Source organism: Yonghaparkia sp. Soil809, from assembly GCF_001429705.1.
In the GTDB taxonomy this organism is placed as follows: Bacteria; Actinomycetota; Actinomycetes; order Actinomycetales; family Microbacteriaceae; genus Microcella.
Genome location: NZ_LMSV01000002.1, coordinates 859042 through 916712, shown reverse-complemented (window position 1 = coordinate 916712; position 57671 = coordinate 859042). Strand labels below are relative to the sequence as shown.

The 57671-nt window shown below is 71.7% G+C and carries 54 protein-coding genes (1 of these 54 running past the window's edge); 44 read left to right on the top strand and 10 right to left on the bottom strand.

Going from position 1 to position 57671, the window contains the following annotated elements; genetic code table 11:
- A protein-coding gene (locus ASG83_RS11825; protein ID WP_255358252.1) for a glycoside hydrolase family 15 protein crosses the window boundary here: on the bottom strand, window positions 1-1554 show its 5' portion. 291 nt of this gene lie to the left of the window's left edge; the window shows 1554 of its 1845 coding nt (coding positions 1-1554); it begins with the start codon at window positions 1552-1554; its stop codon lies beyond the left edge, outside the window.
- A 40-nt stretch (window positions 1555-1594) separates the two neighbouring features.
- Between ASG83_RS11825 and ASG83_RS11820 the strand changes: the two genes are divergently transcribed.
- Together ASG83_RS11820 and ASG83_RS11815 are read left to right on the top strand one after the other, a co-directional pair.
- A complete protein-coding gene (locus ASG83_RS11820) occupies window positions 1595-2968 on the top strand; it encodes a glucose-6-phosphate dehydrogenase (RefSeq protein ID WP_055861646.1) in 1374 nt (457 codons plus the stop codon).
- 4 nt (window positions 2969-2972) lie between these two features.
- On the top strand, window positions 2973-3731 hold the full coding sequence (locus tag ASG83_RS11815; protein ID WP_055861643.1) for an SDR family oxidoreductase: 759 nt from the start codon (window positions 2973-2975) through the stop codon (window positions 3729-3731).
- Here the strand turns inward: ASG83_RS11815 and ASG83_RS11810 are convergent.
- On the bottom strand, window positions 3728-4192 hold the full coding sequence (locus ASG83_RS11810) for a hypothetical protein (RefSeq protein ID WP_055861640.1): 465 nt from the start codon (window positions 4190-4192) through the stop codon (window positions 3728-3730). The two genes, ASG83_RS11815 and ASG83_RS11810, sit on opposite strands and share 4 nt — an antisense overlap.
- A gap of 70 nt (window positions 4193-4262) precedes the next feature.
- Here ASG83_RS11810 and ASG83_RS11805 point away from each other — a divergent pair, with 70 nt between their 5' ends.
- The 4 genes from ASG83_RS11805 to ASG83_RS11790 all read left to right on the top strand — a co-directional run bounded on the left by ASG83_RS11805 (window position 4263) and on the right by ASG83_RS11790 (window position 6776).
- On the top strand, window positions 4263-4919 hold the full coding sequence (locus tag ASG83_RS11805) for a CDP-alcohol phosphatidyltransferase family protein (RefSeq protein ID WP_235460194.1): 657 nt from the start codon (window positions 4263-4265) through the stop codon (window positions 4917-4919).
- Window positions 4912-5403 (top strand): FHA domain-containing protein, encoded by a 492-nt coding sequence (locus ASG83_RS11800; RefSeq protein ID WP_055861636.1) that lies wholly within the window; start codon window positions 4912-4914, stop codon window positions 5401-5403. The genes ASG83_RS11805 and ASG83_RS11800 overlap by 8 nt, the downstream gene beginning before the upstream one ends.
- A complete protein-coding gene (locus ASG83_RS11795; protein WP_055861634.1) occupies window positions 5403-6113 on the top strand; it encodes a MerR family transcriptional regulator in 711 nt (236 codons plus the stop codon). Before ASG83_RS11800 ends, ASG83_RS11795 begins: the two co-directional genes overlap by 1 nt.
- Before the next feature lie 117 nt (window positions 6114-6230).
- Complete coding sequence (locus ASG83_RS11790; RefSeq protein ID WP_055861631.1) at window positions 6231-6776, top strand: MerR family transcriptional regulator; 546 nt, start codon at window positions 6231-6233, stop codon at window positions 6774-6776.
- A 109-nt stretch (window positions 6777-6885) separates the two neighbouring features.
- Here ASG83_RS11790 and ASG83_RS11785 read toward each other — a convergent pair whose 3' ends face one another.
- The gene (locus tag ASG83_RS11785; RefSeq protein WP_055861628.1) at window positions 6886-7689 is read right to left on the bottom strand and encodes a ParA family protein; all 804 of its coding nucleotides are present in this window, start codon (window positions 7687-7689) and stop codon (window positions 6886-6888) included.
- A 119-nt stretch (window positions 7690-7808) separates the two neighbouring features.
- On the opposite strand from ASG83_RS11785, the gene ASG83_RS11780 reads away from it, so the two are divergent.
- From ASG83_RS11780 to ASG83_RS11770, 3 genes are all read left to right on the top strand, one after another.
- Window positions 7809-11207, top strand: coding sequence for a pyruvate carboxylase (locus ASG83_RS11780; protein ID WP_055861623.1), 3399 nt, complete (start codon window positions 7809-7811; stop codon window positions 11205-11207).
- A gap of 80 nt (window positions 11208-11287) precedes the next feature.
- The gene (locus ASG83_RS11775) at window positions 11288-12595 is read left to right on the top strand and encodes a MinD/ParA family protein (protein WP_082515073.1); all 1308 of its coding nucleotides are present in this window, start codon (window positions 11288-11290) and stop codon (window positions 12593-12595) included.
- A 10-nt stretch (window positions 12596-12605) separates the two neighbouring features.
- Window positions 12606-13106, top strand: a complete 501-nt coding sequence (locus ASG83_RS11770) for a peptide deformylase (RefSeq protein WP_055861621.1) — start codon at window positions 12606-12608, stop codon at window positions 13104-13106.
- A gap of 52 nt (window positions 13107-13158) precedes the next feature.
- Here ASG83_RS11770 and ASG83_RS11765 read toward each other — a convergent pair whose 3' ends face one another.
- On the bottom strand, window positions 13159-14985 hold the full coding sequence (locus ASG83_RS11765; RefSeq protein WP_055861618.1) for a long-chain fatty acid--CoA ligase: 1827 nt from the start codon (window positions 14983-14985) through the stop codon (window positions 13159-13161).
- A gap of 102 nt (window positions 14986-15087) precedes the next feature.
- Between ASG83_RS11765 and ASG83_RS11760 the strand changes: the two genes are divergently transcribed.
- The 3 genes from ASG83_RS11760 to ASG83_RS11750 all read left to right on the top strand — a co-directional run bounded on the left by ASG83_RS11760 (window position 15088) and on the right by ASG83_RS11750 (window position 18311).
- A complete protein-coding gene (locus ASG83_RS11760) occupies window positions 15088-16053 on the top strand; it encodes an ROK family glucokinase (RefSeq protein ID WP_055861614.1) in 966 nt (321 codons plus the stop codon).
- A gap of 37 nt (window positions 16054-16090) precedes the next feature.
- Window positions 16091-16780: a 1-acyl-sn-glycerol-3-phosphate acyltransferase gene (locus tag ASG83_RS11755; protein ID WP_055861611.1), complete on the top strand. Its 690-nt coding sequence runs from the start codon at window positions 16091-16093 to the stop codon at window positions 16778-16780.
- Window positions 16781-16931: 151 nt separating this feature from the next.
- Complete coding sequence (locus tag ASG83_RS11750; RefSeq protein WP_055861608.1) at window positions 16932-18311, top strand: class II 3-deoxy-7-phosphoheptulonate synthase; 1380 nt, start codon at window positions 16932-16934, stop codon at window positions 18309-18311.
- A 46-nt stretch (window positions 18312-18357) separates the two neighbouring features.
- Here the strand turns inward: ASG83_RS11750 and pknB are convergent, their stop codons facing one another.
- Complete coding sequence (gene pknB, locus ASG83_RS11745; protein WP_055861606.1) at window positions 18358-20322, bottom strand: Stk1 family PASTA domain-containing Ser/Thr kinase; 1965 nt, start codon at window positions 20320-20322, stop codon at window positions 18358-18360.
- Between the two features lie 49 nt (window positions 20323-20371).
- Complete coding sequence (locus ASG83_RS11740) at window positions 20372-21715, bottom strand: LysM peptidoglycan-binding domain-containing protein (RefSeq protein ID WP_055861602.1); 1344 nt, start codon at window positions 21713-21715, stop codon at window positions 20372-20374.
- Window positions 21716-21884: 169 nt separating this feature from the next.
- Here ASG83_RS11740 and ASG83_RS11735 point away from each other — a divergent pair, with 169 nt between their 5' ends.
- A complete protein-coding gene (locus ASG83_RS11735) occupies window positions 21885-22223 on the top strand; it encodes an Rv2175c family DNA-binding protein (protein WP_055861600.1) in 339 nt (112 codons plus the stop codon).
- A gap of 57 nt (window positions 22224-22280) precedes the next feature.
- On the opposite strand, the gene ASG83_RS11730 is transcribed toward ASG83_RS11735, so the two are convergent.
- Window positions 22281-23402, bottom strand: coding sequence for a polyprenyl synthetase family protein (locus tag ASG83_RS11730; RefSeq protein WP_055861596.1), 1122 nt, complete (start codon window positions 23400-23402; stop codon window positions 22281-22283).
- 85 nt (window positions 23403-23487) lie between these two features.
- On the opposite strand from ASG83_RS11730, the gene ASG83_RS11725 reads away from it, so the two are divergent.
- The 21 genes from ASG83_RS11725 to ASG83_RS11625 all read left to right on the top strand — a co-directional run bounded on the left by ASG83_RS11725 (window position 23488) and on the right by ASG83_RS11625 (window position 46714).
- The gene (locus ASG83_RS11725) at window positions 23488-23874 is read left to right on the top strand and encodes a DUF3040 domain-containing protein (RefSeq protein WP_055861594.1); all 387 of its coding nucleotides are present in this window, start codon (window positions 23488-23490) and stop codon (window positions 23872-23874) included.
- 429 nt (window positions 23875-24303) lie between these two features.
- On the top strand, window positions 24304-24735 hold the full coding sequence (mraZ, locus tag ASG83_RS11720) for a division/cell wall cluster transcriptional repressor MraZ (RefSeq protein ID WP_055861591.1): 432 nt from the start codon (window positions 24304-24306) through the stop codon (window positions 24733-24735).
- Window positions 24736-24837: 102 nt separating this feature from the next.
- Window positions 24838-25788 (top strand): 16S rRNA (cytosine(1402)-N(4))-methyltransferase RsmH, encoded by a 951-nt coding sequence (rsmH, locus tag ASG83_RS11715; protein WP_055861588.1) that lies wholly within the window; start codon window positions 24838-24840, stop codon window positions 25786-25788.
- The gene (locus ASG83_RS11710) at window positions 25785-26447 is read left to right on the top strand and encodes a hypothetical protein (RefSeq protein ID WP_156376825.1); all 663 of its coding nucleotides are present in this window, start codon (window positions 25785-25787) and stop codon (window positions 26445-26447) included. Before rsmH ends, ASG83_RS11710 begins: the two co-directional genes overlap by 4 nt.
- A gap of 28 nt (window positions 26448-26475) precedes the next feature.
- Complete coding sequence (locus ASG83_RS11705; protein WP_055861582.1) at window positions 26476-28248, top strand: penicillin-binding protein 2; 1773 nt, start codon at window positions 26476-26478, stop codon at window positions 28246-28248.
- Window positions 28249-28271: 23 nt separating this feature from the next.
- A complete protein-coding gene (locus tag ASG83_RS11700) occupies window positions 28272-29822 on the top strand; it encodes a Mur ligase family protein (protein ID WP_055862155.1) in 1551 nt (516 codons plus the stop codon).
- Window positions 29819-30469 carry a glutamate ligase domain-containing protein gene (locus ASG83_RS11695; RefSeq protein WP_055861579.1) on the top strand — a complete coding sequence of 217 codons (651 nt, stop codon included), beginning with the start codon at window positions 29819-29821 and terminating at the stop codon, window positions 30467-30469. The genes ASG83_RS11700 and ASG83_RS11695 overlap by 4 nt, the downstream gene beginning before the upstream one ends.
- Window positions 30466-31563, top strand: coding sequence for a phospho-N-acetylmuramoyl-pentapeptide-transferase (mraY, locus tag ASG83_RS11690; RefSeq protein ID WP_055861578.1), 1098 nt, complete (start codon window positions 30466-30468; stop codon window positions 31561-31563). The genes ASG83_RS11695 and mraY overlap by 4 nt, the downstream gene beginning before the upstream one ends.
- Window positions 31548-33050 carry a UDP-N-acetylmuramoyl-L-alanine--D-glutamate ligase gene (gene murD / locus ASG83_RS11685; protein ID WP_055861575.1) on the top strand — a complete coding sequence of 501 codons (1503 nt, stop codon included), beginning with the start codon at window positions 31548-31550 and terminating at the stop codon, window positions 33048-33050. The genes mraY and murD overlap by 16 nt, the downstream gene beginning before the upstream one ends.
- Window positions 33051-33087: 37 nt before the next feature.
- Window positions 33088-34308 (top strand): putative lipid II flippase FtsW, encoded by a 1221-nt coding sequence (ftsW, locus tag ASG83_RS11680; RefSeq protein ID WP_055861572.1) that lies wholly within the window; start codon window positions 33088-33090, stop codon window positions 34306-34308.
- Window positions 34305-35387 (top strand): undecaprenyldiphospho-muramoylpentapeptide beta-N-acetylglucosaminyltransferase, encoded by a 1083-nt coding sequence (murG, locus tag ASG83_RS11675; RefSeq protein WP_055861569.1) that lies wholly within the window; start codon window positions 34305-34307, stop codon window positions 35385-35387. The genes ftsW and murG overlap by 4 nt, the downstream gene beginning before the upstream one ends.
- Before the next feature lie 13 nt (window positions 35388-35400).
- On the top strand, window positions 35401-36882 hold the full coding sequence (gene murC / locus ASG83_RS11670; RefSeq protein WP_055861567.1) for a UDP-N-acetylmuramate--L-alanine ligase: 1482 nt from the start codon (window positions 35401-35403) through the stop codon (window positions 36880-36882).
- The gene (locus ASG83_RS11665; RefSeq protein WP_055861563.1) at window positions 36879-37958 is read left to right on the top strand and encodes an FtsQ-type POTRA domain-containing protein; all 1080 of its coding nucleotides are present in this window, start codon (window positions 36879-36881) and stop codon (window positions 37956-37958) included. Before murC ends, ASG83_RS11665 begins: the two co-directional genes overlap by 4 nt.
- 178 nt (window positions 37959-38136) lie before the next feature.
- Entirely contained in the window at window positions 38137-39279 is a 1143-nt protein-coding gene (ftsZ, locus tag ASG83_RS11660; protein ID WP_055861560.1) for a cell division protein FtsZ, read from the top strand.
- 5 nt (window positions 39280-39284) lie between these two features.
- Complete coding sequence (locus ASG83_RS11655) at window positions 39285-39965, top strand: YggS family pyridoxal phosphate-dependent enzyme (protein ID WP_235451466.1); 681 nt, start codon at window positions 39285-39287, stop codon at window positions 39963-39965.
- A gap of 33 nt (window positions 39966-39998) precedes the next feature.
- A complete protein-coding gene (locus ASG83_RS11650) occupies window positions 39999-40478 on the top strand; it encodes a cell division protein SepF (protein WP_055861554.1) in 480 nt (159 codons plus the stop codon).
- A 76-nt stretch (window positions 40479-40554) separates the two neighbouring features.
- A complete protein-coding gene (locus tag ASG83_RS11645) occupies window positions 40555-40863 on the top strand; it encodes a YggT family protein (protein ID WP_235451465.1) in 309 nt (102 codons plus the stop codon).
- A 144-nt stretch (window positions 40864-41007) separates the two neighbouring features.
- Window positions 41008-41787, top strand: coding sequence for a DivIVA domain-containing protein (locus ASG83_RS11640; protein ID WP_055861551.1), 780 nt, complete (start codon window positions 41008-41010; stop codon window positions 41785-41787).
- 34 nt (window positions 41788-41821) lie between these two features.
- Window positions 41822-42745, top strand: coding sequence for an RluA family pseudouridine synthase (locus tag ASG83_RS11635; protein ID WP_055861548.1), 924 nt, complete (start codon window positions 41822-41824; stop codon window positions 42743-42745).
- Between the two features lie 180 nt (window positions 42746-42925).
- Complete coding sequence (gene dnaE / locus ASG83_RS11630) at window positions 42926-46387, top strand: DNA polymerase III subunit alpha (RefSeq protein WP_235460224.1); 3462 nt, start codon at window positions 42926-42928, stop codon at window positions 46385-46387.
- 111 nt (window positions 46388-46498) lie between these two features.
- Window positions 46499-46714: an antitoxin gene (locus tag ASG83_RS11625; protein WP_055861542.1), complete on the top strand. Its 216-nt coding sequence runs from the start codon at window positions 46499-46501 to the stop codon at window positions 46712-46714.
- Window positions 46715-46747: 33 nt separating this feature from the next.
- Here the strand turns inward: ASG83_RS11625 and ASG83_RS11620 are convergent, their stop codons facing one another.
- Complete coding sequence (locus ASG83_RS11620; protein WP_055861539.1) at window positions 46748-47248, bottom strand: flavin reductase family protein; 501 nt, start codon at window positions 47246-47248, stop codon at window positions 46748-46750.
- Between the two features lie 68 nt (window positions 47249-47316).
- On the opposite strand from ASG83_RS11620, the gene hisD reads away from it, so the two are divergent.
- From hisD to ASG83_RS11605, 3 genes are read left to right on the top strand one after another with little or no spacing between them, the layout of a single operon-like run.
- Window positions 47317-48633: a histidinol dehydrogenase gene (gene hisD, locus ASG83_RS11615; protein WP_055861536.1), complete on the top strand. Its 1317-nt coding sequence runs from the start codon at window positions 47317-47319 to the stop codon at window positions 48631-48633.
- Window positions 48634-48644: 11 nt separating this feature from the next.
- Window positions 48645-49112 (top strand): transcriptional regulator NrdR, encoded by a 468-nt coding sequence (gene nrdR / locus ASG83_RS11610; RefSeq protein ID WP_055861533.1) that lies wholly within the window; start codon window positions 48645-48647, stop codon window positions 49110-49112.
- Between the two features lie 4 nt (window positions 49113-49116).
- On the top strand, window positions 49117-50169 hold the full coding sequence (locus ASG83_RS11605) for a quinone-dependent dihydroorotate dehydrogenase (protein WP_156376823.1): 1053 nt from the start codon (window positions 49117-49119) through the stop codon (window positions 50167-50169).
- Window positions 50170-50181: 12 nt separating this feature from the next.
- On the opposite strand, the gene ASG83_RS11600 is transcribed toward ASG83_RS11605, so the two are convergent.
- The gene (locus ASG83_RS11600) at window positions 50182-50787 is read right to left on the bottom strand and encodes a DUF3043 domain-containing protein (protein WP_055861529.1); all 606 of its coding nucleotides are present in this window, start codon (window positions 50785-50787) and stop codon (window positions 50182-50184) included.
- A gap of 43 nt (window positions 50788-50830) precedes the next feature.
- Here ASG83_RS11600 and ASG83_RS11595 point away from each other — a divergent pair, with 43 nt between their 5' ends.
- The 7 genes from ASG83_RS11595 to ASG83_RS11565 all read left to right on the top strand — a co-directional run bounded on the left by ASG83_RS11595 (window position 50831) and on the right by ASG83_RS11565 (window position 57012).
- Window positions 50831-52264, top strand: a complete 1434-nt coding sequence (locus tag ASG83_RS11595; RefSeq protein WP_055861526.1) for a dipeptidase — start codon at window positions 50831-50833, stop codon at window positions 52262-52264.
- Between the two features lie 94 nt (window positions 52265-52358).
- The gene (gene erpA / locus ASG83_RS11590; RefSeq protein ID WP_055861520.1) at window positions 52359-52706 is read left to right on the top strand and encodes an iron-sulfur cluster insertion protein ErpA; all 348 of its coding nucleotides are present in this window, start codon (window positions 52359-52361) and stop codon (window positions 52704-52706) included.
- A 257-nt stretch (window positions 52707-52963) separates the two neighbouring features.
- Window positions 52964-53824 (top strand): cytochrome c oxidase subunit II, encoded by an 861-nt coding sequence (gene coxB, locus ASG83_RS11585; RefSeq protein ID WP_055861518.1) that lies wholly within the window; start codon window positions 52964-52966, stop codon window positions 53822-53824.
- Window positions 53825-53832: 8 nt separating this feature from the next.
- Entirely contained in the window at window positions 53833-55569 is a 1737-nt protein-coding gene (ctaD, locus tag ASG83_RS11580; protein WP_055861515.1) for a cytochrome c oxidase subunit I, read from the top strand.
- A 7-nt stretch (window positions 55570-55576) separates the two neighbouring features.
- The gene (locus tag ASG83_RS11575) at window positions 55577-55993 is read left to right on the top strand and encodes a cytochrome c oxidase subunit 4 (RefSeq protein ID WP_055861512.1); all 417 of its coding nucleotides are present in this window, start codon (window positions 55577-55579) and stop codon (window positions 55991-55993) included.
- A gap of 1 nt (window position 55994) precedes the next feature.
- Window positions 55995-56423: a GNAT family N-acetyltransferase gene (locus ASG83_RS11570; RefSeq protein WP_055861509.1), complete on the top strand. Its 429-nt coding sequence runs from the start codon at window positions 55995-55997 to the stop codon at window positions 56421-56423.
- Window positions 56424-56442: 19 nt separating this feature from the next.
- Entirely contained in the window at window positions 56443-57012 is a 570-nt protein-coding gene (locus tag ASG83_RS11565) for a GNAT family N-acetyltransferase (RefSeq protein WP_055861507.1), read from the top strand.
- A gap of 15 nt (window positions 57013-57027) precedes the next feature.
- Here ASG83_RS11565 and ASG83_RS11560 read toward each other — a convergent pair.
- Window positions 57028-57671 (bottom strand): HAD family hydrolase (locus ASG83_RS11560; RefSeq protein WP_162253798.1); only part of this gene is annotated, 644 nt, incomplete at its 5' end.

Genomic DNA, 57671 nt, shown 5'->3' with positions numbered 1-57671 from the left:
CGATTCGGTGCGGTAGCGCAGGGGGAGCCCGCCCCGCAGCAGCGTCTCCTCGATGCGGGTGACGGTCGCGAGCATCCGCGGGTCGTCGTGGGGGACGAAGCCGATGTGCGCCAGCTGCAGGAGAGAGGCGTCGACCTCGTCGGTGTCGTAGTGCTGCACGAACCAGCCGCCCTCGCTCACGCCGTTCGCGAGGATCTCCGCGCGCAGCCCGTCGCGCAGCGCCGCCCAGTGGTCGGCGTCGCCGTCGAGCCCGTGCTCGCGGACCGCGTGGACGCCGCGATCGAAGGCGGCCCAGAGCATCGCGCGCGAGTGGGTGAACGTGCGGTGCTCGCCCCGGATCTCCCAGATCCCGTTGTCCCGCCGGTCCAGCTGCTTCTCGGCGTGCGCGAGGAGCGCCTTCTGCAGCGACCAGGACGACTCGTCCTCCTCGACGCCGAGGTCGCGGGCCCGATCGAGGGCGATGAGCACCTCGCCGAAGATGTCGCCCTGGAACTGCGTGAAGGCCCCGTTGCCGACCCGCACGGGCGCCGAGCCGCGGTAGCCGGGCAGCGAGTCGAGCTCGTACTCCGCGAGGCGACGCTCGCCCGAGAGCCCGTACATGATCTGGAGGTCCTGCGGGTCGCCCGCGATCGCGCGCAGCAGCCACGCCCGCCACTCGGCGGCTCCCGTCTGGTGACCGTGGAGCATGAGGGCCTCCAGCGTGAGCGCGGCGTCCCGCAGCCAGACGTAGCGGTAGTCCCAGTTGCGGCTCCCGCCGAGGTCCTCGGGCAGGCTCGTCGTGGGGGCCGCGACGATGCCTCCGGTGTCCTCGTGGGTGAGGGCGCGCAGCACGAGCAGCGAGAGCCGCACGTGCTCGTCGTAGGCGCCGGGCGCCGCGCAGGTGAGCGCCCACTCCCGCCACCACGCGCGCGTGCGGTCGAGCTGAGCGTCGACGTCGAGCGGGCCCGGCGCGGGGCGGTGGGCGGGGAACCAGGTGAGCACGGTGTCGACGGTCTCGCCCGCGCGCACGAGGGTCTCGGCGCGGTGCGCGTGGTCGATGGCGCGGAAGCGAGGTCCCCGGACGACGACCGCGTCCGGGCCGGCGATGGCGACGAGAGCGGGATGCTCGTCCGTGCCCATCTGCCGGACCCACGGCATCGCGCTCGCATAGTCGAATCTGATCCTCAGCACCTGCTCGACGGCGACCTCGCCGCTCACGCCCCGCACGCGGCGCACGACGTCGGCGCGACGATCGCCGTGCGGCATCGCGTCGATGACCTCGATCTCGCCGGTGGCGGTGCGCCAGCGGGTGACGAGCACGAGCGCGTCGGGCTCGTAGCGCCGGCCGAGCATCTCGGCCTCGCCGACGGGGCGCAGCACCCACTGCCCGTGCTCCTCGGTGCCGAGCAGCGCGCCGAGCATCGAGGCCGAGTCGAAGCGGGGGAGGCACAGCCAGTCGATCGCCCCCTCTCGGTCGATGAGGGCGGCGGTGTGGCAGTCGCCGATGATGGCGTAGTCCTCGATCGGGGCGGGCATCCTCCCAGCCAATCGGAGCTTCCTCCGAACTCGGTGCACGCGGGGTCGCGGCGCGCCCGGTCGCGCCTAGCGTGGAGGGATGCCTTCCTCCCGCGACCGCTCTCTGATCATCCTCGGCGCGACGGGCGACCTCGCCGAACGGCTCCTCCTCCCGGGCCTGGCGAGCCTCCTCGACGCGGGGCGCGCGCGGGGAATCGAGCTCATCGGCGCGAGCAGCAGCGACTGGAGCGACGATCGCTGGCGCGACCTCCTGCGCTCGACGCTCGGGGACTCCGCGGGCGACGCGCTGCCGGGCATCCTCGACCGGGCCCGGTACGTGCGCACCGACGCGACCGACGCGGATGCCCTGCGCGCGCTGCTCGCCGCGGCGACCCGCCCGCCGCTGCTGTACCTGGCCGTCCCGCCCTCGATCGCGCTGGCGACGGTCGAGGCGCTCGCGGAGGTCGAGCTGCCGGCCGGCGCGGTCCTCGTCCTCGAGAAGCCCTTCGGGGTCGACAGCGAGAGCGCCGCGCACCTCAACGCCCGGCTCGCCGAGCTCCTCCCGGAGGACCGCGTCTTCCGCGTCGACCACTTCCTCGGCAAGTCCACGGTCGCGAACCTCATCGGCCTGCGGGCCGCCAATCGCGTCATCGAGGCGGTGTGGAGCCGCGAGGGCATCGCCCGGCTCGAGATCGTCTACGACGAGTCGCTCGCGCTCGAGGGCAGGGCCGGCTACTACGACACGGCCGGGGCGCTCGTCGACATGATCCAGAGCCACCTGCTCCTCGTGCTCGCGCTCGCCGCGATGGAGCTGCCCTCGAGCCTCGAGGCCGACGACCTGCACGGCGCGATGATGCAGGTTCTGCGCGCGACGAGCGTCCGGGGCGGCGACGCCGTCGCCTCCAGCCGCCGCGCTCGGTACACCGCGGGCGCGGTCGAGGGCGACGCCGTGCCCGATTACACGGCGGAGGAGGGCGTCGACCCGGCGCGCGCGACCGAGACGCTCGCGGAGGTCGTGCTCGACATCGCCACGCCGCGCTGGGCGGGCGTGCCGGTCGTGCTGCGCAGCGGCAAGGCGCTGGGCCACCCCTCGACGCACGTGCGGGCGAGCATGCGATCCGCGCCTCACCTCCCCCGAGGGCTCGAGCCCGCGGCGGGAGCCCCGGCGATCATCGTCGCGCTGAGTCCCGAGCGGCTCTCGATCGAGCTCGACATCAACGGCGCCGGCGACCCCTCCGATCTCGACCGCGTGAGCCTCGATGCGGAGTTCGCGGCCGGCGAGCTCACGGCGTACGGCGAGGTGCTCGGTGACGTGCTCGAGGGCGACTCGGCCTTCACCGTCCGCGGGGACATCGCCGAGGAGTGCTGGCGCATCGTCGAGCCCGTGCTCGAGGCGTGGCGCGCCGACCGCGTGCCGCTCGAGGAGTACCCCGCCGGCTCGAACGGACCGTCCGGCTGGGCGCCGCTACCGTAGCTCTATGACGACGGCTCTCATCACGGGCGCGACCGCCGGCATCGGCGCCGAGTTCGCCCGCCAGCTCGCCGCCCGCGGAACCGACCTGGTGCTCGTCGCCCGGACGGCCTCCCGCCTCGAGCAGGTCGCCGCCGAGCTGCGCTCGCGCCACGGCGTCGGCGTCGAGACGATCGCGGCCGATCTGTTCGACGAGGCCGGGGTCGCCGCGGTGGAGCGCCGCGTCCGCGACGACGCGCATCCCGTCGACCTGCTGGTCAACAACGCCGGGCACGGGCTCGTCACCGACTTCGCCTCCTCGCCGCTCGACGACGAGGTGCGCCACCTCGACCTCCACGTGGGTGTGCCGCTGCGCCTCACGCACGCGGCGATGCAGGGGATGCTCTCCCGCGGCCACGGCCGCATCGTCCTGATCTCGAGCGTCGCGGCCTTCACCCCCCGCGGCAGCTACGGCGCCGCGAAGGCCTGGGGCGTCTCGTTCGCGCGCTGGGCGAACCTGCGGTACCGCGGCCGAGGCGTGAGCGTCACGGCGGTCGCGCCGGGCTTCACGCGCACCGAGTTCCACGAGCGCATGGGCGTCGCCACGACGGGGGTCCCCGGGGCGCTCTGGCTCGACGTGCGCGACCTCGTGCGGCTCGCGCTGCGCGACATCGACCGCGGCCGAGCGGTGTCGATCCCGACCCTGCGGTACAAGATCATCGCGGGGCTCGCGCGCGTGCTGCCAGCGCGTGTCGCGGCGGCGGGCAGCCTCGCGCCGAACGACTAGACGGAGACGGGCTGCGCGGGCTCGTCGGCGAGCTGCGCCTTCCACGCGACGAGGCCGCGGACGGTGGCGCTCGCGTCCTCCGCGAGGCGCTCCATGGCGTCGGCGGGCACGAAGTAGTTGATGGCGACCCACGCGCGGACGGTCTCGTCGGGGTCGGAGGCGAGCTCGCGGAGGATGTCGCACGGGGTGTGCTCGTTCTTCGCCACGCACGCCCGCACGCTCGCGACCGGGTCCTTCGCGAGGGCGGCGTAGACCTCATCAGGGGCGTGGTACGACAGCGCGGCGCTCTCGCGGATCCGCGGGTTCGCGTCGCTCGCGAGCCGGCGGATGCGGGCGATCTTCGATGCGGTCACGGTGGGGGAGAGGAACTGCGCGACCGGGTCGGGCGAGGTCGCGCGCGCGGGGGCGCTCGCGGCGAGCTGTCGGCGCTGGGCTGGGGTGTTGAAGCGGATGCACGACATGCGCGGCAGAATAACCCGCGGCCGCGGCATCCGCGCTGTCGGGCACGCCGTGCCTCACTACACTGACAGCGTGAGCGAAGCCGACGCAGTGCCCCCGGCGAGCCGCCCGCCCGTCAGCACGCGCATCCTCACCATCCCTAACCTGCTGAGCGCCATCCGCCTCGCGCTCGTGCCCGTCTTCCTCCTGCTGGTCCTGACGGGCCAGGACGTCGCCGCTCTGCTCGTGATCGTGTTCTCGAGCGTCTCCGACTACGTCGACGGCATCATCGCCCGTCGCTTCAGCCAGATCACGCGCCTCGGGCAGCTGCTCGACCCGGCCGCGGATCGCCTGTTCATCTTCGCCGCGGTCGTCGCCCTCGCCGTGCGCGAGGTCGTGCCGTGGTGGCTCGTCGTCGTCATCGTCGGCCGCGACGTCATGCTCGTGGTCCTCGGCGTCGTCCTCGCGCAGCATCGCTACGGTCCGCTTCCCGTGCATCACCTGGGCAAGCTCGCGACCTTCGCGCTGTTCTACGCGCTGCCCATCCTCGTGCTCGGGCAGGCGTTCCCCGACGCCCGCGTCGTATCCGACCCGATCGGCTGGGCGTTCGCCCTCTGGGGTGCCTTCCTCTACTGGTGGGCGGGCGCTCTCTACCTGCGTCAGACCCTCGAGCTCGTGGGGAATCGACCCGGAGCCCCCCTGCCGGCATCGGATACGCTGAGTGATCTGAGGAGGTCCACTGATGGCTGAGAACGTGTCTGCCCGCCCCGCGGGGGACGAGCAGAGCAGCGCCGCGCCGGCGTACAACTCGTCCGAGACGACGGTCCACTACGGTCCGGACTTCGTCGCGCAGCTCGCCGCCATGGAGGCCGGGGTCACCGTCGAGGAGCAGGAGGCGATCGCGGCCCTGCCGTCCGGCTCCGCTCTGCTCATCGTGCGTCGCGGCCCGAACACCGGAGCCCGCTTCCTCCTCGACGCCGACGTGACGGTCGCGGGTCGGCACCCCGACGCCGACATCTTCCTGGACGACGTGACCGTCTCGCGCAAGCACGCGGAGTTCCACCGCGACGGCACGTCATTCACGGTGCGCGACCTCGGCTCGCTCAACGGCCTCTTCTTCAACGGCGAGCGCATCGACGGCACCGCCGCGCTCGTCGACGGCTCGGAGGTGCAGGTCGGCAAGTTCCGCCTCACCTTCTACGCCTCGCGCGCCGACCGCCGCCCGGTCGCCTAGTGGCGGAGCGGTCCGCCGCCGCAGCCCGTCGCCCCGCGACGCCTGCGGCATCCCTGCTGAGCATCGGGCAGGTGCTCGCCAAGCTCAGCCCGGAGTTCCCCGACCTGACGCCCTCGAAGCTGCGCTTCCTGGAGGAGCGCCAGCTCATCTCCCCGTCGCGCACCGAGTCGGGCTACCGCAAGTTCTCTCCCTCCGATGTCGACCGTCTGCGCTTCGTCCTGACGATGCAGCGCGATCACTACCTCCCGCTCAAGGTGATCCGCGGCTATCTCGACGAGCTCGACGCCGGGCGCACGCCCAGCCTCCCGCTCGGCGGCGCCGTCCCCGCCCCGTCGATGCTCGCCACCGAGCGCCGGTACAGCCGCGACGAGCTCGTGCGGGAGGCCGGTGCGACTACGGCACTCCTCGGCGACGCGGTCAGCGCATCACTCATCGCCCCCGGCGAGACGTACGGCGAGGAGGCCCTGCAGGTGCTGCGCTCGCTCGTGGAGCTGCAGCGCTCGGGCATCGAGCCGCGCCATCTCCGCGGGTTCCGGGCGGCCGCCGAGCGCGAGCTCGGGCTCATCGAGAGCGCCCTCATCCCGGTGTCCCGACGGAACGATCCGTCCTCCCGCGCGCGGGCGGCCGAGCTGGCCCTCGAGATCGCCGGGCAGCTCGAGATCGTGCGCTCGAGCCTGATCAGATCGGCGCTCGGCAGGCTACAGTCGTAGTCGGGCCCGACACGCCGCGCCGACGGTGCGAATGTCTGCGGCGGGGGTCGGGTGGCTCGCTAGTCTGGATGACGTGATGCGAAGTATCACGTTAACGATGAAGGTTAGGTAGAGGCCATGAGCGACGTCAGCCGCCGCGACGAACGGTACGACCTCGGCCTGCTCTTCACCGACGGCCTCCCCGAGCTCGACGACCAGGCCGGCTACCGCGGCGCCGTCGCCGCCCGCGCCGCCGGGATCTCCTACCGGCAGCTCGACTACTGGGCGCGCACGCAGCTCGTCGAGCCCACGGTGCGCGGCGCCGCCGGCTCCGGCACGCAGCGGCTCTACGGCTTCCGCGACATCCTCGTGCTCAAGCTCGTCAAGCGGCTGCTCGACACCGGCATCTCGCTCCAGCAGATCCGCACCGCGGTCAACCAGCTCCGTGAGGCCGGCGTCAACGACCTCGCCCAGACCACTCTCATGAGCGACGGCGCGAGCGTCTACCTCTGCACCTCCGACGACGAGGTCATCGACCTCGTCAGCCGCGGGCAGGGCGTCTTCGGCATCGCCGTCGGCAAGGTCCTCCGCGAGGTCGAGAGCTCGCTCGTCGACCTCGACTCGACAGCCGCCGCCGACCCCGCCGACGAGCTCGCCCAGCGCCGCGCCACGCGCGCGAGCTGACCCGCGGGCCCGGCCCCGGGCATCCCGTCTCGCACGCGCGGCGCCTCCCGGCGCGACCTCGACGGCGGGACGTCCGTCCGGACGGTCGTCCCGCCGGGGAAGTGCGGATCTAGCGCTGTGCGTACTCGCCCATGCGCGCGGTGCGCATGACGCGCTCGAGCAGCTGGTCGAAGTTCCGAGCCATCTCCTGGGCGCTCTCGCCCGGCCAGATGTGCAGCGGCTTCGCCGCGCCCTGCGCCTGCTGGAGCGAGGTGCGCTCGGGCAGCTGCGGGGCGAGCACGAGCGGCCCGAACATGTCGCGGAGCTCCTTGATGCGGAACTGGTGCTCGATCGACTGCACGCGCGCCCGGTTGACGATGATGCCGAGCGGCTGCAGCCGGGGCGAGAGCCCGCGGCGGATCTCCTCGATCGCGCGCAGGGCGCGGTCGGCGGCGGCGACGGAGAAGAGGCCGGGCTCGGTCACGACGACGACGCGGTCGCTCGCGGCCCAGGCCGTCCGGGTGAGCGCGTTGAGCGACGGGGCGCAGTCGATGAGGACGAGGTCGTAGTCGGCCTCGACGTGCGCGAGGGCCTCCTCGAGCTTCCAGATCTCTCGGATGCTCGGGTGCGGCCCGTCGAAATTGATCGCGCTGGGGCTGCCGATGAGCACGTCGACCGTGCCGGAGCGCCCCTTCGTCCAGCCCGACGGCGCGATCGCCTGACGGACGGTCTTCTCCTTCGGGGAGGCGAGGACGTCGGCGACGTTGAGCCGCCCGGTCACGGTGATGTCCATCCCGGTGGAGGCGTCGGACTGCGGGTCCAGGTCGACGACGAGCGTTCGCAACCCGCGCGAGAAGGCCGCGGATGCCAGCCCGAGCGTCACCGTGGTCTTCCCCACGCCTCCCTTGAGGGAGCTGATGCTCAGTACGTGCACGATCAACGACCCTACCTTCACTAGTCTTGAAGTGCGCGCCCACGCGCCGACCTCGGTATGCCACCACGATCCATCGCGGGCCTCCTCATCGCCCGTTCGGGTCACCCTGAGAGGAATCGATGTTCCGGAAGATCCTTGTTGCCAATCGCGGGGAGATCGCGATCCGCGCCTTCCGAGCCGCGTACGAACTGGGGGCGCGCACCGTCGCGGTCTTCCCGTACGAGGATCGCAATTCGATGCACCGCCTCAAGGCGGACGAGGCCTACCAGATCGGCGAGCCCGGGCACCCCGTGCGCGCCTACCTGGACGTCGCCGAGATCATCCGCGTCGCCAAGGAGAGCGGGGCCGACGCGATCTACCCCGGCTACGGCTTCCTCAGCGAGAACCCCGATCTGGCCCAGGCCGCCGCCGACGCGGGAATCGCCTTCATCGGCCCGCCGCGCGCCGTCCTCGAGATGGCCGGCAACAAGGTCACAGCGAAGGAGCACGCGATCGCCGCGGGAGTGCCCGTCCTGAAGTCGAGCCCCGCGACGACCGACATCGAGGTGCTCGTCGCCGCGGCCGACGAGATCGGCTTCCCCGTCTTCGCCAAGGCCGTCGCCGGCGGCGGCGGGCGGGGGATGCGCCGGGTGGAGAAGCGGGAGGACCTGCGCGCGGCCCTCGAGGCCGCCATGCGCGAGGCGGACAGCGCGTTCGGCGACGCGACGATGTTCGTCGAGCAGGCCGTCGTGCGCCCGCGCCACATCGAGGTGCAGATCCTCGCCGACTCGCACGGCGAGACCGTGCACCTGTTCGAGCGCGACTGCTCGGTGCAGCGCCGACACCAGAAGGTCGTCGAGATCGCCCCGGCTCCGAACCTCGACGAGGATGTCCGCCAGGCGATGTACCGCGACGCCGTCGCCTTCGCGAGGTCCATCGGCTACGTCAACGCCGGCACGGTCGAGTTCCTCCTCGACACGGCGGGGGAGCGCACGGGCCAGCACGTCTTCATCGAGATGAACCCGCGCATCCAGGTGGAGCACACCGTGACCGAGGAGGTCACCGACGTCGACCTCGTGCAGTCCCAGATGCGGATCGCCTACGGCCAGTCGCTCGCCGAGCTGGGCCTGACGCAGGAGCAGATCCACCTGCGCGGCGCGGCGCTGCAGTGCCGCATCACGACGGAGGACCCGGCGAGCGGCTTCCGCCCCGACACCGGCAAGATCACGACCTACCGCTCGCCCGGCGGCGCCGGAGTGCGCCTCGACGGCGGCACGATCGCCTCGGGCGCTCAGATCTCGCCCCACTTCGACTCGATGCTCGCGAAGATGACCTGCCGCGGTCGCGACTTCGGCGCCGCGGTCGCGCGCGCCCGTCGCGGTCTCGCCGAGTTCCGCATCCGCGGCGTGACCACGAACATCCCGTTCCTCCAGGCCGTCCTCGACGACCCGCAGTTCCAGGCGGGCGATCTGAGCACGTCGTTCATCGACGAGCGTCCGGAGCTCGTTCGGGCCAACATCTCCAAGGACCGCGGCACGAAGGTCCTGAACTGGCTCGCCGATGTCACGGTCAACCAGCCCAACGGCGCCGGCGCGACGGCGATCGATCCCGCGACGAAGCTGCCGGAGATCGACCTCGACGCCTCCGCACCGGCGGGCTCGCGCCAGCGCCTGCTCGAGCTCGGCCCGGTGGGCTTCGCCCGCGCCCTGCGCGAGCAGACCGCGCTCGCGGTGACCGACACGACGTTCCGCGACGCGCACCAGTCGCTGCTCGCGACGCGCGTCCGCACGAAGGACCTCGTCGAGGTCATGCCGCACGTGGCCCGGATGACGCCCGGGCTCCTGAGCGTCGAGGCCTGGGGCGGGGCGACCTACGACGTCGCGCTGCGCTTCCTCGGCGAGGACCCGTGGCAGCGCCTCGCGGCGATGCGGGAGGCCCTGCCGAACATCGCCATCCAGATGCTGCTGCGCGGCCGTAACACGGTCGGCTACACCCCGTACCCCACGGAGGTGACCGAGGCGTTCGTGCGGGAGGCGGCCGAGACGGGGATCGACGTGTTCCGGATCTTCGACGCGCTCAACGACGTCGACCAGATGCGGCCCGCGATCGAGGCCGTGCTCGCGACGGGCTCGACCGTCGCCGAGGTCGCGCTCTGCTACTCCGGCGACCTGCTCGATCCGGCGGAGGACCTCTACACGCTCGACTACTACCTGCGTCTCGCGGAGCAGGTCGTCGACGCCGGCGCTCACATCATCGCGATCAAGGACATGGCGGGCCTGCTGCGCGCGGGCGCCGCCGAGAAGCTCGTCGCCGCACTGCGCGAGCGCTTCGACCAGCCGGTGCACCTCCACACGCACGACACGGCGGGCGGTCAGCTCGCGACGCTCCTGGCCGCGTCGCGCGCGGGCGTCGACGCGGTCGACGTGGCGAGCGCGCCCATGGCCGGCACGACCTCGCAGCCTCCGTTCTCCGCGCTCGTCGCCGCCCTCGCCCACACCGAGCGCGACACCGGGCTGAGCCTGCAGGCGGTGAGCGACCTCGAGCCGTACTGGGAGGCCGTGCGGCGGGTCTACGCGCCGTTCGAGTCGGGTCTCTCCGGCCCGACGGGGCGCGTGTACCACCACGAGATCCCGGGCGGGCAGCTCTCGAACCTCCGCCAGCAGGCGATCGCGCTCGGGCTCGGCGACCGCTTCGAGCTCATCGAGGACTGGTACGCCGCGGCCAACCGCATCCTCGGCCGCCCCACGAAGGTCACGCCGTCCTCCAAGGTCGTGGGCGACCTCGCCCTGCAGATGGCCGCGGCCGGCGCCGACCCGGCCGACTTCGAGGCGAACCCCGAGAAGTACGACATCCCCGACTCGGTCATCGGGTTCATGGCGGGCGAGCTGGGCGACCTGCCCGGCGGCTGGCCCGAGCCCTTCCGCTCGAAGGTGCTCGCCGGTCGAACGGTCAAGATCGGCACGACGCCGCTCACCGAGGACCAGCAGGCCAAGCTCGACGGCTCGACCGATGAGCGTCGTCTCATGCTCAATCAGCTCCTCTTCCCGCAGCCCACCCAGCAGTTCCTGCAGGTGCGCGAGCAGTTCGGCGACCTCTCCGTGCTGAGCACGCCCGACTACCTCTACGGCCTCAAGCCCGGCGTCGAGCACATCATCGAGATCGAGCGCGGCGTGAGCCTGTTCGTGAGCCTCGAGGCGATCGGCGAGCCCGACGAGAAGGGCATGCGCAGCGTCATGGCGACCCTCAACGGGCAGATGCGCCCGGTCACGATCCGCGATCGGGGCATCGCGGTGGACACCGTGCAGGCGGAGAAGGCCGATCCCGCGCATCCCGGTCAGATCGCCGCGCCCTTCATGGGAGTCGTCACGCTCAAGATCGCGGAGGGCGACGCGGTGGAGGCGGGGGCCCCCGTCGCGACGATCGAGGCCATGAAGATGGAGGCGGCGATCACGAGCCCGGTCTCGGGCACGGTGCGCCGGCTCGCGATCCCCGCCACGCAGCAGGTGGAGGCGGGCGACCTTCTCGTCGTCATCGACTGAGCACGATTCACTCCTTCGCGGGACCCGGGCAGCTCGGGCGATAGACTGGGCCGTCCACGAGAACGACGAAGGGTTCGTGAATGGTGACCGACCGCGCCTCCGGCGATGAGAGCGAGATCGTGCACGGGCGCGCCCGCTCCGTGGCCGAGGGCCTCGAGCCGGCCGGCGGGGACGACCTCGCGACCGCGCTCCCCGAGAGCCTGACGATCGAGGTCGCGCTTCCCGCCCCGGTGCACGAGGCGCCGGAGGAGGAGACCGCCGTCGCCCTCGTCGGCACCGGAATCGACCCCTCCGTCATCGAGGTTCTCGAGAGCGGGACGACGTCGATCTCGCTCTCCGAGCCCGCCATCGTCGCCGTGACGACGCCGGCGAGCCCGGCGGACACGGGCTCGGTCGCGATCGCCGACTACTCCCGCCGCGAGCGCATGGCGGGGGCGGATGTCGGCCCCGAGTCCGCCGCGATGCTCACCGCCGATCGCCTCATCGACCCGCGGCGCGGGCCCCGTTCGGCCCCGGAGGGCGCGTGGCAGCGCTTCGTCTACCGCGCCACCCTCACGCGCGTGAATCTCGGCGACTCCGCCCGCGTCCGCGCCCGCAAGGAGCTCGATGCGCGCATCGACGCCGTGCTCGAGGGCGGAGCCCGCTTCGTCCCCGTGCTCACCCGCAAGGGCGGCGTCGGCAAGACGACCATCACGACCCTGCTCGGGATGGCGCTCGCCACGGTCCGAGAGGACCGCATCATTGCGATCGACGCCAATCCCGACCGCGGAACCCTCGCCGAGCGGGTGACCAAGCAGACGCGCGCGACCGTGCGCGACGTCGTCAACCGGGCCGCGAGCATCCAGGGCTTCACCGACTTCACGAAGCTCGTCTCGCGCGATACGACCCGCTTGGACATCCTCGCCTCCGACACCGACCCGATGCTCTCGGAGGCGTTCGATGAGAACGACTACAACGTGGTCGCCGACCTCGCCGCGCGCTACTACTCGATCGTGCTCACCGACTGCGGCACGGGCATCGTGCACTCCGTCATGCGCGCGACCCTGCAGCGCGCCGACTCGATCGTCATCGTGTCGGGCGGCAGCGTCGATGAGGCGCGACTGGCCTCCGAGACGCTCACCTGGCTCGAGGCGAACGGGTACGGCGAGCTGGTCCGCAACGCCGTCGTCGCGATCAACACCGCCACGCAGGGCACGAACCTCGTGAAGCTCGAGGAGATCGAGGCCCACTTCGCCTCCCGCGTGCGGCAGATCGTCCGCATCCCCTACGATGAGCAGCTCGCGGCGGGGTCGGTCATCCACTGGAACGACCTGCGGCCGCTCACCCGCCAGTCGGCCCGAGAGCTCGCCGCGATCGTCATCGACGGCATGCCCGACCGGGAGTCGTGAGCGCCGTCCGATGACCGTCCGTCCCATCCGACTCTTCGGAGATCCGGTGCTCCGATCGCGCGCCGACGAGGTCGTCCGGTTCGACGCCTCTCTCCGATTGCTCGTCGACGACCTCCTCGACACCGTGCGGGTTCCCGGCCGCGCGGGCGTCGCGGCGAATCAGATCGGCGTCGGCCTGCGGGTGTTCAGCCTCAACATCGACGGCGAGGTGAGCTACATCGTCAACCCCGTCCTCGCCGAGGTGCGCGGTGAGCCGGAGCCCGTCGAGGAGGGCTGCCTCTCGGTGCCCGGGTTCGGCTTCCCGCGTCTCCGCCACCCGTGGGCGCGGGTTACCGGCCTCGACGGCGACGGCGCTCCGATCGAGCTCGCGGGGGAGGGGCTGCTCGCCCAGGCCCTGCAGCACGAGACCGATCATCTCGACGGGCGGCTCTACGTCGAGGGCCTGGCTCCGGAGATCAAGCGCGAGGCCATGCGAGCGATCCGCCAGGCGGAGTGGTTCGGCCGCTCGTAGAACGCGGACGGGGCGCCGGACCGCGTCCGACGCCCCGCGAGTCGCGCGGCTGCTACTGCTGCAGCGAGATTCCCTGCGTCGCCGGAGCGCCGGAGTACATCGCCTCGATCGTGCTCGCGAAGTCGGCGACGATGACGTTGCGCTTGATGCTCATCTTGGGCGTCAGATGGCCGCTGGTCTCCGTGAACTCGACGGGGAGGACCGTGAACTTCCGGATCGACTCCGCGCGCGACACGCGGCTGTTGGCCGCGTCGATCGAGCGCTGGACCTCCGCGAGCACCTTGGGGTGCTTGACCGCGTCGGTGAGGGGCATCGTGGCGTCCTCGCCGTTGTTGTTGAGCCACACCGGGAGCATCTCCGGGTCGAGCGTCACGAGCGCGGAGACGAACGGCTTCTGGTCGCCGACGACGACGACCTGGCCGACGATCGGGTTGGCGCGGATCGGGTCCTCGAGCGCGGCGGGGGCCACGTTCTTGCCGCCGGCCGTGACGAGGATCTCCTTCTTGCGGCCGGTGATCGTCAGGTAGCCGTCGGCATCGAGCGAGCCGATGTCGCCCGTCCGGAACCACTCGCCGTCCATGACCTCGGCGGTCGCCTCGGGCTTGTTCCAGTAGCCGCCGAAGACGTTGACGCCCTTGACGAGGATCTCCCCGTCGTCCTCGATGCGGACCCCGACGCCCGGCAGCGCCGGCCCCGTCGTGCCGATCTTGAACTTGTTCACGAGGTTCACGGTCGCCGGGGCGGTGGTCTCGGTCAGGCCGTAGCCCTCGAGGATCCGGATGCCGAGGCTGCGGAAGAAGTGGCCGAGGCGGGGGCCGAGCGGCGCGGAGCCGGAGACGGCGTACTGCACCCGCCCGCCCATCGCGGTCTTGAGCTTCGAGTAGACGAGCCTATCGAAGACGGCGAACTGCACCTTGAGCCCCAGCGGCACGTGGCCGGCGTCGAGCGCCTTCGAGTGCGCGACAGCGACGTCGGCGGCCCGACGGAAGATCTTGCCCTTGCCGCCGGCCTCCGCCTTCTGCTCGGCCGAGTTGTAGACCTTCTCGAACACGCGCGGCACCGCGAGGAGGAAGGAGGGCTTGAACGAGCCGAGCGCGGCGAGCAGCTGCTTGGTGTCGGCCTGGTGGCCCACCTTCGCGCCGGCGTGCACGGCCAGGATCGAGATGAAGCGCGCGAAGATGTGCGCCGTCGTGATGAAGAGCAGGGTGGAGGAGCCGGGTGCCACGACCTCCTTCATGGCGACCGCCGCGTTGCGGCAGGTCTCGACGAAGTTGGAGTGGGTGAGGATGCAGCCCTTGGGGGTGCCGGTCGAGCCTGAGGTGTAGATGAGCGTCGCCAGGTCGGTGCCCTTCGCGATGCGCCGGCGCTCCTCCAGCTGCTCGTCGGTGACCGACCCTGGGTCGGCGGCGAGCTTCTCGAGGTCGCCGAGGTGCATCTGCCAGACGCGGCCCACGTGGGGCAGATCTCCCGCGACCTCGTCGTAGCGCGAGAAGTGCTCCGCAGTCTCGACGATGAGCTCGCGCGCCCCCGAGTCCTCCAGGATGTACTGGATCTGGCTCGGCGAGCTCGTCTCGTAGATCGGCACGAGCACGGCACCGGCGAACCACGTCGCGAAGTCCACGAGGGTCCACTCGTAGCGCGTCTTGCACATGAAGCCGATCTTGTCGCCGGCCTGAACGCCGGCGGCCATGAGGCCCTTGGCGAGCGCGACGACCTGGGAGTGGAACTCGCCTGCCGTGACGTCGCTCCAGCCGCCGTCCGCGGTCGGGAGCGAGAAGAGCGGCGCGTCGGGATCGACGGCGACGCGGTCGACGAGCAGGTCGCTCGCGTTCGCGCCGGGATCGGGCGACACGACGGCCGGGACGACGAATTCTTGCACGGGGACTCCTTTGGCACCGTCAACGGGTGGGTACAGTGCGACCACTCTAGCCCGCGCATCGCGGCCGGGGACGGGACTCGAGGCTCACTAGACTCTCTCCTCGTGCATGCTGTGGGAATCGACATCGGTGGAACGAAAATCGCGGGCGCTCTTGTCGGCGATGACGGAAGGATCCTCGCGGAGGACCGTCATCCGACGCCCGCGGGCGACCCGCATGCGATCGTCGACGTCGTCGTGGAGATGGTGCAGCGCCTGAGCGCGGGCCAGCAGGTCATCGCCGCGGGCGTCGCCGCCGCCGGTTTCATCGACTCCGCGCAGTCGACGGTCTACTACGCGCCGAACATCAACTGGCGCAACGAGCCCTTCCGCGATCGCCTCCGCGACCGTCTCGGCATCGACGTCACGATCGACAACGACGCGAACGCCGCCGGGTGGGCCGAGTTCCGATTCGGCGCGGCGCGCGACGTGCGGGACATGACGATGCTCACCATCGGCACGGGCGTCGGCGGTGCCATCGTCACGGGCGACCGGCTCCTCCGCGGCGGCTTCGGCACGGCGGGCGAGCTCGGCCACCTGCGCGTCGTGCCGGACGGCCTGCCCTGCGGGTGCGGTGCGCGCGGCTGCATCGAGCAGTACGGCTCCGGCCGGGCGCTGCTGCGGATGGCCAACGAGATCGCCGATGCCGGGGGCATCGGCCTGGCCCTCGCCGATGCGCGCGCGCAGAACGGTGCGCTCGATGGGAGCATCCTCGCCGCCCTCATCACCGAGGGCGATCCGGGCGCCCTCCACGCCCTCTCGCAGCTGGGGCGCTGGCTCGGTCAGGCGTGCGCGAGCCTGTCGGCCGTGCTCGACCCCGAGATGTTCGTCTTCGGCGGGGGAGTCTCGATCGCGGGCGACCTGCTCCTCGACCCGGTGCGCGAGGCGTACCTGGCCCACCTCCCCGCCCGCGGCTACCACCCGGAGCCGGTCTTCGTCACCGCGCAGCTCGTCAACGACGCCGGCGTCGTCGGCGCGGCCGACCTCGCGCGGATCCACGCGGCGGGCATCGGCGCCGCGACCGCGAGCTAGGGTTGTCGGATACGACCGGTACGGGGGAGGGACGACGATGTTCTACTGGCTGATGAAGAACCTCGTCATCGGGCCCATTCTGCTGACGGTGTTCCGACCGTGGGTGCGCGGCGTCGAGAACGTCCCGCGCACGGGCCCGGTCATCCTCGCCAGCAACCACCTCTCGTTCGTCGACTCGATCTTCCTGCCTCTGGTGCTCGACCGTCGCGTGGTCTTCCTCGCCAAGAGCGACTACTTCACGGGCACGGGCATCAAAGGCTGGCTCACGCGCGTCTTCTTCGAGGCGAGCGGCCAGCTGCCGATCGACCGATCGGGAGGCAAGGCCAGCGAGGCCTCGCTCAACACCGGTCTTCGGGTGCTCTCCGAGGGCTTCGCGCTCGGCATCTACCCGGAGGGCACCCGCAGCCCCGACGGCGTGATGTACCGCGGCCGGACCGGCGTCGCCCGCATGATCCTGGAGTCGGGCGCGACGGTCGTGCCCGTCGCGATGATCGACACCGAGAAGGTCATGCCGATCGGCGTGCGGATCCCGAAGGTCATGCGGCCGGGAGTCGTCTTCGGCGAGCCGCTCGACTTCTCGCGCTTCGCGGGCCTTGAGTCCGACCGCTTCGTGCTCCGCTCCATCACCGACGAGATCATGTACGAGCTCAACCGCCTCAGCGGACAGGAGTACCACGACGTCTACGCGACGACCGTGAAGGACAAGCGGCCGGCGCACGTGCGCTGACCCGGCCCTCCGCCGCTCGCAGCGCCAGCCCTGAGGCCTTCTCGGGGCCGTCGCCGCGCGCTGAGGAGCCTCCGCGCTCGGCTAGGCTCGTCCCAGCGGCAAGGGAGCCGCCCTCTGCCCTGATTCCTGTCGCTGTGAAGGATGTTCCACCGTGGTCGATGCGACCGAGCCCGTCATCTCCGCCGATCCCGCCGTCATCGCGGGGCTCGATCACTGGCGCACCCTCCCGATCAAGCAGCAGCCCGCCTGGCCCGACCCTGCCGCGGTCGCCGCCGCGTCGGCCGAGATCGCGTCGATGCCTCCGCTCGTGTTCGCCGGCGAGGTCGACCAGCTCCGCGAGCGCCTCGCGCGCGCCGCGCGCGGCGACGCCTTCCTCCTGCAGGGCGGCGACTGCGCTGAGACCTTCGCGGGCGCGACGGCCGACCAGATCCGCAATCGCGTGAAGACCATCCTGCAGATGGCCGTCGTGCTCACCTACGGCGCCTCGATGCCCGTCATCAAGATGGGTCGCATGGCCGGCCAGTTCGCCAAGCCCCGCTCGAGCGACACCGAGACCCGCGGCGACGTCACGCTGCCCGCCTACCGCGGCGACATCGTGAACGGCTACGACTTCACGCCCGAGTCGCGCCAGGCCGACCCCGCGCGCCTCGTGAAGGGGTACCACACGAGCGCGTCCACGCTGAACCTCATCCGCGCCTTCACGCAGGGTGGCTTCGCCGACCTCCGTATGGTGCACAGCTGGAACAAGGGCTTCGCCTCGAACCCCGCCAACCAGCGCTACGAGGGCCTCGCGAGCGAGATCGACCGCGCCATCCGCTTCATGGAGGCCGCCGGCGCCGACTTCGACGAGCTCAAGCGCGTCGAGTTCTACTCGAGCCACGAGGGCCTCCTCATGGACTACGAGCGGCCCATGACGCGCATCGACTCGCGCACGGGCACCCCGTACAACACGAGCGCCCACTTCCTCTGGATCGGCGAGCGCACGCGCGAGCTCGACGGCGCGCACGTCGACTTCTTCCGCCGCATCCGCAACCCCATCGGCGTGAAGCTCGGCCCGTCGACGACGCCCGAGACCATGGAGCGCCTGATCGACGTCCTGGACCCCGATCGCGAGCCGGGTCGCCTGACCTTCATCACGCGCATGGGCGCCGGCACGATCCGGGATGCCCTGCCGCCGCTGCTCGAGGCGATCAAGGCCGTCGACGCGACCCCGCTCTGGGTCACCGACCCCATGCACGGCAACGGGCTCACGACCCCCACGGGCTACAAGACGCGGCGCTTCGACGACGTCGTCGACGAGGTCACGGGATTCTTCGAGGCGCACCGCGAGGCGGGAACGCACCCCGGAGGAATCCACGTCGAGCTCACCGGTGACGACGTCACCGAGTGCCTCGGCGGCTCGGAGATGATCGACGAGGCGACGCTCGCGACGCGCTACGAGTCGCTGTGCGACCCGCGACTGAACCACATGCAGTCGCTCGAGCTCGCGTTCCTCGTCGCCGAGGAGCTCAGCAAGGCGCAGCGCGCCTGAGCCGCCGGCGTGGGCGTCCCCGCCTCTCGCCGATGCGTCGGCGCGGTCAGTCGAAGAACGCGCTGATGACGATCTCGCTGTTGCGGATCGCCTGACCGTCCTGCGACGGCTCGACCTGCTGGACGGTCGCGATGTCCCAGAAGAACTCGGGCACGTTGGTGTCGATGACCGGCACGAAGCCCGCCGCCTCGAGCGCGGTGCGCGCCTCGTTGATGGTCAGGTCGATGACGTCGGGGATGTCGACGAGGTCGGGCCCGCGCGAGACGATGAGCGTGAAGGCGTCGCCCGGGCGGAAGGGTTCGTCGGCGGAGGGCACCGCGCGCAGGACGAGGCCCTCGGCGATGTCGTTGTTGAACTCGGAGTCGCCCCCGACAGTCGCCGTGAGCCCGAGCGCCTCGAACGCCGCGCTCGCCGTCCCCGGCTCGACGCCGACGACATCGGGGAGCGGGCCGAGGGAGACGACGAGGGTCACCGGGGTGCCCTTGAGGGACTCCGAGCCCTCGGGGAGCCCGGACTCCGTGCCGTCCTCGCCGATCGAGACGACGCCGATCGCCGAGCCCTGGGCGACGCCAGGGTCGATCTGCCGGATCGCGTCCTCGGCGACCACGAGCCCCGCGCCGTCGAGGAGCGTGCGCGCATCCGCCTCGGGGACCCCGGCGATGGCGGGGACGGTCGTCGGCTCAGGACCGAGGGAGACCACGAGAGTCACGGTCGAGTCGGGCGGAACGACCTCGCCGGCGGGCGGGTCGGTGCCGAGCACCGCTCCCGCGGGGATCTCGAGGTCGTGGGCGGTCGCGGGCTCCGCGCCGACGACGAGCCCCTGCTCGAGCAGGGCGGCGCCGGCCGCCTCGGGCGACTGGCCTCGGACATCCGTGATCGTCACCTGGGCGCCGGGGCCGGCCCCGAACCACCAGCCCGCCCCACCCGCGGCGAGGGCGAGGAGCAGCACGAGGGCGAAGGCGATCCAGCCGCGCTTGCGCCGCCGGCCGGTCGCGCGCGCGAGCTCGCCCGTCGCCGAGTTCCCGATGACGGTCGTCGACCCGGTCGCTCCGGTCGACCCGACCGTCGCGAGCGAGCCGATGACCTGGGTCTCGGCGGTGATCGTCGGCGGCACGAGCGGGGTCGTGAAGACCATGGTCTTCTGCGGGCCCGTCGCCGACAGCGAGGTCTCGAGCGATCGTGCCGTCTCGACGACCTGCTCCAGGAGGGCGCGGGCATCCGCCGGGCGGTGCTCGGGGTCGCGGGCGGTCGCCCACAGCACGAGCTCGTCGAGCTCCGCGGGGACGCTCGGGTTCGTCGCGCTCGGCGCGGGAACGGTGTCGTTGGCGTGCTGGAACGCGATCTGCATCGGCTGCTCGCCCTTGAAGGGCTGCTCGCCGGTGAGCATCTCGAACATCATGATGCCGACCGCGTAGATGTCGCTGCGGGTGTCGGCCACGCCGCGGGTCACGAGCTCGGGGGAGAGGTAGGCGATCGTGCCGAGGAGGGCCGCCCCGGCGGCGGTCGCGGCCGACGCGGCGCGCGCGAGACCGAAGTCGCCGATCTTGATGCGGCCGTCGTCGGCGAGCAGCACGTTCTCGGGCTTGAGGTCGCGGTGCACGATGCCCGCCTTGTGGGCGGCCGAGAGGCCGGAGAGGATCGCTTCGACGATGTCGAGCGTCTGCTGCGGCGTGAGCGCGCCGTACTCCTGCAGCAGCTCGCGCAGGGTGATGCCGGGCAGGTACTCCATGACGAGGTACGCCGAATCGGCGTCCTGACCCTGGTCGAAGACGTTGACGACGTTGGGGTGCGCGAGCCGCGCGGCCGACCGGGCCTCCTGGATGAATCGCGCCGTGAACTGGCTGTCATCGGCGAGGTGGCCGTGCATGATCTTCACCGCAACGAGGCGCTCGAGCCGCTGGTCGGTCGCGAGGTAGACCGTGGCCATCCCGCCGCGCGCGATGCGCGAGCGGACGTGGTATCGACCGTCGATGAGCCGCCCGATCATGGGGTCGGTCGTCGAGGTGCTCACCCTCCCCAGTCTAGGTCGCGAGCCTCGTCCGAGCCGGGCGCCACACGGCCTAGGTCAGTTCGTAGAGCCAGGCCCAGGCGGAGGTCTCCCACTTCGCGTAGTGGTCGGGGTAGGCCGAGATCTGCACCGCCTGCGCGGCCTGCGTGACGGTCATGGACTGCCAGCCGCGGACATCCAGCAGGCCGCGGGTGTGCCCCTCGTTGCCGACGTAGAACAGGCGCGCGGCGTAGGCCGGGTCCTGCAGCTGCTCGGGATCGCCCCAGCCCTGGCTCGGCCGCTGCTGGAAGAGGCCGACCGAGTCGCGGTCGCCCCACGAGAGGTTGCGCATCGACGACTCCTGCATGGCGGTCGCGAGCGCGATGACGATCCCGTAGTCGGGCACGCCGAGCGAGCGGCCGACCTGGATGATCGTGGCGGCGTGCACGCGGCCCTCGGCGTTGAGGGGCTGGATGCTCCCGCTCACGGGCGCGCTGGGGACCGGTGCGGTCGGGGTCGGCTGCGCCGGCGCGGGCGCTGCGGTCTCGGGCGCGGGCGCGGGCGCGGGCGCCGGTCCGCCGGGGAGTACGGGGCGCTCCGCGATCGGCATCGACGTGACCGACGAGACGGTCTCCATGGCGGGTGCGGCCGCGGGAGCGGGAGCGCTCGATGTGCCGGGGATCAGCAGGGTCTGACCCGGGTAGATGATGCTCGACCAGCCGAGGGCGTTGGCGTCGAGGATCGACTTGGTGGACACGCCGAATCGTGCCGCGATCGCCGAGACCGTGTCGCCGCTGCGGACCTGGTAGGTGCCGCCGGGTGAGACGGGCGCGGAGACGGTGGCGCCCTTGGTCGGCGCGCTCGTGAGCGTGAGGACCTGGCCGGGGAAGATCACCGACTTCCAGCTGAGACCGTTCAGCGCGAGGATTCCGGCCGTCGAGAGCCCGAATCGCGCGGCGATCGCGGAGACCGTGTCGCCGGCTTCGACCGTGTACACGGCGGGGGCGGCGCTCGTGGTGAGAGCCACCGTGCTCATGGCGCCCGGGGTGATGGCGGCCCCGACGTGGGCCAGCGCCGCTCGGAGAGTGGACGGGCCGGCGGCCTGCTGCGGCTTCGGGCTGAGCGGCTTGCGAGGCGCCGCATGGGCGGCGTCGACGGGGCCGGTCAGGCCGAGCCCGAGCGTGAGAGCGCCGGTGAGCACGAGCGGCATCGTCGACAGCGCGGCGCTCCGTGCTCGAGCGGCCGCGCGGGACACGACCGGATCGGCGGCCGGGGCGGTCGGTGACGGTGCGGAGTTGATGCGGGGAGCGAGGCCGCCGAACACGGCTCGAGCGCGGGCTCTCGCGTCCTCCTGATCGCGGGCGATCGAGGCGTCGTCGGTCGCTGACGCCGCCCCGGTGCGGTCGAGCTCGATCATCGGTCGTCCCCTCGTGATGCGGTGCGGCGACAGCGCCGCGCGCGGATCCCCGTCCGCTGTTACACATTAACACTGGTGTCAACCACTGTGGAGGATGTTGCTGCAGTTAACACGCCGGAAACACGACCATGCGCGGGCGCGGCGACTCGGTTCATGGCACGCTGGAGTCGTGACCGCAGACTCCAGCCGCTGGCTGACCGTCCCCGACCTCGTCGAGCTGCTGGGCGTCTCGCCCGGCCGCGTCCACCGTCTCCTCGAGGATCACGCACTCCTCGCCGTTCGTCGCGACAGGGTCCTGGTGGTCCCGGAGGAGTTCCTGCGCGACGGCGAGCCCCTCCACGAGCTGCGCGGGACGCTCATCCTGCTCGCCGACAACGGGTTCAGCGACGACGAGGCGATGGAGTGGATGCTGTCGGTCGACGAGATGCTCGGCACCTCGCCCATCGAGGCCCTCCGGCGGGGGCGCAAGGCCGAGGTCAGGCGGGTCGCGCAGGCCATGGCGTTCTAGCCGAGCGGCTCGTGCCTCCCGCCGCTCAGCTGGCCCCCTCCGCTCGAGGGCGGCGGCTCAGTGCGCTCGGCGCGTCACGAGGTCGGCCAGGCCGACGAGCTCGGAGCGCGCCGCCCGGCTGAGCGGGGCATCCTCGATCGCGGCCGTCGCCTCGCGCACGGATCGCGCGATCATCGTCTCGACCGTGTCGACGGCCCCGCTGTCGCGGATCGTGGCCTGCAGGGTCGCGATCTGGTGCTCCGAGAGCTCGGGGTCGCCCAGCAGCTCGTCGATGAGGCGCGCCGCGGACGCGGGAAGAGCACGGCGCGCGAGCGCGATGAGGACGGTGCGCTTGCCCTCGCGGAGATCGTCGCCGGCGGGCTTGCCCGTCACCTCGGGATCGCCGAAGACTCCGAGCAGGTCGTCGCGCAGCTGGAAGGCGACGCCGAGCGGCAGGCCGAAGGCGCGCAGAGCGTCGACCTGCTCGGCCGTGCCGCCGGCCATGAGTCCGCCGAGCGCGAGCGGCGCCTCGATGGAGTACTTCGCCGACTTGTATGTGACCACGCGGTGGGCGCGGGGGAGGAGGTCCTCCTCCGGAGCGTCGCGCCACGCCACCTCCTCGAGGATGTCGAGGTACTGGCCCATTGTCACCTCCGTGCGCATGACGTGGAACTCGTGGCGCGCGCGGCGGGCCGCCGAGCGGTCGGCGACGATCGACAGCCCCTCGGCGAGGAGCTCGTCGCTCCAGCCGAGCAGGAGATCGCCGAGCATGAGCGCGGAGGAGGTGCCGTACGAGGCGGCCGACCCGACCCACTCGCGGCGCGCGTGGTCGGTCTCGAATCGACGGTGCATCGACGGCATGCCCCGCCGAGTGTCGGAGTTGTCCATGATGTCGTCGTGGACGAGAGCCGCGGCGTGGAAGATCTCCAGTGCGGCGGCGAGGGCGATGACGGCGTCGAGCTCGGCGTGGTCGTCCATCTCGGCCAGGGGGTCGTCGGGCCTGACGGTGCCGGCGACGGCGTGCCACCCCCAGTAGGCGAAGAGCGCGCGGAACCTCTTGCCGCCCCGCAGGAGGTCGCGGGACGCGTCGATGAAGACGTCCAGCTCGTCCGCGATCGTCGCGAGGTGGGTCGAGCGATCGACCAGGAACGCGTCGAGCCGGGCGTTGACCAGGTCGACTAACCGCAATCTCTCAGGCACTCGCCTAGCCTATCCAGCGGCGCGAGCCTAGAATGGGGAGACGGTGGGAGCCTCCCAACCCGTATTCGCACCAAGGGGTCCACACATGCCGCTGTCGGAGCAGGAGCAGCGCCTCCTCGAAGAGATGGAGCGCAGCCTCTACCAGAACGACGCCGACTTCGTGGCGACCGTCTCGGGTCGTCGCGGTCGACCGAACTACACGCAGATCGTCCTGGGCTCCCTGCTCGCGATCGCCGGAGTCGCCACTCTCGTCGCGGGCGTGATCGTGCAGCTCCCGATCGTCGGCGTCATCGGCTTCGCGCTGATGCTCGGCGGGGTGCTCCTGGCCCTCACGCCCGGCAAGGCCGCGGCGAGTGCGCAGCCCGCGGGCTCAGCACCGCGCGCGTCCGCTCCGAAGCGCTCACGCTCGTCGTTCATGGACACGATCAACGAGCGGTGGGAACGTCGACAGGACGGCGACCAGGGCCGCTAGGGCCGGGCCCGCACCACAAGTCCCTCCGGGGCCGATCGAGAGATCGGCCCCTTTTTTCATGCCGCAGCGCTCCCGCGGGCCGGCGTCCGCCCCCGCGCGCTCCATTGCCCTCCCCGCACTCCACCGTCCTCCCCGCCCTCCACCGTCCTCCACCGCGATCGGCGGCGGCGCACTGACTCCCGGGGATCCGCGCTGTTCCGGGCCTTCGGACCGTCCGTCCGCGGCTCGGCGCGCGCTGCGACCCGGGCGAGGCGCGGGCGTCCTCGTGCTCCCCTCCACCGTCCTCCCCGCGGGCCTCCCGCGAGATCACGGGGGAGAAGTGCCCCCAATTCGGGCTACAGTGGCGTCGAGTGATAGCAAAGTGGAGCATTGTGGAGTAAAGTGGAGCGTACCTAGAACTTCCGGCCGGAGAAGAAGGGGGAGCGGACGATGTTCCTCGGCACGCACACCCCCAAGCTCGACGAGAAGGGGCGCATCATCCTTCCGGCGAAGTTCCGGGATGAGCTCGCCAACGGCCTCGTCCTCGCCCGCGGGCAGGAGCGCTGCATCTACGTCTTCAGCGCGGAGGGCTTCGCGGCGCAGGTCGAGAAGATCCGCCAGGCCCCGCTCACGAGCAAGCTCGCCCGCGACTACGTCCGCGTCTTCCTCTCCGGCGCGAGCGACGAGCGCCCCGACAAGCAGCACCGCGTCACGATCCCCGCGGCGCTGCGCGACTACGCCGGGCTCGACCGCGACCTCACGGTCATCGGCGCCGGCGACCGCGCCGAGATCTGGTCGACCGAGGCGTGGAACGCCTACTACGCCGAGAAGGAAGAAGCGTTCTCGAACACCGAGGAGGAGGTGATCCCGGGCCTCTTCTGATCGCGAGGGTCGGACTCCCAGCCGTCATCGCCCTGACATCACTTCCCCGGTGCCAGGTCGACGGATGGGGATCCGGGCCCCGCGCTCATCCACCGGAACGACATGATCGAGAACCGACACACTCCCGTCCTCCTCGCGCGCACGCTCGAGCTCCTCGGTCCCGCGCTCTCGCGCGAGGGCGCCGTCATGGTCGACGCGACCCTCGGCCTCGGCGGCCACACCGAGGCGGCGCTCGAGCGCTTCCCCGGCCTCACGGTCGTCGGACTCGATCGAGACACGGATGCCCTGGCCGCGTCGATCGCGCGCCTCGCGCGGTTCGGCGACCGCTTCCGCCCCATGCACACGGTCTACGACGGCATCGAGCAGGCACTGGCCTCGGTCGGCATCGACGAGGTCGATGCCGTGCTCTTCGATCTCGGAGTCTCCTCGATGCAGCTCGACGAGGCCGAGCGCGGCTTCGCCTACGCGCAGGACGCCCCGCTCGACATGCGCATGGACCGCACGACCGGCATCACCGCCGCCGAGGTCCTCGCGAGCTACCCGGAGGAGGAGCTCCGCCGCATCTTCTACGCGTACGGCGAGGAGAAGCTCGCGCCGCGCTACGCCCGCCGGATCGTCGAGGCGCGCGCCGCCCGCGCGATCGAGCGGAGCACCGACCTGAACCAGATCATCTTCGATGCGACGCCGCGCTCCGCGCAGCGGACCGGCCACCCTGCCAAGCGCGTCTACCAGGCGCTGCGCATCGAGGTGAACGCCGAGCTCTCCGCCCTCGAGGCCGCCCTCCCCGCCGCGCTCGACGTGCTCGCCGTCGGCGGCCGCATCGTCGTCCTCGCCTACCAGTCGCTGGAGGACCGCATCGTCAAGCGCGAGCTCGCCTCCCGTGTGCGGTCGACCGCCCCCGCGGGGCTGCCGATGGAGCTGCCGGAGCATGCTCCACGCTTCCGCCTGCTCGTCCGCGGCGCCGAGCTCGCGAGCGAGCAGGAGCGCGCCGTGAACCCGCGCGCCATCCCCGTCCGCCTCCGCGCGGCCGAGCGACTCGCGGCCGCAGCATGAGCGCCGTCCTCGCCCCCACGACCCCCCGTCGGGCCGCGGCTCCGAGCCCCCGCCGGGCGCCGCGGCCCGTGGAGGTCGTCACGACGCGAGAGCAGCGCCGATCCCGCCCGCGCGCCGTGTACGCGATCGTCGCGACCGCCGGCGCGTTCGCGATCCTTCTCGCCCAGCTCCTGCTCTCGATCGCGCTCTCGGAGGGCGCCTACAGGATCGCCGCGCTGCAGGCCAGCGCCGTGGAGCTCGATCGCAACGCGCAGGTGCTCACCGAGAGCCTCGACACTCTGCGGTCTCCGCAGAACCTCGCGGCCAATGCCGAATCGCTCGGCATGGTCGCCAACGCCAGCCCCGCGTATCTGCGGCTGGCCGACGCGACGGTGCTCGGAGCGCCCGTCGCGGCAGGCGCCGGAGCAGGAGTGCTCGACGGGCGCGACAGCATGATCGGCAATGTGCTGCTGGCCGATGTGCCGCTGGTGACTCCGGCGTCGACAGGGGAGGTCGCGGGCGTTTCACCCGGGCCGTCGGCGCCGGGGTCGGTAGCCTCGGGCGGAATCGCCGCGACGGGTCCGACCGCTCCCGCGGCACCGGCGCCTGGCGCGGTCCAGCCGGCCGCGCCGGCGGCGCCCGCCGCCCCGACGACGATCCCGTCGCCCGTGACCAACTGACGCAGCACCGAAGGGGGAGGCCGACATCGTGATCGCCGTCCGACGCACTCGCCGCCGACTGGCGCTCACCGTCCTCCTGGTCGCCGCCGTCCTCCTCGCCTTCCTCGTCCGGCTCATCGACATCCAGGTCGTCCGAGCGGGCGAGCTCGCCGAGCAGTCGGAGGCCCGCCGATCGATCCCGCAGGTGCTGCAGGGGGCGCGTGGAGACATCGTCGATCGCAACGGGGTCGTGCTCGCCGACACCGTCTACCGATACGACATCACCGTGTCGCCGCGATTCGTCGCCCCTTCGACGATCCTCGACGAGACGACGGGCGAGCGGACGACGCGCTCGGTGGAGGACGCCCTCGGGCAGCTCGCGGCGCTCACCGGGCAGGATCCGCTGCAGCTGAAGTCGCTCATCGATGCGGAGCTCGCCGCCGACCCGGAGGACGACTTCGCCTACCTCGTGCGCGGCGTCGAGACCGAGGTGTATCAGGCCGTGCGCGAGCTGCGCATCCCGTGGGTGTACTTCGAGCGGCAGCCGGCGCGGGCCTACCCGAACGGGCAGGTCGCCGGCAACCTCGTGGGCTTCCTCGGGACCGATGGCCCGCAGACGGGACTCGAGCTCTCGGCAGACGCGTGCCTCGCGGCGACCGACGGCACCTCGACCTACGAGCGCGGCGCCGACGGCGTCCGTCTCCCGGGCACCACGGTCGTCGAGCAGGAGCCCGTCGACGGCGGGACGCTCGAGCTCACGATCGACCGCGACGTGCAGTGGTTCGCGCAGCAGGCGATCGCCGAGCAGGCGAGCGCGATCGGCGCCGACTGGGCGACGGCCTTCGTCGTGCGCGTCGCCGACGGCGCGGTCGTCGCGGCCGCCGACTGGCCGACCGTCGACCCCAACGACGTCAACGGTACGCCGGCCGACAACCTCGGCGCGCGCAGCTTCACGGCGCCCTACGAGCCCGGCTCGACGATCAAGGCGCTGACCTTCGCGGCGCTGCTCGACGAAGGGGTCACGACCCCGACGGAGAAGTTCACGGTGCCGGGCCGGTACGCGACGATCCTCAACTACACGATCGGGGATGCCTGGGCGCACGGCGACCTGCCGCTCACGACCGCGGGCATCCTCATGAACTCCTCCAACGTCGGCACCTCGATGGTGGTCGAGCGCACGAGCCTCGAGCAGCGGGCCGAGATGCTCCAGCGCTACGGGCTCGACGAGCCGACCGCGGTCGGGTTCCTCGGCGAGGAGGGCGGCGACATCCAGGACCCGGCGTCGATCGACGGCCACAGCGCGTTCACCCAGATGTTCGGCCAGGGCATGACGGCGACGAGCGCGCAGGTCGCGAGCGCCTACCAGGCGATCGCGAACGGGGGCGTGCACATGCCGCTCACCCTCGTGGCGGGGTGCCGGCACACCGACGGCACGGTCACCATGCAGCCGACGGGCGAGGGCGAGCGCATCCTGTCGCAGGAGGCCGCCGACACGACCGTCTCGATCCTGGAGTCGGTCGTGACCGACGGATTCCTGTCCTCGCAGCTGAGCATCCCCGGCTATCGCGTCGCCGCGAAGACCGGCACCGCCGAGGTCGCGGAGAACGGGCGCTACGGCGGCCAGCGCATCGTGTCGCTCGCCGGCATGGCGCCCGCCGATGATCCGCAGTTCGTGGTCGTCGTCACGCTCGCGCGTCCCGATACGATGAAGACGTCGGCTGCTGCGGCGCCCACCTTCCGGTCGATCATGACGCAAGTGCTCAAGACATTCCGGGTGCCGCCCTCGACGCAGCCCGCGCAGAGCCCGCCCCTCACGTGGTAGGTCCGGTCGAGAAAGAGGTCGTGTTGTCCGGTCGCATCCCCCCCGTCCTGCGGCCCGAGCACCCCTCCGCTCGTCCCCTCGGCGGACTCGTGGAGGAGTTCGGCATCGAGGTCGCGCACGGCCGCACCGACGGCGTCGAGGTCATGGGGATCACGCTCGCGACGAGCGACCTGCAGCCCGGCGACCTGTACGTCGGCATCCGCGGCCAGCACCGCCACGGGGCCGAGTTCGCGCCGGCTGCCGTCGAGGCGGGCGCCGTCGCGATCCTGACGGATGCCGCGGGGGCTGAGCTCGCGTCGGGGCTCGAGGTGCCCGTCCTCGTCGTCGACGACCCGCGAGCCGCGCTCGGAGAGCTCGCGGCGTGGGTGTACCGGACCCGCGAGGAGCCGCCGCTGCTCTTCGGCGTGACCGGCACGAACGGGAAGACCTCGACCGCCTACCTGCTCGACGGGATCCTCCGTCAGCTCGATCTCGTCACGGGGCTCTCGTCGACCGCCGAGCGCAAGATCGGCGAGCTGACCGTCGTGAGCCGCCTCACGACGCCCGAGGCGAGCGAGATGCACGCGCTCCTGGCGCGCATGCGCGAGGCCGGGGTCCGCGCCGTCGCCGTCGAGGTCAGCGCGCAGGCCCTCAGCCGGCACCGCGTGGACGGCATCGTCTTCGACGTCGCGGGCTTCACCAACCTCAGCCACGACCACCTCGACGACTACGCGGACATGGAGGAGTACTTCCAGGCGAAGCTCCCGCTCTTCCAGCCCGATCGCGCGAAGCGCGGCGTCGTCTCGCTCGACTCGCCCTACGGCGAGCGGGTCGTGGAGTCGGCGCGCATCCCCGTCACCACGATCTCGGCCCGGCCCGGGGTCGACGCCGAGTGGCGCGTCGAGCTCACGGAGGAGGAGCCGGCGTTCACGGGCTTCCGTCTGACCGGCCCCGACGGCCGCTCGCTCACCACGCGCGTCCCGCTCATCGGGTGGCACATGGCCGCCAACGCCGGGCTCGCGCTCGTCATGATGGTCGAGGCGGGCTTCGACCTCGCCGTCATCGGGCAGGCGCTCGGCGAGACCGGCATCGACGCGTACCTCCCCGGGCGCACCGAGCGCGTCTCAGGAGATCGCGGCCCGAGCGTCTACGTCGACTTCGGCCACAGCGCCGACGCGTTCGAGCAGACGCTCGGCGCCGTGCGCAGCTTCACGACCGGCCGAACGATCATGGTCTTCGGCGCCGATGGCGACCGCGACGCCACCAAGCGGCACGAGATGGCGCGCGTCGCCGCCGAGGGCTGCGACGTGCTCGTCATCACCGACCACCACCCGCGCTTCGAGGACCCGGCGTCCATCCGCGCCACCCTGATCGAGGGCGCCGCGCTCGCGACCAATAAGCCTGAGATCCACGAGGTGAGCCCGCCCGAGGCGGCGATCCGCGTCGCGGTCGGCCTCGCGGAGGAGGGCGACTCCATCCTGTGGGCGGGGCCCGGGCACCAGGACTACCGCGACATCCGCGGGGTGCGGACCGAGTACTCCGCCCGCGAGGAGGCGCGCGCCGCCCTCCGCGAGGCCGGCTGGCCGACGCGATGACCGCCGCGCTCGTGGTCGACGACGTCGAGCACCGGCTCGACGGCGCGGTCGTGACGATCCGCGGCGCTCAGGGCTCGACCCTCATGCGTCTCGATGCGCTCGGCGACGCCGCGGTCGACGCGGCCGTCGAGGCGGTCCGCGCCGCGCTCGAGGCGGGCGCGACGCTCGAGGAGGCCGCGAGGGCGGGGGAGGGCGTCGGGGAGATCCCCGGGCGATGCCGCCGCACCCGCACCTCCGACGGCATCACGATCATCGACGACACGCGGGCGACGACCGCGACGGAGGTGAGGCGCTCGCTCAAGGTGCTCGCCGACGCCACGCGCGGCGTCGCCCGCTCGTTCGCCGTCGTGGGCGAGCTCGTGAGCGAGCAGGCCGACTGGTTCGAGGACCACGACCAGCTCGGACGGCTCGTCGTGCGCCTCGACATCGGCCAGCTCATCGTCGTCGGCCACGGCGCGCGCCACACGAGCACCGCCGCCGGGCTCGAGGGCTCGTGGGACGGGGAGTCGCTCCTCGTCGACGACGTCGACGCGGCCTACGATGAACTCCGAGCCCGGCTCGCGCCGGGCGACGCGGTGCTCGTGAGCGCCGCCGGAGTCACCCCGCTCGCCACCCTGATCGCCCGCCTGACGGAGGAGACCGCATGAGAGCCCTGCTCCTGTCGGGGGCCTTCTCGCTGGCCTTCACCCTCCTGCTGACGCCGCTGTTCATCCGCCTCTTCCGGCGCCTGGAGTGGGGCCAGTTCATCCGCGACGACGGTCCGCAGACGCACCACACCAAGCGCGGCACGCCCACGATGGGCGGCATCATCGTCATCTTCGGCTCGGTGCTCGGGTACTTCTTCGGCCACCTCGTCGATCAGACGGCGCCCACGCAGAGCGCGATGCTCGTCCTGCTGCTCATGGTGGGCCTCGGGCTCGTCGGATTCATCGACGACTTCATGAAGGTGCGCAATCAGCGCAGCCTCGGGCTGACGGGCTGGGCGAAGGTCGCCGGGCAGGTCGTCGTCGCCTCCGGCTTCGCGATCCTCGCGATCTCGTACCCGGACGCCGACGGGCAGACGGCCGCGTCGACGATGGTCTCCGGAGTCCGCGACATCCCGTGGCTCGATTTCGCCGCGCTCGGGGCGATCGGCATCGTCCTCTTCGTGCTGTGGATCAACCTCATCGTCGTGAGCACCTCGAACGCCGTGAACGTCGCGGACGGGCTCGATGGCCTCGCGACCGGCTCGGCGATCCTCGCAGTGGCGTCGTACATCATCATCGCGTTCTGGCAGTTCAACCAGAACTGCTTCAACCCCAACCTCGACCCCGAGCTCGCCTACAAGTGCTACGAGGTGCGCGCCGACTCTCTCGACATCGCGATCGTCTCGGCCGCGATCGCCGCGTCGCTCATCGGCTTCCTCTGGTGGAACACCTCGCCCGCGCAGGTGTTCATGGGCGACACCGGGTCGCTCGGGATCGGCGGCGCGATCGCCGGCCTCGCGATCGTGACGCGCACCGAGCTCCTGCTCGTCCTCATCGGCGGCCTGTTCCTCATCGTCACGGGCTCGGTCATCGTTCAGCGGGTCTACTTCAAGCTCACCAAGGGCAAGCGCATCTTCCTCATGAGCCCGCTGCACCACCACTTCGAGCTCAAGGGCTGGGCCGAGGTCACCGTCGTCGTGCGCTTCTGGCTCATCGCCGGTCTCTTCGTCGCGGTCGGAGTCGGCCTCTTCTACCTCGAATGGGTGAGCCAGTAACCGTGAACCGCCTCGACGACCTGACCAGCTGGCACGCCGACTGGTCCGGGCTCCGCGTCCTCGTGCTGGGCCTCGGCGTCACGGGCTTCGCCGCCGCCGACACCCTCGCCGAGCTCGGAGCGCAGGTCGCGGTCGCCGCACGCAATCCCGATGACGATCGCGCGCGCATCCTGCCCGTCATCGGCGTCGAGCTGATCGAGCTCGAGGGCTCCGATGAGGATGCCCTGCCGCGGCTCGCCGCCCTCGAGCCCGAGCTGCTCATCGTCTCGCCGGGCTTCCGCCCCGATCACGCGATCCTCCGCTGGGCCGAGGCGCACGGGATCCCGATGTGGGGCGACATCGAGCTCGCCTGGCGCGTGCGCGACAAGATCGCGCCCGCCGCGCAGTGGGTGCTCATCACGGGGACGAACGGCAAGACCACGACGACGCAGCTGACGGCGACCATGCTGAGGGAGGCGGGGATCCGCGCCGCGCCCTGCGGGAACATCGGGATCCCGGTGCTCGACGCCGTGCGCGACCCCGCCGGCTTCGACGTGCTCGTCGTCGAGCTCTCGAGCTTCCAGCTGCACCAGCTGCCGACCGAGGGCCCGGGTGCTCTCGGGCCGATCGCGTCCGCGTGCCTCAATCTCGCGGAGGATCACTACGACTGGCACGGCTCGGCCGAGGCGTACCGCGACGCGAAGGCGAAGGTCTACGCCAACACCCTCCTCGCGTGCGTCTACAACCGCGCCGACGCTGCGACCATGCGGATGGTCGAGGAGGCCGATGTCGTCGACGGCGCTCGCGCGATCGGCTTCGGCACCGACACGCCCGGCCCGAGCGACGTCGGCGTGGTCGACGACATCCTCGTCGACCGCGCCTTCCTCGACGACCGTCACCGCTCCGCCCTCGAGCTCGGCACGCTCGCCGACGTGAGGATCGCGGGACTCGCGACACCCCACGGCCTCGCGAACGCCCTCGCCGCCGCCGCGCTCGCGCGCGCCGCGGGGGCCCCGCCGCTCGCCGTCCGCGACGGGCTGCGCGCCTTCCGCGTCGACCACCACCGCACCGAGATCGTCCGAGACGAGGGGGGCGTCATGTGGGTCGACGACTCCAAGGCGACCAACCCCCACGCGGCGAACTCCGCGCTCAGCGCCTTCCGCTCGGTCGTGTGGATCGTCGGCGGGCTGCTCAAGGGCGTGGAGATCGACGCGCTCGTGGAGACGCACCGCGAGCGCCTGCGCGCCGCGGTCGTCGTCGGCGTCGATCGCGCGGCGGTCCTCGCGGCGTTCGGGCGACACGCGCCGGAGCTCCCCGTGTTCGAGGTCGAGGCCGACGACACTGAGCAGGTGATGCCGGTCGCCGTGCGACTGGCGGCCGCTGCGGCGCACGATGGCGACACCGTGCTCCTCGCGCCCGCCGCGGCATCGATGGACCAGTTCGCCGACTACGCCGACCGCGGCCGTCGGTTCCAGGCCGCGGTGCGCGAGCACCACGACCCGAGCTGAATCCGACCGAGGCGACGACCGGGGGAAGGGGGATCGCGTGACCGCGACGCGACCGCCGCACGGCACGGACCGCACGGCCCGCTCGGCCGGCGCCTCCGCGCCCGCCCACGGCGGGGCGGCGATCGTCGCCGTGCGCCGCCTGTTCACCGCGCAGAGCGCCGACTGGATGCTCGTGCTCGGTACGACGATCTTCCTGGTGCTGCTCGGGCTGGTCATGGTCCTCTCCAGCTCGTTCGTGCAGTCCGGAAAGGGCGGAGGGGACTTCTTCGGGATCTTCCTGCGTCAGGGTCTCTTTGCCCTGATCGGCATCCCGGTCATGCTCCTGGTCTCCCGGCTGCCCGCGATCTTCTGGCGGCGCTGGGCCCGCAATGCCGTGCTGCTCGGGCTTGGGCTCCAGCTGCTCGTGTTCGTGCCCGGCATCGGTCTGGAGTACGGCAACAATCGCAACTGGATCAGCATCGCCGGCTTCAACGCGCAGCCGAGCGAGTTCCTCAAACTCGCGCTCGTCGTCTGGCTCGCGACCGTCCTCGCTGGCCGCGCCGATCACTTCACCGACTGGCGGAGCGTCGTCATCCCCGCTCTGCCCGTCTCGGGGTTCGCGATCGCGATGGTGCTCCTCGGTCAGGATCTCGGGACCGTCACGATCATGGCCGCGATCGTCCTCGCCGCCCTGTTCTTCGCCGGCGCGCCCATGCGTCACATCCTCGGACTCGTCGCGCTGGGCGCAGGTGGCGCGGTGCTCTTCGCGCTCTCCGGCGCCTCGCGCTCCGATCGCATCAGCGCGTGGCTCAACGGCTGCACGCCCGAGCAGCTCGAGGACGTCTGCTGGCAGCCCATGCACGGCATGTGGGCGCTCGGCTCCGGCGGCGTCTTCGGGGTCGGCCTCGGCAACTCGGCGCTCAAGTGGTCGTGGCTGCCGCACGCCGAGAGCGACTACATCTTCGCGATCGTCGGCGAGGAGCTCGGGCTCGTCGGCACGATGCTGGTCCTCCTCCTCTTCGCCGTGCTCGCGGTCGGCATGGTGCGGCTCATGCGCGCCCACACGGATCCCTTCCGCCGCATCGCGACGGGTGCCGTTCTCGTCTGGATCGTCGGCCAGGCCTTCGTCAACGTCGCCGTCGTCCTCGGCATGCTCCCCGTTCTGGGCGTGCCGCTTCCCCTCATCTCCTACGGGGGCTCCGCACTTGTCGCGACACTGGTCGCGATCGGCGTCGTGCTCTCCCTCGCCCGCGACGTGCACCCGGGGCCGCGCCCGTGACGACCGCGCTGCTCGCCGGCGGCGGCACCGCCGGCCACGTGAACCCCCTGCTCGCTCTCGCGGACCACTGGCGCGCGGTCGAGCCCGAGGTGGGCATCCTCGCCCTCGGCACGGCCGGCGGCCTCGAGGAGCGCCTCGTCCCCGCCCGCGGCTACGAGCTCCTGACCATCCCGCGCGTGCCCTTCCCGCGCCGCCCGAACGCGGCGGCGCTGCGGTTCCCGCGCGCCTTCCGCGATGCCGTCGACCAGACCCGTGCGATCATCCGCGAGCGGGGGGCGGATGTCGTGGTCGGCTTCGGCGGGTACGCCTCGGCCCCCGCGTACGTCGCCGCACGTCTCGAGCGCGTGCCGATCGTGGCGCACGAGGCGAACGCCCGCCCGGGCATCGCCAACCGGCTCGCCGGCTGGCTCGGCGGCCGCGTCGGCACGACCTTCCCCGGCACCCCGCTGCGGGGCGCGCGGGTCGTCGGCATGCCGCTGCGCCGCGAGATCGTCGAGCTCGACCGGGTGGCTCTGCGCCCGCAGGCCGTCGCGCACTTCGGCCTCGACCCCGAGAGGCCGACGCTCCTGGTCACGGGCGGATCGACGGGGGCGAAGCGGCTCAACGAGACGATCGGCGAGTCGATCGCGCACCTCCTCGGCTCGGGCTGGAACGTCCTCCACATCACGGGCCGCGACCGCGGCGGCGCCGACCCGGGCCTGCCGGGCTACCGCGTCATGGAGTACTGCGACCGCATGGATCTCGCGTTCGCCGCGGCCGACCTCGTCGTGTGCCGCTCGGGCTCGGCGACGGTGAGCGAGCTCGCCGCCGTGGGGCTGCCCTCGATCCTCGTCCCGTACCCGGTCGGCAACGGCGAGCAACGTCTCAACGCGCGCGAGCTCGTCGCCGCCGGCGGTGCGCGACTCGTCGACGACGCCGCCTTCACCCCCGCGTTCGTGACGGGCGAGCTCGTCCCGCTCCTGACCGGGCGCGCCGAGATCGCGCGCATGGCGGCGGCGGCGCAGTCGGTCGGGCGGCGCGACGGCAGCGCGGCTCTCCTCGCCCTCGTGCGCGAGGCCCTGGCCTCGTCGACCCCGTAGGGTGAACGGCGATATGACGATCAAGCCCGACCCCAGCCTCGTCCTCCCCGATGACCTCGGCCGCCTCCACTTCGTCGGAATCGGCGGCTCGGGCATGAGCGGCATCGCCCGCCTGTTCCACGAGCGGGGCGTCGCCGTGACCGGGAGCGACCGGTCGGACTCCGCGACCGTCAAGGCGCTGCGCGAGCTGGGCATCCCCGTCGCGATCGGGCACGACGCCGCCCACGTGGGCGACGCCGACACGCTCGTCGTGACCGGCGCGCTGTGGGTCGAGAACCCCGAGTACCAGGAGGCCCTGCGCCGCGGCCTGCCCGTCCTGCACCGCTCGCAGGCCCTCGCCTGGCTCGTGCGCGGCGAGCGCCTGGTGGCCGTCGCGGGCGCCCACGGCAAGTCGACGTCGACGGGGATGCTCGTCACGGCCCTGCGCGCCCTCGACCGCGATCCCTCCTTCGTGAACGGCGCCGTGATCCAGGGCGCGAACACCTCCTCGGCCTGGGGCGAGGGGGATCTCTTCGTGGTGGAGGCCGACGAGTCCGACGGGTCGTTCCTCCTCTACGACACCGCCATCGCGCTCATCACCAACATCGACACCGACCACCTCGACCACTACGGCTCGGCCGAGGCGATCGCGGAGGCCTTCGTGGAGTTCGCGGCGGCGGCGACCGAGCTCGTCGTGCTCTCGGCGGACGACGCCGGAACGCGGGCGCTGCACGGCGCCCTGCTCGCCCGCAGGGCCGCGCCGCGCATCCTCACCTTCGGCGAGGCCGCCGACGCCGACGTGCGCCTCACCGCGGTGAGCGAGACCGGCCCGATCGCGTTCACGATCGCCGCCGACGGCGCGGAGGCGCACGGCCAGCTCGGCGTGCCCGGCCGGCACAACGCGCTCAACGCGGCGGGAGTCGTCGCGGTGCTCGTCGGCCTCGGCGTCCCGCTCGCGGACGCGGTCGGCGCGCTCGACGGCTTCGCCGGCACCCTGCGCCGCTTCGAGTCGCACGGCGAGGCCGCGGGCGTGCGCCTCTACGACGACTACGCGCACCACCCGACCGAGGTCGCGGCGGCGCTGCAGACGGCGCGCTCGGTCGTCGGCGACCACCGCGTGATCGCGATCCACCAGCCGCACCTGTACAGCCGCACGCAGGCGATGGCGGGCGACTTCGCCGCGGTCTACGAGCGGCTCGCCGACCACACGGTCGTGCTCGACGTCTACGGGGCGCGCGAGGACCCGATCCCCGGCGTCACGGGCGCCCTCGTGACCGACGCCTTCCGCGACCCTGCGCGCGTCGACTACCGCCCCGACTGGAGCGCGGCCGCCGTGCGCGTCGCCGAGATCGCCCGCCCCGGCGACATCGTCATGACGCTCTCGTGCGGCGATGTCTACCGCATCCTCCCGAGCGTGCACGAGGCGATCGTCTCTGCGAGTGCCGACGCGAGCGCCGTCGTCGGCGCCGGTGCGGGGGATGCCCCCGCCGGCACCGCCGAGGAGCCCGCCCGGTGAAGCGCCCCGAGGGCTTCGATCGCGGGCGCCAGCCCGGGTCGGGCTCGCCCTCGGGCTCCGGCTCCGCGGCCTCCCGGCCCGCGGGTCGCGGCGGCGCGACCGGCCCGGCCGCCCCGCCGAGCCCGTCGGCCGCGCCCGAGGCGCGCACCCCCCGTCCCTCCCGGCCGCGCTCGCGCCCCTCGCCGCCCGAGCCGGACGGCGCCGCGCACGGGTCGACCACCGGCCCCGTCCCCCTCCCGCGCCGCGGGTCGCGCCCTCGCCTGATCCCCGCCCGCTCGATCGACCCCGTCGAGCAGGCGCGCCGCCGCGCCGACCACCTGGAGCGTTCGGCGGCGCGCGCCGCGCGTCGCGCGGAGCGGGCCGAGGCGCGCAGGTTCACGCGCCGTTCGCGTCGGCGCCGACTGCTCACATGGGGCTCGGTCGCGGTGCTCACGGCGCTGCTCGCGACGGTCGTCGCCGTCACGCTGTCGCCGCTCATGGCCCTCACGGACATCCGCGTCACCGGCACGGTGCGTCTCGACCCGGCAGCGGTGGGCGGAGCGCTGGACCGGCACCGCGACACCCCGCTCGCGCTGCTCGACGAGGGGGGCATCCGCTCCGATCTGGAGGAGTTCGCCCTCATCCGGTCGTACTCGCTCGAGGTCGTTCCGCCGCACTCGCTCGTCGTGCGCATCGTGGAGCGGGCACCCATCGGCGCCGTCGAGCGCGGCGAGGCCTTCGATCTGGTCGATGCGGCCGGCGTGGTCGTGGAGTCGTCGCCCGAGCGGCCGACGGGCGTGCCGCTCATCCGGGCGGGGGAGGCCGACCCCGACGAGGCGGCGTTCCGCTCGGTCGCGGAGGTGCTCGATGCTCTGCCGGACGAGCTCGCGTCCCGGGTCGACGTCGTGACCGCGTCGACGCGCGACGACGTCGCCTTCACGATCCGCGACCTGGGCCACCGGGTCGTGTGGGGGAGTGCGGAGCGCTCGGCGTTCAAGACGCGCGTGCTCGAGGCCGCGATCGCCGTGAACGACCCGGCGGTGTCGTGGCAGTTCGACGTCTCGGCGCCCGATAGCGTCATCGTCCGCCGGCTCTGAGGGCACGGACCCGGCCGCGCCCCGTCGCGCGGGCGGGTCTCGCGCGCAATCGCTCCGACACGCGGCGCGCTTGAGGGCGCTGCGCCCCTCGCGCCCCTACCGTCATGTCTCAGGAGTACATACTGAGCATAACTTTAGACCTCAACTGGAGGTTTAGGGTTTGACGCGGAGGCCGGACGTGACCAGCAACCAGAACTACCTCGCCGTGATCAAGGTCGTCGGCATCGGCGGCGGCGGTGTCAACGCGGTGAACCGCATGATCGAGCTCGGCCTGCGCGGGGTGGAGTTCATCGCCATCAACACCGACGCGCAGGCGCTGCTCATGAGCGACGCCGACGTCAAACTCGACGTCGGGCGCGAGCTCACGCGCGGTCTCGGCGCGGGCGCCGACCCCGAGGTCGGCCGCCGTGCGGCGGAGGACCACGCTGAGGAGATCGAGGAGGCCCTCGCGGGCGCCGACATGGTCTTCGTCACCGCGGGCGAGGGCGGCGGCACCGGCACGGGCGGCGCGCCCGTCGTCGCGCGCATCGCCAAGTCGATCGGCGCGCTCACGATCGGCGTCGTCACGAAGCCCTTCAGCTTCGAGGGCAAGCGCCGTCAGGCGCAGGCGGAGGACGGCGTCGCGGCCCTCAAGAACGAGGTCGACACGCTCATCGTCGTCCCCAACGACCGGCTGCTCGAGATCTCCGACCGCGGCATCAGCATGCTCGAGGCCTTCGCGACCGCCGACCAGGTGCTCCTCGCCGGCGTCCAGGGCATCACCGACCTCATCACGACCCCCGGTCTCATCAACCTCGACTTCGCCGACGTCAAGAGCGTCATGCAGGGCGCGGGAAGCGCCCTCATGGGCATCGGCTCCAGCCGCGGAGCCGATCGCGCCATCAAGGCCGCCGAGCTCGCCGTCGCGAGCCCGCTGCTGGAGGCGAGCATCGACGGCGCCCACGGCGTGCTCCTGTCGATCCAGGGCGGCTCGAATCTCGGCATCTTCGAGATCAACGACGCCGCGAAGCTCGTGCAGGAGGCAGTGCACCCCGAGGCCAACATCATCTTCGGCGCGGTCATCGATGACTCGCTCGGCGACGAGGTGCGCGTCACCGTCATCGCGGCCGGGTTCGACGGCGGCGAGCCGACGACCGTGCAGAAGGACCGCCGCTCGAGCTTCGTGCCCGCCGCCCCCGGAGAGCGTGTCACCGCTCAGCCCGGCGACTCGGCGCCTGAGGCGGGGCACGCGCCCGTTCTCGCCGCAACCGCGCCGATCGACCCGCTCGAGGTCGAGGCCGACAGCGACGACGACCTCGACATCCCCGAGTTCCTCCGCTGACCCGCGTGACGGCCTCGCCCGAGCTCGCCGAGCGCTACGCCGCCGTGACGGCGGGCATCGCCGACGCGTGCGCGCGCGCGGGGCGATCGCCGGAGGAGCTGACGCTCATCGTGGTGACGAAGTTCCACCCCGCGCAGCTCGTGCGCGAGCTCGTCGAGCTCGGCGTGCGGCACGTGGGCGAGAACCGGCACCAGGACGCGGCGCCGAAGGCCGCCGAGCTCGCCGATCTGCCGCTCACCTGGCATTTCGTGGGGCAGCTGCAGTCGAACAAGGCGAAGGCCGTCGCCCGCTACGCCGACGTGATCCACTCCGTCGACCGCGCATCCCTCGTCACCGCGCTCGCGGGCGCCGAGCGCGCGGTCGACGTCTTCCTCGAGATCAACCTCACCGACGACCCCGGTCGCGGCGGAGTCTCGCCCGATCGCGTCGAGGAGCTCGCCGAGGCCGTCCTCCAGACGGAGCGCCTGCGCCTGCGCGGCGTCATGGGCGTCGCGCCCCTCGACGAGGATGCCCGTACGGCCTTCGCGCGACTGCGCGCGATCGGCGACCGCGTGCGCACGATCGCGCCCGAGGCAACCGACCTCTCGGCCGGGATGTCGGGCGACTACGCCGAGGCCATCGCCGAGGGGGCGACACACCTTCGGATCGGGACCGCAATCACCGGAAAACGTCCGGCGCCCCAATAGCCTGCAAGAGCACCACGACTCGAAGGACGCCTCATGACGAACCCGCTTCGCAAGACCATGGTCTACCTCGGCCTCGCCGATGAAGAGGTCGAGTACGACGCTCCCGCCGAGCAGCGCGACCACCGTGCGCAGCCCGCGCCCTCCGTCGCCGCGGTGCCCGCTCCGGGTCCGCAGCGCGCCCCCGTGACGCCTCTGCGTCGCTCCGCCCCGACACGGAATGCCGCACCCTCCGACATGAACGAGATCCTCACCGTCCACCCGCGCCACTACAAGGACGCGCAGGTCATCGCCGAGAGCTTCCGCGAGGGAATCCCCGTCATCATCAACCTCTCGCAGATGACCGAGTCCGAGGCGCGTCGCCTCGTCGACTTCGCGAGCGGTCTGTCGCAGGGTCTCTACGGCAAGATCGAGCGCGTCACGAGCAAGGTCTTCCTGCTCTCGCCCTCGCACGTCGCGGTGAGCGGCGAGCAGGCCGAGGCGGAGCCGGACGTCGACGCATCGTTCCTCTCCTGAGCCGTCGAATCCGCGGGCGAGTCCGGCCGCGCGCCGCGCGCCGTGGCTCCCAGTGTGACCTGACAGACTGACCGTCGTGCAGGCCGTCCTCTCCATCGTGTTCGGCGTGATCTACGTCGCGCTTCTCATCGTCTTCCTCGCCATGTGGGCGCGATTCGTCTTCGACTGGATCCAGGCGCTCAATCGCGGATGGCGCCCGACGGGCGCCGTGGTCGTCGCCGCCGAGGTCAGCTACACGCTCACCGATCCGCCGATCCGGGCCGTCCGCCGGGTCATCCCGCCCATCCGGCTGGGCATGATCCAGCTCGATCTGGCCTGGACGATCGTCATGATCGCCCTCTTCATCGCGATGTCGATCGCCAGCTCGCTCATGGGCGCGCGCTGAGCCTTCGCGGCGCGAGACTCCCCTGACGCGTCGAGCGTCGAGTGGGTAGGGTGGGGTAACCGATGTGACGCGTGTGGTTCGCTGTTGCTAGCGTTATCCCATCGTTATCCGACCGCTCTCCAGAAAGTTCCGAGGTAGCACGGAATGGCCCTCACTCCCGAAGACGTCGTCAACAAGCGCTTCCAGTCGACCAAGTTCCGCGAGGGATACGACCAGGACGAGGTCGATGACTTCCTCGACGAGATCGTCGTCGAGTTCCGTCGCCTGAACCAGGAGAACGACGAGCTCAAGCAGCGCCTGGTCGCCGCCGACGCCCGCATCGCCGAGCTGCAGCGCAGCGGCGGCGCTGCTCCCGCCGCGGAGCAGCCGGCCCCGCAGCCCGTCGCCTCCGTCCCCGCAGCCTCGACGCCCGCGTACTCGGCTCCGGCCGCCCCGGCTCCGGCCTCGGCGCCCGCCGCCCAGGACGCCTCGCTCGAGACGACGAGCACGAACAACCTGCTGCAGCTCGCCCGCCGCCTCCACGAGGAGCACGTCCGGGAGGGCATCGCCAAGCGCGACGAGCTCATCGCCGAGGGCCAGGCGACCGCCCAGCGCCTCGTCTCCGAGGCCGAGGGCCAGCAGCGCCAGATCGTCGACCAGCTCCAGGCGGAGAAGACGACCCTCGAGGCCCGGGTGGAGGAGCTGCGCGTGTTCGAGCGCGAGTACCGCAACCAGCTCCGCACCTACATCCAGGGCCAGCTGCGCGAGCTCGAGGGCTCGAGTGCCGCGACGGGTCAGCCCGAGGCCGCCGCTCCCGGCTCCGCGGCCGGCCCCGTGGGCTCCGCGCCCGTCGGCGCCCCCGGCTCCGCGCAGTTCCCGGGCTCCGCGCCGAGCTTCGGCCAGCCGCAGCAGACGCCGGGCCAGTACCCGGGCTACGGCTCCTGAGCATCACCCTCCGTCGGGGACGGGGAGGGGTTTCGTGACCGAGTCGCGCGCCCTCCCCGTCCCCGACGGGCTTTCCGGCGAACGCGTCGACGCCGCCCTCGCGAAGCTCCTCGGCTTCTCGCGCACCTTCGCCGCGGAGGTCGCGGAGGCCGGAGGAGTCACGGTCGACGGCCGCACCCTCGGCAAGTCCGACCGGCTTCCGCGCGACGCCTGGCTCGAGGTCTCGTGGGAGCCCCGTCGCGAGCCCTCGATCGAGCCCATCGCCGTCGACAACCTCCGCATCGTGCACGATGACGACGACCTCGTGGTGATCGACAAGCCCGTCGGGGTGGCCGCGCACCCGAGCGTCGGCTGGGAGGGCCCCACCGTCCTCGGTGCGCTGGCCGCCGCGGGCTTCCGCATCGCGACCTCCGGCCCCGCCGAGCGCGCGGGCATCGTGCACCGCCTCGATGCGGGCACGAGCGGACTCATGGTCGTCGCGAAGACCGAGGCGGCCTATCGCGAGCTCAAACGGCTCTTCCACGACCGCGAGGTCAGCAAGATCTACCACGCGATCGTGCAGGGCCACCCCGACCCGTTCTCCGGCACGATCGACGCGCCCATCGGCCGGCACCCGGGCTCGGCTTGGAAGTTCGCGGTCGTCGCCGACGGCAAGCCCTCCGTGACGCACTACGACACGCTCGAGGCGTTCCCCTCCGCGACCCTGCTCGAGATCCACCTCGAGACGGGGCGCACCCACCAGATCCGCGTGCACATGGCCGCCCAGCGGCACCCCTGCGTCGGCGATGCGATGTACGGCGCCGACCCGACGCTCAGCGCTCGGCTGGGGCTCACTCGCCAGTGGCTCCACGCCATGCGGCTCGGTTTCCGGCACCCCGCCACGGGCGCCGACGTCGAGTTCTCGTCGGTCTACCCCGACGATCTCCAGCACGCGCTCGACGTGCTCCGAGCATCCTGACCGGTCGTTCTCGGCGACGGATGCGCGGCTCGCGCGACGCGCCCGCGACACGCCGATCGGCCCTCCGGCGCGACCTAGACTGATGACCCCGCACGCCGCGGACCACGCCCCAGACCCGCACCCGGAGGTGCCGTGACCACCGACTCGTTCGTCCACCTCCACGTGCACAGCGAGTACTCGATGCTCGACGGAGCGGCCCGCGTCAAGCCGCTCATCGAGGAGGCGGTCGCCCAGGGCATGCCCGCGATCGCGGTCACCGACCACGGCAACATGTTCGGCGCCTTCGACTTCTGGCGCACCGCGACCGAGGCCGGCATCAAGCCCATCATCGGCACCGAGGCGTACCTCACGCCGGGCACGCACCGCACCGACAAGACGCGCGTGAAGTGGGGGACGGGCGGCGAGGACGACGTCTCGGGCGCGGGCTCGTACACGCACATCACGATGCTCGCCGAGTCGACGACGGGCATGCACAACCTGTTCCGGATGTCGTCGCTCGCCTCGATCGAGGGCTACTACTTCAAGCCGCGCATGGACCGCGAGCTGCTGAGCCGCTACAGCGAGGGCATCATCGCCACGACGGGCTGCCCGAGCGGCGAGGTGCAGACGCGCCTGCGGCTCGGCCAGTACGACAAGGCCGTCGAGGCGGCGGCCGAGTTCCGCGACATCTTCGGGCGCGAGAACTACTTCGCCGAGATCATGGACCACGGCCTCGGCATCGAGCGCCGCATCATGAGCGACCTCATCCGCCTCGCGAAGGATCTCGGTCTGCCGCTCGTCGCGACGAACGACCTGCACTACACGCACCCGGGCGACGCGAGCTCGCACGCGGCCCTGCTGTGCGTGCAGTCGGGCTCGACTCTCGACGATCCGAACCGCTTCAAGTTCGACGCCGACGAGTTCTACCTCAAGACCCCGGCGCAGATGCGCGAGCTCTTCCGCGACCACCCGGAGGCGTGCGACTCGACGCTGCTCATCGCCGAGCGCGTGGATGTCGCGTTCGACACGGCCGCCAACTACATGCCCCGGTTCCCGGTGCCCGAGGGCGAGACCGAGAACAGCTGGTTCATCACGGAGGTCGAGAAGGGCCTCGAGCACCGCTACCCGGGCGGCATCTCCGCCGAGGTGCGGGCGCGAGCCGAGTACGAGATCGGCGTCATCACGCAGATGGGCTTCTCGGGCTACTTCCTCGTCGTCGCCGACTTCATCAACTGGTCCAAGCGCAACGGCATCCGCGTCGGTCCCGGCCGTGGCTCCGGTGCAGGCTCCATGGCGGCCTTCGCGATGCGCATCACCGACCTCGACCCCATCGAGCACGGCCTGCTCTTCGAGCGCTTCCTCAACCCCGACCGCGTCTCGATGCCAGACTTCGACGTCGACTTCGACGACCGCCGTCGCGGCGAGGTCATCCGCTACGTCACCGAGAAGTACGGCGACGAGCGGGTCGCGCAGATCGTCACGTACGGCACGATCAAGGCCAAGCAGGCGCTCAAGGACAGCTCGCGCGTGCTCGGCTTCCCCTTCGGCATGGGCGAGAAGCTGACCAAGGCGATGCCCCCGGCGATCATGGGCAAGGACATGGCGCTCTCCGGGATCCTCGACCCCGCGCATCCCCGTCACAAGGAGGCCGGCGATTTCCGCGCCGTCATCGAGGTCGATCCGGATGCCCGGCGCGTCTTCGACACCGCCCTGGGCCTGGAGAACCTGAAGCGCCAGTGGGGCGTTCACGCCGCCGGCGTCATCATGTCGAGCGAGCCGCTCATCGACATCATCCCGATCATGAAGCGGGAGCAGGACGGCCAGATCGTCACGCAGTTCGACTACCCCGCCTGCGAGTCGCTCGGGCTCATCAAGATGGACTTCCTGGGGCTGCGCAACCTCACGATCATCGACGACGCGCTCGACAACATCCGCGCCAACCGCGGCACCGAGCTCGTGCTGGAGGACCTCGCGCTCGACGACCCGGCCGCCTACGAGCTCATGGCGCGCGGCGACACCCTCGGCGTCTTCCAGCTCGACGGCGGCCCGATGCGGTCGCTGCTGCGCATGATGAAGCCCGACAACTTCGAGGACATCTCGGCCGTCCTCGCGCTCTACCGCCCGGGCCCGATGGGCGCGGAGTCGCACACGAACTACGCGCTGCGCAAGAACGGCCGGCAGCCGATCACGCCGATCCACCCCGAGCTCGCCGAGCCGCTGGAGGAGGTGCTCGGCACGACCTACGGCCTCATCGTCTACCAGGAGCAGGTCATGGCGATCGCGCAGAAGCTCGCGGGCTACACGCTCGCGCAGGCCGACCTGCTGCGGCGCGCGATGGGCAAGAAGAAGAAGAGCGAGCTCGACAAGCAGTTCGAGAACTTCAGCGCCGGCATGCAGGCGAACGGCTACTCGATGGCCGCGGTGACGACACTCTGGGACATCCTGCTCCCGTTCTCCGACTACGCCTTCAACAAGGCGCACTCGGCCGCCTACGGCGTCGTCTCGTACTGGACGGCCTACCTCAAGGCCCACTACCCGGCCGAGTACATGGCCGCACTGCTCACGAGCGTCGGCGACTCGAAGGACAAGATGGCGGTGTACCTCAACGAGTGCCGTCGCATGGGCATCACCGTCCTGCCGCCGGACGTCAACGAGTCGATCGGCTTCTTCGCCGCCGTGGGCGACGACATCCGCTTCGGCCTCGGCGCCGTCCGCAACGTCGGCACCAACGTCGTCGAGGGCATCCGCCGCGCCCGGGAGGAGAAGGGGCGATTCACGGGCTTCCACGACTTCCTCAAGAAGGTTCCGACCCCCGTCGCGAACAAGAGGGCGATCGAGTCGCTCATCAAGGCCGGCGCGTTCGACTCGCTCGGCGACACGCGTCGCGCGCTCATGGAGATCCATGAGGGCGCGGTCGAGGCTGCCGTGAAGGACAAGCGCGCGGAGGACAAGGGCGACGTCGGCTTCGACTTCGACAGCCTGTTCGACGAGGGGGAGGCGACTCCCGCCAGCGTGCCCGAGCGCCCGGAGTGGGCGAAGAAGGACAAGCTCGCCTTCGAGCGCGAGATGCTCGGCCTGTACGTCAGCGACCATCCGCTCGCGGGGCTCGAGGTCGCGCTCGCGAAGCACGCCGGTGCCTCGATCGCCGAGATCAACGACAATCCGCCCGACGACGGCGAGCAGGTGACGGTCGCCGGCCTCATCACGAGCGTCCAGCACCGCGTCGCGCGGAACTCGGGCAACGCCTACGGCATGGTCACGATCGAGGACTTCGGCGGCGAGCTCACCGTCATGTTCCTCGGCAAGACCTACCAGGAGTTCGGCCCGCGCCTGCAGGCCGACTCGATCGTCGTGCTGCGCGGTCGCGTCAACCACCGCGACGACGGCATCACCCTGCAGGCGATGACGCTGCAGATGCCCGACTTCGGCCTCGCCACCGACAACGGTCCGCTCGTGCTCTCCGTGCGCGAGCAGCGCGCGACGGTCGACGTCGTCACCGAGCTCGAGGCCGTCCTGCGCCGCCACCGCGGCTCGACCGAGGTGCGCCTGCGGCTCGTCCGCGACGAGGCCGCGAGGGTCTTCGAGCTGCCGCACCGCATCGCGCCCACGGCGGGCTTCTTCGGCGAGGTGAAGAGCCTGCTGGGGCCCCGCGCGCTCGCCTGAGCCGGGCATCCGCTGAGAGAGCGCCCGCGAGGGAGGGCGGACGAGCAGAATCGTGCCGACGCGCCCGACGGGGGCGCCCGGAAGCGCCAGCGGCGCGAGGAGGAAGCAGACATGGGCATCGACGACATCACGAACAAGGCCAAGGAGTTCCTCGAGAGCGACGAGGTCAAGGGCATGCTCGAGAGCGAGCAGGCCGAGGACATCAGCGACAAGGTGCTCGACGGCGTCGCCGACGTGGCAGACAAGGTCACCGGCGGCAAGTTCACCGACCAGATCGCCGACGTCAAGTCGAACATCGACGGCGCGATCGGCACCGACCGCGCGTAGCGCCGCCGTCCCCGACGGGCCGCTGCGCGGGCTCTAGAGCTCGGCGCCGAGCGCGCGGTAGCGTCGCTCGTGGTACAGCAGCGGCTCGTCGGGCTCGCCGAGCGCGCCCTCCTCGATCTGCACCGCGATCATCGCGTTCTCCGCCACGTGCGTGCGGGCGACGATGCGCCCGACCATCCACGCGGTGACGCCCGTCAGGATGGGCAGACCGTGCGGGCCGGGCTCCCAGTGGTCGCCGTCGAAGCGGCGGTCGTGGTCGCCGGCCATGATGCGCGCGACCGCGAAGTCGTCGAGGCCGAGCATGTGGATCGCGACGTGGTCGGTCTCGGCGATCGCGGGCCAGCTGCTCGCCGTGCGCGCCATGTTGAAGGTCGCGAGCGGGGGAGCGGCGGCGAGGGAGGCGAGCGACGTCGCCGTGAAGCCGACCGGGTCACCGCCCGCGGTGCGCGCCGTGATCACCGCGACGCCCGCCGCGTGGCGGCGGAATGCCTGGGCGAAGGCGTCGAATCCGGTGGCGTCGGCTGCGGTGGTCATCACACCGGATCCAACACCCGAGGGAGCGGGGTATTCCCGAGGCTGGCCGCGATTAGGCTGATCGCGTCATGATCCAGACCCTCGATCTCCGCGGCCGCGTCCTGTCGACGGCCGACCTCCTCGCCCTCGTCCCGCGCTCGGCGAGCGACATCGGCTCCGCCGTCGAGGCGGTCGACGCCCTGATCGCGGATGTCCGCGCCCGCGGCGCCGCCGCCCTCCTCGATCAGGCGGAGCGCTTCGATCGCGTCCGCCCGCCGCACGTGCGCGTGCCGCTCGACGCGCTGCGCGAGGCCGAGGCCGCGCTCGACCCCGCGGTGCGCGAGGCCCTCGTGGAGGCGATCGACCGCGTGCGCCGCGGCACGGCCGCGCAGGTGCCGCCGACCGTCACGACCGAGATCGCCCCGGGCGCGCGCATCGTGCAGCGCTGGCAGCCGGTCGACCGCGTCGGCCTGTACGTGCCCGGCGGGAAGGCCGTCTACCCCTCGAGCGTCGTCATGAACGTCGTCGCGGCGCAGGTCGCGGGCGTGGCGTCGATCGCTCTCGCGAGCCCCGCGCAGGCCGCATTCGGGGGCGCCGTGCACCCGACGATCCTCGGCGCGGCCCACCTGCTGGGGGTCGACGAGGTCTACGCGATGGGCGGCGCCGGCGCCATCGGCGCCCTCGCCTACGGGGTGCCCGAGCTCGGCCTCGAGCCCGTGCAGGTCATCACGGGCCCCGGCAACCTGTTCGTCGCGACCGCGAAGCGCGCGGTCACGGGCGTCGTCGGCATCGACTCCGAGGCCGGCCCGACTGAGATCCTGGTGATCGCCGACGAGTCGGCCTCGGCCGACCTCGTCGTCGCCGACCTGGTGAGCCAGGCCGAGCACGACGAGCTCGCCGGCGCGGTGCTCGTCACCGACTCGCCCGCCCTCGCGGCCGGGGTCGAGGCGGCGCTGCCCGCCGCGGTCGCCGCCACGCGTCACCGCGAGCGCGTCGAGATCGCCCTCTCCGGGCCGCAGTCGGCGCTCGTCCTCGTCGACGATCTGGATGCCGCGGCGCGCTTCAGCAACGCCTACGCCCCCGAGCATCTCGAGGTCCAGGTGCGCGACCCGCACGCGCTCGTCCCGCGCCTCACGAGCGCGGGCGCGGTCTTCGTCGGCGACCACACGCCCGTGAGCCTCGGCGACTACATCGCCGGATCGAACCACGTCCTGCCGACGGGTGGGCAGGCGCGCTTCGCCGCGGGGCTCGGCGCGTACAGCTTCCTGCGCCCGCAGCAGATCGTCGAGTACGACCGCGCGGCCCTGCGCGCGGTCGCCGACCGCGTCGGAGCGCTGAGCGAGGCGGAGCAGCTGCCCGCCCACGGCGAGGCCGTCCGCGCGCGCTTCCGCGACGCCGACGGGTAGGCTCGATCACCATGCACTGCCCCTTCTGCCGGTACCCCGACAGCCGCGTCATCGACTCGCGCACGAGCGACGACGGGCTCTCGATCCGGCGACGCCGGCAGTGCCCCGAGTGCGGTCGCCGCTTCTCGACCACCGAGACCGCGAGCCTGTCGGTCATCAAGCGCAACGGCGTGGTCGAGCCGTTCTCGCGCGAGAAGATCGTCGCGGGCGTCCGGAAGGCGTGCCAGGGCCGGCCCGTCACCGACACCGATCTCGCCCTGCTCGCTCAGAAGGTGGAGGAGAACCTCCGCGCGACGGGGGCCTCGCAGCTCGAGGCGAACGACATCGGCCTCGCGATCCTCCCCGAGCTGCGCCAGCTCGACGAGGTCGCGTTCCTCCGCTTCGCGAGCGTCTACCAGGCCTTCGAGAACCTCGACGACTTCGAGTCCGCCATCCGCCAGCTGCGCATCGAGGACGCGCAGCGCGCGACCGAGGCTTGAGCGCGTGGGCGCGTACGACGTCGTCTTCCGTCAGGTCTTCGCCCGAATGGATCCGGAGCGGGCCCACCACGTGGCCGTCTCCGTCATCCGCGCGATCCCGAGGCTCGGCCTGACGAGCATCGTCCGGCGGTTCACCGCGCCCGACCCGAGCCTCGCGGTCGAGGCGATGGGGCTGCGCTTCGAGTCGCCGTTCGGCATGGCCGCGGGGTTCGACAAGGATGCGGAGAGCATCCGAGGCCTCTGGGCTCTCGGGTTCGGCCACGTCGAGATCGGCACCGTCACCGCGATCCCGCAGGAGGGCAACCCCCGCCCGCGCCTGTTCCGCCTGATCGCCGACCGCGCCGTCGTCAATCGCATGGGCTTCAACAACCGCGGCGCCGCGCACGCGGCCGAGAACGTCCGGCGCGAGGCCGCCCGCCGCCCGCGCCCGATCATCGGCGCGAACATCGGCAAGAGCCGCGTCGTCGCGGTCGAGGATGCCGTGGCCGACTACCGCGCGTCGGCCCGCCTCCTCGCGCCCGTCGCCGACTATCTCGCCGTCAACGTGTCCTCGCCCAACACCCCCGGGCTCCGCGGACTGCAGGACGAGGCCCTCCTGGGTCCGCTGCTGGATGCCGTGCTCGACGAGGCGGGGCCGACTCCCGTCCTCGTGAAGATCGCCCCCGATCTCGACGACGAGTCGATCGACGCGGTCGCGCGCCTCGCCGTCAGCAAGGGCCTGCGCGGGATCATCGCGACGAACACGACCATCGGTCGCGAGGGTCTCGCGACGGACCCGGCCGTCGTCGAGGCCGCCGGCGCGGGCGGGCTGAGCGGCGCCCCTCTCAAGGAGCGATCGCTCGAGGTGCTGCGCCGCGTGCGGGCCGCCGTCCCCGCCGACTACTGCGTGATCGCCGTGGGCGGCATCGACACCGCGGAGGACGCCGCCGAGCGCCTCGCGGCCGGAGCCACCCTCGTCCAGGGCTACACGGCGTTCCTCTACCGCGGCCCCGGCTGGGCGCGGCAGGTCACCCGCGGGCTCGCGCGCCTGCGGCGCACCGCACCCGCCGCGCGCTGACCCGGCGCCGGATCAGGCGGGGAACTGCCCGCGACGGACCTGCGGCTTCGGCAGGCGCAGCGCGCGCAGCTGCAGCGAGCGCATCGCCGCGTACCACCGGACGCCCTTCTCGACGCGATCGGCGCCGAACTTCTCGGCGAGCCGGCGCTTGACGAGGAAGCCGAGGATGGTCGCGTCGAGCACGGCGACGAGGAAGAACGCCCACAGCGCGAGGATCGCGTACACGTCGAGCGTCGGCACGAAGCTGAGCAGGATCACGGCGAACATCACGGGGATCATGAACTCGCCCACGCCCCATCGGGCGTCGACGTAGTCGCGCACGAAGCGCTTCTGCGGGCCCTTGTCACGGGTCGGGAGGTAGCGCTCCTCGCCGTTGGCCATGCCGATGCGAGCGCGGTCGCGCGCCTCGTTCATCTTCGCGCGCGCGGCCTTCGCGGCCTCCTTGCGGTCGTTGGGCACGAGGGGGCGCTTTCGCGCGGCCTCGCGCTCCCGGCGGCTCGGCGTCGGGCGACCCTTGCCGGCGGCGATCGCGGCGGCCTCCTCCCGCGAGTCGGCGGCGGTCGACGCGGTCGTGCCCGCCTTCGCAGCGGCGGCGTCAGCGTTGTCTCGGGGGGCCACGGCGGCACATCCTTCCGGTGGAGTCGCCCACTAGATTACCGGCATGACGCTCCACGACCGGCCCACGAGGCCCGCCACTCCGACCGACCTCATCGAGCAGCTGCGGGGGAGCGTGAGAGACGGCCTCCCCGCCGCGATCGCCGATCTCTCGACGCTCGTGCGCATCCCCTCGGTGTCGTGGGACGGCTTCGATCCGGCTCGCGTGCAGGCCTCGGCCGACGAGGTCGCCCGCCTGGTGCGGGAGCTGGGCGTCTTCGACGAGGTGATCGTCGATCGCGTGGAGATCCCGGGCGCCGGCACTCTCGGGCAGCCCGCCGTCCTCGCCCGCCGCGAGCCTGGGGCTGGCCGCCCGACCGTCCTCCTCTACGCCCACCACGACGTGCAGCCCCCGGGCCGTGACGAGGACTGGGAGACCCCGCCCTTCGAGCCGACCGTCATCGGCGACCGGCTCTACGGCCGAGGCGCCGCGGACGACAAGGCCGGCGTCATCGCCCACGTCGCGGCGATCCGCGCGCTCGTCGAGTCGGTCGGCGACCCCGAGCTCGGGCTCGTGCTCTTCATCGAGGGGGAGGAGGAGTTCGGCTCACGCTCCTTCACCGCCCTGCTCGAGAAGCACCGCGCCCTCCTCGCCGCTGACGTCATCGTCGTCGCCGATTCCGACAACTGGGATGTCCGCACGCCGTCGCTCACGGTCGGCCTGCGCGGCAACGCCGCCTTCACCCTCACCGTCTCGACGCTCGGCCACGCCTCCCACTCGGGCATGTTCGGCGGCGCCGCACCCGATGCGATGCTCGCGACGATCCGGCTCCTGTCGACGCTCCACGACGCCGACGGCTCCGTCGCAGTCGAGGGTCTGCGCGCGCACGATCAGGAGGTGCCGGAGTACACGGAGGAGCGCCTGCGCGAGGAGGCCGCGCTGCTGGAGGGCGTGACCCCGATCGGCCGAGGGCCCGTGCTCCACCGCCTGTGGGCGCAGCCGACGATCACCGTCACGGGAATCGACGCGCCGAGCGTGCAGAACGCCTCCAACACCCTCCTTCCGAGCGTCTCGGTGAAGATCAGCGCGCGGGTCGCGCCCGGCCAGTCGGCGGCGGAGGCCTTCGCCGCCATCCGCGCCCACCTCGAGGCGCACGTCCCGTTCGGGGCCCACGTGAGCTTCGGCGCCGTCGACCTCGGCAACCCGTTCCTCGTCGACACGAGCGCCTGGGCCGTCGACGAGGCCCTCGCCTCGATGCGCGAGGCGTGGGAGGCCGAGCCCGTCATGGTGGGCGTCGGCGGCTCGATCCCGTTCATCGCCGAGCTGACGGAGACCTTCCCCGACGCGCACGTGCTCGTCACGGGCGTCGAGGACCCGGACACCCGCGCCCACAGCCCCAACGAGTCCCTGCACCTGGGCGTGCTGCACCGGGCGATCCTCACCGAGGCGGTGCTGCTCGCGCGCCTCGGGGGAGCGGTCGAGCTGCCCGAGCGCGAATAGATCCGACGCGCCCGGCGTTGACTCCCGTGCGGGCCGGGCATCCGGGAACGCGACGTACACTGGCACCAGTCCCATCGACTCCGGGAGGAACCCCATGACCGACACCGCTCTCGAGACGCACGGCGTCGCCCTGACCGATGCCGCCGCCGCCAAGGTCAAGTCGCTGCTCGAGCAGGAGGGCCGCGATGACCTGCGCCTCCGCCTCGCGGTGCAGCCGGGCGGCTGCTCGGGCCTGATCTACCAGCTCTACTTCGACGAGCGCCTGCTCGACGGCGACGTCACGCGCGACTTCGAGGGCGTCGAGGTCGTCGTCGACAGGATGAGCGTGCCCTACCTCGACGGCGCCTCGATCGACTTCGAGGACACCATCCAGAAGCAGGGCTTCACGATCGACAACCCCAACGCGCAGGGCTCGTGCGCGTGCGGCGACAGCTTCCACTGAGTTTCGTCTCTTGCCGGGAGGGCGGGCCCGCGCCCGTATCCCGGCACCCGCGCGATCGACGGCGCGGGCATCCGCGATCATGGATGCTCGCGCCGTCGTCGTTCGCGCCGCGGCCGGCCGCGACGGGCCGGCCGACCGGCCGCTCAGCAGGGTTCTCGCCGGGTTCTCGGAGCGTCGGAGGGCGTTCCCGGCGGCGGGGGTGACGTAGACTGGCATACGTTCCACGTCCCTCATTCACTCCTTTCGAGAGGCCACCGGTGCGTTCCAACCGACGTCTTCGATTGGCGGCGATCCCCCTCGCCGTCGTCACCTCGCTCGTCCTCGCGGCGTGCACGCCCCAGCAGCAGCTGGGCTGGCTGCCCACCGAGCCGGGGACGACCAACCAGGTCGACCGCGTCATCGGCCTGTGGGTGACGTCGTGGATCGTCCTGCTCGGTGTGGGCATCATCACGTGGGGCCTCATCATCTGGGCCGCGGTCGTGTACCGCCGCCGCAAGGGCCAGACGGGCCTCCCCGTCCAGCTCCGCTACAACATGCCGATCGAGATCCTGTACACGGTCGTGCCGCTCATCCTCATCATCGGCTTCTTCGCCTTCACGGCACGGGACCAGACCGCGATCGAGGAGCCCCTGGCCGACCCCGACGTCACGATCGAGGTGTACGGCAAGCGTTGGGCCTGGGACTTCAACTACGTCAACGAGGACGTGTACTACCAGGGCATCCAGGCCCAGAAGACCGACGAGGGCCAGATCGACGCCTCGACGCTCCCGACCCTGTACCTGCCTGTGGGGCAGAAGGTCGAGGTCAAGATCGAGTCGCGCGACGTGCTGCACTCCTTCTGGATCGTCGACTTCCTCTACAAGAAGGACATGATCCCCGCGAAGTCCAACTACTGGTACTTCATCCCGGAGAAGGAGGGCTCGTACGTCGGCAAGTGCGCCGAGCTCTGCGGCGAGTACCACTCGCTCATGCTCTTCAACGTCGAGGTCGTCTCCCAGGACGAGTACGACGCGTACATCGAGTCCCTCCGTGCCGCCGGCTTCGAGGGCCAGGTCGACGAGACCTTCAACACGAACTCCAACCTGCCGGGCACCACCGGCTCCAGCGAAGAGGAGTAGGCGGCATCATGACGACGACCGCACCGCGTCCCTCCATCGGCACTGCCGAGCCCGGCTACAGCAACCCCGGGATCGCCCGCAAGGGCAACGTCTTCGTCGGCTGGGTCACCTCGACCGACCACAAGACGATCGGGTACATGTACCTGATCACGTCGTTCATCTACTTCCTCGTCGGCGGCGTCATGGCGCTCGTCATCCGCGCGCAGCTCTTCGCTCCGGGCCTCGAGGTCGTCTCGACGAACGAGCAGTACAACCAGCTCTTCACGATGCACGGCACGATCATGCTGCTGATGTTCGCGACGCCGCTCTTCGCGGGCTTCGCCAACGTCATCATGCCCCTGCAGATCGGTGCGCCCGACGTCGCCTTCCCGCGACTGAACGCCTTCGCCTACTGGCTCTACTCCTTCGGCTCGCTCATGGCGGTCGCCGGCTTCTTCACGCCCCAGGGCGCCGCCTCGTTCGGCTGGTTCGCCTACGCGCCGCTGTCGAGCCAGACCTTCTCGCCCGGCGTCGGCGGCAACCTCTGGGTCTTCGGCCTCGCGATGAGCGGCTTCGGCACGATCCTCGGCGCCGTGAACTTCATCACGACCATCATCACGATGCGCGCCCCCGGCATGACGATGTGGCGCATGCCGATCTTCACGTGGAACACCCTCGTGACCTCGCTGCTCGTGCTCATGGCGTTCCCCGTCCTGGCCGGTGCGCTCTTCGCTCTCGGTGCCGACCGCGTGTTCGGCTCGCACTTCTTCGACGCCGCGAACGGCGGCGCGATCCTCTGGCAGCACCTCTTCTGGTTCTTCGGGCATCCGGAGGTGTACATCCTCGCCCTGCCGTTCTTCGGGATCGTGTCGGAGATCCTGCCGGTGTTCAGCCGCAAGCCGATCTTCGGCTACAAGACGCTCGTCTACGCGACGATCGCGATCGCGGCGCTGTCGATGACGGTGTGGGCGCACCACATGTACGTGACGGGCTCGGTGCTCCTGCCGTTCTTCGCGCTCATGACGATGCTCATCGCCGTGCCCACGGGCGTGAAGATCTTCAACTGGGTCGGCACGATGTGGCGAGGCTCGGTGACCTTCGAGACGCCGATGATCTGGACGATCGGCTTCCTGATCACGTTCGTCTTCGGCGGTCTCACGGGCGTCATCCTCGCCTCGCCGCCGCTGGACTTCCACGTCTCCGACTCCTACTTCGTCGTCGCCCACTTCCACTACGTCGTCTTCGGCACGGTCGTGTTCGCGATGTTCGCCGGCTTCTACTTCTGGTGGCCGAAGTGGACGGGCAAGATGCTCAACGAGAGCCTCGGTCAGATCCACTTCTGGCTGCTCTTCGTCGGCTTCCACACGACCTTCCTCGTGCAGCACTGGCTCGGCGTCGTGGGCATGCCCCGCCGCTACGCCACGTACCTCGTCGAGGACGGCTTCACCTGGATGAACCAGCTGTCGACCTTCGGCTCGTTCCTGCTCGCCGCGTCGATGATCCCGTTCCTGCTGAACGTGTACATCACCGCGCGTCGCGCCCCCAAGGTGACGGTCAACGACCCGTGGGGCTACGGCCGGTCGCTCGAGTGGGCGACCTCGTGCCCGCCCCCGCGTCACAACTTCACCTCGATCCCGCGCATCCGCTCGGAGTCGCCGGCGTTCGACCTCAACCACCCGGAGGCGGGCATCCCGGTCGGGATCGGCCCCGCGAAGGACGCCCCCGACGCTCCCACGTACGACCTCGGCGACGAGAAGGTGAAGTAGTCCGCGCATGAAGACCAACATCAACATCTTCTGGATCCTCGTCGCGTTCTTCGCCCTCCTGACGGCGGTCTACACGACCTGGGCGCTCATCTCGACGGACCGGGTCGAGTGGGTCGGGACGGTGGCCATCGGCCTCTGCGCCGTTCTGTCCGCGTTCATCGCGTTCTACCTGCAGCTCGTCAACCGCTCCACGGGCGGGCTTCTCCCGGAGGACCGCCTCGACGCCGACATCGACGACGGCGACCCCGAGCTCGGGCACTTCTCGCCGTGGAGCTGGTGGCCGGTGTTCCTCGCCGGCGCGGTGAGCCTGGCGTTCCTCGGCCTGGCCGCGGGCATCTGGATCATGTTCTACGCGGTTCCGCTCGCGATGCTCGGTCTCGTCGGCTGGGTGTACGAGTATTACCGCGGCAACTTCGGGCGCTGAGGTGACGGTTCGTCGCGCGCGCGCGGAGGACGCGGACGCGGTCTTCGAGCTCGTCCAGCAGCTCGGCGCGGCGTTCATCCCCGTGCGCGCGGCCTTCGACGTGAGCTTCTCCGAGGCGATCGCCGCGGAGGAGGACTCCGACCTCCTGCTGCTCGTCGCCGAGGACGATCAGGGCGTGGTGCGCGGCTATGCCGTCACGACGATCGCCCGGCTGCTCTCCACCAACGGCGCCTCGGCGCAGCTCCAGGAGATCGCGGTCGACGAGGCCGCGCGCGGCCAGGACCTCGGCACGGAGCTCGTCCACGCCGTCGAGCGCGAGTGCATCCGCCGCGGCGTCCGGCAGATCACGGTCGCCAGTCGGCGCGCGGGCGGCTTCTACGACCGACTCGGCTACAGCCAGAACGCCGAGTACATGCGCCGGGTCTTCTGATCCGACGAGGGAACCGGCCGTGAGCGTGGAGCTGCGCAGCGCGCGGCTCGTGATCCGGCCGATCGTGACCGCGGACATCCCCGCCTTCGTCGCCTATCGTCGCGATCCCGAGATCGCGCGCCACCAGTCGTGGAGCACGGAGTACTCGGCGACCGACGCGCAGGCTCTCGTCGACGGGCAGCCGCGTACGTCGGTGCCGTCGGCGGGGGAGTGGGTGCAGCTCGGCCTCCACGCGCGGGATGCGGCGGTCGGTTCGAGCGCGCTGATGGGCGACGTCGCGGTCGGCGCCGACCCCCACCAGCCCGACACGTACGAGCTCGGTGTCACGCTCGCGCCCGCTCACCACGGCCAGGGCTACGCGCGGGAGGCGCTCGATGCAGTCATCGACTGGCTGATGGAGCGTCAGGGCGCCCACCGCATCGTCATGCAGGGGGACGCCCGCAACGCGCCCGTGCTCGCCCTCATGCGCCGGCTGGGTCTTCGGCACGAGGGCGCGATCGTCGAGGGTGACTGGTTCAAGGGCGCCTGGTCGACGCTCGAGCGTTTCGCGCTGCTTGACCGCGAGTGGCGCGAGAGTCGCGAGCGCTGACGGTCGCCCGATCGATCAGAGCGCGTCGACGAGGTCCGTGAGCGCCGCGATCGTCCGGTCGGGCTCGGGGTAGCCCGTCGGCCAGGTGCGGCCGCGGGGCAGCCACACGCCGACAAGGCCCGCACGCTGCGCGCCGAGCACGTCCCACGGGTGGCACGCGACGAGCGCGGTCTGCTCGGGCATGCTGCCGAGCCGGTCGCAGGCGCCCAGGTACGCCTCGGGATGCGGCTTCCACGTGCGGGTGCCGTCGACGCTGAGCGTCGCGACCCCCTCGCGACTGAGCCCCAGCCGCTCCAGGAGCCCCTGCGCGACGCGCGTCGAGCCGTTCGTGAGCGTCGAGACGCCGAGGCCCTCCGCGATCATGCGACGGATGCCCGGGGCGACGTCGTCGTGGGCGGGCAGCGCCCCCACCGCCGACGGGAGCTCCTCGAGCATCGCGTCGACGGCGGCCGCGTCGAGCGGCGCGGAGTCATCGACTCCCGCCGCGAGATCCCGCAGCGCGGTCTCCCCGAGAGGGCCGAAGCCGATGGGCAGCCCGACCAGAGAGGCCGCGAAGCCGTCGCGGAGGACCGCGGCGAGCCACGCGCTCGCGGAGCCGGCGGGGAGACTGCGCTCGCGCATCCACCTCTCGAGGGGGCCGAGGTCGGTGAGCGTCTCGT

Bases quoted from the DNA above. Each gene is read 5' to 3' on its own strand.
- ASG83_RS11820 (WP_055861646.1), top strand. From the start codon at position 1,595: ATGCCTTCCTCCCGCGACCGCTCTCTGATCATCCTCGGCGCGACGGGC.
- ASG83_RS11815 (WP_055861643.1), top strand. From the start codon at position 2,973: ATGACGACGGCTCTCATCACGGGCGCGACCGCCGGCATCGGCGCCGAG.
- ASG83_RS11810 (WP_055861640.1), bottom strand. From the start codon at position 4,192: ATGTCGTGCATCCGCTTCAACACCCCAGCCCAGCGCCGACAGCTCGCC.
- ASG83_RS11800 (WP_055861636.1), top strand. From the start codon at position 4,912: ATGGCTGAGAACGTGTCTGCCCGCCCCGCGGGGGACGAGCAGAGCAGC.
- ASG83_RS11790 (WP_055861631.1), top strand. From the start codon at position 6,231: ATGAGCGACGTCAGCCGCCGCGACGAACGGTACGACCTCGGCCTGCTC.
- ASG83_RS11780 (WP_055861623.1), top strand. From the start codon at position 7,809: ATGTTCCGGAAGATCCTTGTTGCCAATCGCGGGGAGATCGCGATCCGC.
- ASG83_RS11775 (WP_082515073.1), top strand. From the start codon at position 11,288: ATGGTGACCGACCGCGCCTCCGGCGATGAGAGCGAGATCGTGCACGGG.
- ASG83_RS11770 (WP_055861621.1), top strand. From the start codon at position 12,606: ATGACCGTCCGTCCCATCCGACTCTTCGGAGATCCGGTGCTCCGATCG.
- ASG83_RS11755 (WP_055861611.1), top strand. From the start codon at position 16,091: ATGTTCTACTGGCTGATGAAGAACCTCGTCATCGGGCCCATTCTGCTG.
- ASG83_RS11740 (WP_055861602.1), bottom strand. From the start codon at position 21,715: ATGATCGAGCTCGACCGCACCGGGGCGGCGTCAGCGACCGACGACGCC.
- ASG83_RS11725 (WP_055861594.1), top strand. From the start codon at position 23,488: ATGCCGCTGTCGGAGCAGGAGCAGCGCCTCCTCGAAGAGATGGAGCGC.
- mraZ (WP_055861591.1), top strand. From the start codon at position 24,304: ATGTTCCTCGGCACGCACACCCCCAAGCTCGACGAGAAGGGGCGCATC.
- rsmH (WP_055861588.1), top strand. From the start codon at position 24,838: ATGATCGAGAACCGACACACTCCCGTCCTCCTCGCGCGCACGCTCGAG.
- ASG83_RS11710 (WP_156376825.1), top strand. From the start codon at position 25,785: ATGAGCGCCGTCCTCGCCCCCACGACCCCCCGTCGGGCCGCGGCTCCG.
- ASG83_RS11695 (WP_055861579.1), top strand. From the start codon at position 29,819: ATGACCGCCGCGCTCGTGGTCGACGACGTCGAGCACCGGCTCGACGGC.
- mraY (WP_055861578.1), top strand. From the start codon at position 30,466: ATGAGAGCCCTGCTCCTGTCGGGGGCCTTCTCGCTGGCCTTCACCCTC.
- murD (WP_055861575.1), top strand. From the start codon at position 31,548: ATGGGTGAGCCAGTAACCGTGAACCGCCTCGACGACCTGACCAGCTGG.
- murC (WP_055861567.1), top strand. From the start codon at position 35,401: ATGACGATCAAGCCCGACCCCAGCCTCGTCCTCCCCGATGACCTCGGC.
- ASG83_RS11650 (WP_055861554.1), top strand. From the start codon at position 39,999: ATGACGAACCCGCTTCGCAAGACCATGGTCTACCTCGGCCTCGCCGAT.
- ASG83_RS11640 (WP_055861551.1), top strand. From the start codon at position 41,008: ATGGCCCTCACTCCCGAAGACGTCGTCAACAAGCGCTTCCAGTCGACC.
- dnaE (WP_235460224.1), top strand. From the start codon at position 42,926: ATGCTCGACGGAGCGGCCCGCGTCAAGCCGCTCATCGAGGAGGCGGTC.
- ASG83_RS11625 (WP_055861542.1), top strand. From the start codon at position 46,499: ATGGGCATCGACGACATCACGAACAAGGCCAAGGAGTTCCTCGAGAGC.
- ASG83_RS11620 (WP_055861539.1), bottom strand. From the start codon at position 47,248: ATGACCACCGCAGCCGACGCCACCGGATTCGACGCCTTCGCCCAGGCA.
- hisD (WP_055861536.1), top strand. From the start codon at position 47,317: ATGATCCAGACCCTCGATCTCCGCGGCCGCGTCCTGTCGACGGCCGAC.
- nrdR (WP_055861533.1), top strand. From the start codon at position 48,645: ATGCACTGCCCCTTCTGCCGGTACCCCGACAGCCGCGTCATCGACTCG.
- ASG83_RS11595 (WP_055861526.1), top strand. From the start codon at position 50,831: ATGACGCTCCACGACCGGCCCACGAGGCCCGCCACTCCGACCGACCTC.
- erpA (WP_055861520.1), top strand. From the start codon at position 52,359: ATGACCGACACCGCTCTCGAGACGCACGGCGTCGCCCTGACCGATGCC.
- ctaD (WP_055861515.1), top strand. From the start codon at position 53,833: ATGACGACGACCGCACCGCGTCCCTCCATCGGCACTGCCGAGCCCGGC.
- ASG83_RS11575 (WP_055861512.1), top strand. From the start codon at position 55,577: ATGAAGACCAACATCAACATCTTCTGGATCCTCGTCGCGTTCTTCGCC.